This window comes from Falsibacillus pallidus, from assembly GCF_003350505.1.
In the GTDB taxonomy this organism is placed as follows: Bacteria; Bacillota; Bacilli; order Bacillales; family DSM-25281; genus Falsibacillus; species Falsibacillus pallidus.
Window position 1 is genome coordinate 403,700 of the sequence record NZ_QQAY01000003.1, and the last position, 53,267, is coordinate 456,966.

48 protein-coding genes, 21 tRNA genes, 1 rRNA gene, 1 riboswitch and 1 other annotated feature (1 of these 72 cut by a window edge) are annotated in these 53,267 nt (G+C 43.3%); of the genes, 18 read left to right on the top strand and 52 right to left on the bottom strand.

The window, feature by feature from the left end; translation table 11 throughout:
• Positions 1-203, bottom strand: the 5' portion of a protein-coding gene (locus tag DFR59_RS08545; RefSeq protein ID WP_114745205.1) for a rhodanese-like domain-containing protein. 112 nt of this gene lie to the left of the window's left edge; the window shows 203 of its 315 coding nt (coding positions 1-203); it begins with the start codon at positions 201-203; its stop codon lies off the left edge, out of view.
• A 148-nt stretch (positions 204-351) separates the two neighbouring features.
• Between DFR59_RS08545 and DFR59_RS08550 the strand changes: the two genes are divergently transcribed.
• On the top strand, positions 352-1,566 hold the full coding sequence (locus DFR59_RS08550) for an MDR family MFS transporter (protein WP_114745206.1): 1,215 nt from the start codon (positions 352-354) through the stop codon (positions 1,564-1,566).
• A gap of 113 nt (positions 1,567-1,679) precedes the next feature.
• Here DFR59_RS08550 and leuS read toward each other — a convergent pair whose 3' ends face one another.
• From leuS to DFR59_RS08575, 5 genes are all read right to left on the bottom strand, one after another.
• Entirely contained in the window at positions 1,680-4,094 is a 2,415-nt protein-coding gene (gene leuS, locus DFR59_RS08555) for a leucine--tRNA ligase (RefSeq protein ID WP_114745207.1), read from the bottom strand.
• A gap of 123 nt (positions 4,095-4,217) precedes the next feature.
• Positions 4,218-4,447: a binding site (T-box leader), on the bottom strand.
• A 96-nt stretch (positions 4,448-4,543) separates the two neighbouring features.
• Positions 4,544-5,734: an MDR family MFS transporter gene (locus tag DFR59_RS08560; protein WP_114745208.1), complete on the bottom strand. Its 1,191-nt coding sequence runs from the start codon at positions 5,732-5,734 to the stop codon at positions 4,544-4,546.
• 533 nt (positions 5,735-6,267) lie between these two features.
• Complete coding sequence (locus DFR59_RS20060; protein WP_158538356.1) at positions 6,268-6,438, bottom strand: hypothetical protein; 171 nt, start codon at positions 6,436-6,438, stop codon at positions 6,268-6,270.
• A gap of 80 nt (positions 6,439-6,518) precedes the next feature.
• Positions 6,519-6,689, bottom strand: coding sequence for a glycogen biosynthesis protein GlgD (locus DFR59_RS08570; RefSeq protein ID WP_114745210.1), 171 nt, complete (start codon positions 6,687-6,689; stop codon positions 6,519-6,521).
• Positions 6,690-6,701: 12 nt separating this feature from the next.
• Entirely contained in the window at positions 6,702-6,971 is a 270-nt protein-coding gene (locus DFR59_RS08575) for a YtzC family protein (RefSeq protein ID WP_114745211.1), read from the bottom strand.
• 169 nt (positions 6,972-7,140) lie between these two features.
• Here DFR59_RS08575 and mnmL point away from each other — a divergent pair, with 169 nt between their 5' ends.
• Positions 7,141-8,109, top strand: coding sequence for a tRNA modification radical SAM protein MnmL/YtqA (mnmL, locus tag DFR59_RS08580; protein WP_114745212.1), 969 nt, complete (start codon positions 7,141-7,143; stop codon positions 8,107-8,109).
• Positions 8,106-8,678, top strand: coding sequence for a tRNA 5-(aminomethyl)-2-thiouridylate-methyltransferase MnmM (gene mnmM, locus DFR59_RS08585; RefSeq protein WP_114745213.1), 573 nt, complete (start codon positions 8,106-8,108; stop codon positions 8,676-8,678). Before mnmL ends, mnmM begins: the two co-directional genes overlap by 4 nt.
• Positions 8,679-8,726: 48 nt before the next feature.
• Here the strand turns inward: mnmM and DFR59_RS08590 are convergent, their stop codons facing one another.
• The 4 genes from DFR59_RS08590 to DFR59_RS08605 all read right to left on the bottom strand — a co-directional run bounded on the left by DFR59_RS08590 (position 8,727) and on the right by DFR59_RS08605 (position 14,340).
• Positions 8,727-9,731, bottom strand: a complete 1,005-nt coding sequence (locus tag DFR59_RS08590; protein ID WP_114745214.1) for an LLM class flavin-dependent oxidoreductase — start codon at positions 9,729-9,731, stop codon at positions 8,727-8,729.
• Positions 9,732-9,855: 124 nt separating this feature from the next.
• Entirely contained in the window at positions 9,856-12,246 is a 2,391-nt protein-coding gene (locus DFR59_RS08595; protein WP_158538357.1) for an immune inhibitor A domain-containing protein, read from the bottom strand.
• A 183-nt stretch (positions 12,247-12,429) separates the two neighbouring features.
• Positions 12,430-13,524 carry a tetraprenyl-beta-curcumene synthase family protein gene (locus DFR59_RS08600; RefSeq protein ID WP_114745215.1) on the bottom strand — a complete coding sequence of 365 codons (1,095 nt, stop codon included), beginning with the start codon at positions 13,522-13,524 and terminating at the stop codon, positions 12,430-12,432.
• Between the two features lie 9 nt (positions 13,525-13,533).
• Positions 13,534-14,340, bottom strand: a complete 807-nt coding sequence (locus DFR59_RS08605) for an alpha/beta hydrolase (protein WP_114745216.1) — start codon at positions 14,338-14,340, stop codon at positions 13,534-13,536.
• Between the two features lie 151 nt (positions 14,341-14,491).
• Here DFR59_RS08605 and DFR59_RS08610 point away from each other — a divergent pair, with 151 nt between their 5' ends.
• Entirely contained in the window at positions 14,492-15,013 is a 522-nt protein-coding gene (locus tag DFR59_RS08610) for a gamma carbonic anhydrase (RefSeq protein WP_114745217.1), read from the top strand.
• A gap of 77 nt (positions 15,014-15,090) precedes the next feature.
• On the opposite strand, the gene asnB is transcribed toward DFR59_RS08610, so the two are convergent.
• Positions 15,091-16,992: an asparagine synthase (glutamine-hydrolyzing) gene (gene asnB, locus DFR59_RS08615; RefSeq protein WP_114745218.1), complete on the bottom strand. Its 1,902-nt coding sequence runs from the start codon at positions 16,990-16,992 to the stop codon at positions 15,091-15,093.
• Between the two features lie 285 nt (positions 16,993-17,277).
• Positions 17,278-18,477, bottom strand: a complete 1,200-nt coding sequence (metK, locus tag DFR59_RS08620) for a methionine adenosyltransferase (RefSeq protein WP_114745219.1) — start codon at positions 18,475-18,477, stop codon at positions 17,278-17,280.
• A 254-nt stretch (positions 18,478-18,731) separates the two neighbouring features.
• Positions 18,732-18,856, bottom strand: a riboswitch (SAM riboswitch).
• Positions 18,857-19,227: 371 nt separating this feature from the next.
• On the opposite strand from metK, the gene pckA reads away from it, so the two are divergent.
• Positions 19,228-20,814 (top strand): phosphoenolpyruvate carboxykinase (ATP), encoded by a 1,587-nt coding sequence (gene pckA, locus DFR59_RS08625; protein WP_114745220.1) that lies wholly within the window; start codon positions 19,228-19,230, stop codon positions 20,812-20,814.
• Between the two features lie 22 nt (positions 20,815-20,836).
• A complete protein-coding gene (locus DFR59_RS19955) occupies positions 20,837-21,160 on the top strand; it encodes a hypothetical protein (RefSeq protein ID WP_147278259.1) in 324 nt (107 codons plus the stop codon).
• A 1-nt stretch (position 21,161) separates the two neighbouring features.
• On the opposite strand, the gene DFR59_RS08630 is transcribed toward DFR59_RS19955, so the two are convergent.
• A complete protein-coding gene (locus DFR59_RS08630) occupies positions 21,162-21,404 on the bottom strand; it encodes a DUF2584 domain-containing protein (RefSeq protein WP_114745221.1) in 243 nt (80 codons plus the stop codon).
• A 35-nt stretch (positions 21,405-21,439) separates the two neighbouring features.
• Complete coding sequence (locus DFR59_RS08635; RefSeq protein ID WP_114745222.1) at positions 21,440-22,237, bottom strand: alpha/beta hydrolase family protein; 798 nt, start codon at positions 22,235-22,237, stop codon at positions 21,440-21,442.
• Between the two features lie 136 nt (positions 22,238-22,373).
• Here DFR59_RS08635 and DFR59_RS08640 point away from each other — a divergent pair, with 136 nt between their 5' ends.
• The 3 genes from DFR59_RS08640 to DFR59_RS08650 are packed head-to-tail and all read left to right on the top strand — an operon-like array spanning position 22,374 to position 24,964.
• Positions 22,374-23,378: an ABC transporter substrate-binding protein gene (locus DFR59_RS08640; protein ID WP_114745223.1), complete on the top strand. Its 1,005-nt coding sequence runs from the start codon at positions 22,374-22,376 to the stop codon at positions 23,376-23,378.
• 13 nt (positions 23,379-23,391) lie between these two features.
• Positions 23,392-24,186, top strand: coding sequence for an ABC transporter ATP-binding protein (locus tag DFR59_RS08645; RefSeq protein WP_114745224.1), 795 nt, complete (start codon positions 23,392-23,394; stop codon positions 24,184-24,186).
• A complete protein-coding gene (locus tag DFR59_RS08650) occupies positions 24,149-24,964 on the top strand; it encodes an ABC transporter permease (protein WP_114745225.1) in 816 nt (271 codons plus the stop codon). Before DFR59_RS08645 ends, DFR59_RS08650 begins: the two co-directional genes overlap by 38 nt.
• 45 nt (positions 24,965-25,009) lie before the next feature.
• Here DFR59_RS08650 and ytkD read toward each other — a convergent pair whose 3' ends face one another.
• Entirely contained in the window at positions 25,010-25,495 is a 486-nt protein-coding gene (gene ytkD / locus DFR59_RS08655) for an RNA deprotection pyrophosphohydrolase (protein ID WP_114745226.1), read from the bottom strand.
• A 140-nt stretch (positions 25,496-25,635) separates the two neighbouring features.
• Here ytkD and DFR59_RS08660 point away from each other — a divergent pair, with 140 nt between their 5' ends.
• A complete protein-coding gene (locus tag DFR59_RS08660; RefSeq protein ID WP_147278260.1) occupies positions 25,636-26,520 on the top strand; it encodes a DUF6612 family protein in 885 nt (294 codons plus the stop codon).
• Positions 26,521-26,577: 57 nt separating this feature from the next.
• Here the strand turns inward: DFR59_RS08660 and DFR59_RS08665 are convergent, their stop codons facing one another.
• Entirely contained in the window at positions 26,578-26,916 is a 339-nt protein-coding gene (locus DFR59_RS08665; protein ID WP_114745228.1) for a hydrolase, read from the bottom strand.
• A 103-nt stretch (positions 26,917-27,019) separates the two neighbouring features.
• Complete coding sequence (locus tag DFR59_RS08670) at positions 27,020-27,424, bottom strand: phage holin family protein (protein WP_245948415.1); 405 nt, start codon at positions 27,422-27,424, stop codon at positions 27,020-27,022.
• 161 nt (positions 27,425-27,585) lie between these two features.
• Between DFR59_RS08670 and DFR59_RS08675 the strand changes: the two genes are divergently transcribed.
• A complete protein-coding gene (locus DFR59_RS08675; RefSeq protein ID WP_114745229.1) occupies positions 27,586-27,837 on the top strand; it encodes a DUF6154 family protein in 252 nt (83 codons plus the stop codon).
• A gap of 82 nt (positions 27,838-27,919) precedes the next feature.
• Here the strand turns inward: DFR59_RS08675 and DFR59_RS08680 are convergent, their stop codons facing one another.
• Positions 27,920-28,105, bottom strand: coding sequence for a hypothetical protein (locus DFR59_RS08680; RefSeq protein ID WP_114745230.1), 186 nt, complete (start codon positions 28,103-28,105; stop codon positions 27,920-27,922).
• A gap of 139 nt (positions 28,106-28,244) precedes the next feature.
• Between DFR59_RS08680 and ytzI the strand changes: the two genes are divergently transcribed.
• A complete protein-coding gene (gene ytzI, locus DFR59_RS08685) occupies positions 28,245-28,475 on the top strand; it encodes a YtzI protein (protein WP_114745231.1) in 231 nt (76 codons plus the stop codon).
• 32 nt (positions 28,476-28,507) lie between these two features.
• Here the strand turns inward: ytzI and DFR59_RS08690 are convergent, their stop codons facing one another.
• A complete protein-coding gene (locus DFR59_RS08690) occupies positions 28,508-28,981 on the bottom strand; it encodes an S-ribosylhomocysteine lyase (RefSeq protein WP_114745232.1) in 474 nt (157 codons plus the stop codon).
• A 143-nt stretch (positions 28,982-29,124) separates the two neighbouring features.
• On the opposite strand from DFR59_RS08690, the gene yidD reads away from it, so the two are divergent.
• From yidD to DFR59_RS08710, 4 genes are all read left to right on the top strand, one after another.
• A complete protein-coding gene (yidD, locus tag DFR59_RS08695; protein WP_114745233.1) occupies positions 29,125-29,370 on the top strand; it encodes a membrane protein insertion efficiency factor YidD in 246 nt (81 codons plus the stop codon).
• 119 nt (positions 29,371-29,489) lie between these two features.
• Positions 29,490-30,419 carry a metal ABC transporter solute-binding protein, Zn/Mn family gene (locus DFR59_RS08700; protein ID WP_114745234.1) on the top strand — a complete coding sequence of 310 codons (930 nt, stop codon included), beginning with the start codon at positions 29,490-29,492 and terminating at the stop codon, positions 30,417-30,419.
• A gap of 127 nt (positions 30,420-30,546) precedes the next feature.
• Entirely contained in the window at positions 30,547-31,902 is a 1,356-nt protein-coding gene (locus DFR59_RS08705; RefSeq protein WP_114745235.1) for a cytochrome ubiquinol oxidase subunit I, read from the top strand.
• A 12-nt stretch (positions 31,903-31,914) separates the two neighbouring features.
• Entirely contained in the window at positions 31,915-32,949 is a 1,035-nt protein-coding gene (locus tag DFR59_RS08710) for a cytochrome d ubiquinol oxidase subunit II (RefSeq protein ID WP_114745236.1), read from the top strand.
• 31 nt (positions 32,950-32,980) lie between these two features.
• Here the strand turns inward: DFR59_RS08710 and menC are convergent, their stop codons facing one another.
• From menC to DFR59_RS08740, 6 genes are all read right to left on the bottom strand, one after another.
• On the bottom strand, positions 32,981-34,084 hold the full coding sequence (gene menC / locus DFR59_RS08715; RefSeq protein WP_281269345.1) for an o-succinylbenzoate synthase: 1,104 nt from the start codon (positions 34,082-34,084) through the stop codon (positions 32,981-32,983).
• Positions 34,085-35,563, bottom strand: a complete 1,479-nt coding sequence (locus tag DFR59_RS08720; protein ID WP_114745237.1) for an o-succinylbenzoate--CoA ligase — start codon at positions 35,561-35,563, stop codon at positions 34,085-34,087.
• 121 nt (positions 35,564-35,684) lie between these two features.
• A complete protein-coding gene (gene menB / locus DFR59_RS08725; protein ID WP_114745238.1) occupies positions 35,685-36,503 on the bottom strand; it encodes a 1,4-dihydroxy-2-naphthoyl-CoA synthase in 819 nt (272 codons plus the stop codon).
• Positions 36,504-36,516: 13 nt separating this feature from the next.
• A complete protein-coding gene (gene menH / locus DFR59_RS08730) occupies positions 36,517-37,326 on the bottom strand; it encodes a 2-succinyl-6-hydroxy-2,4-cyclohexadiene-1-carboxylate synthase (protein WP_114745239.1) in 810 nt (269 codons plus the stop codon).
• Positions 37,326-39,086: a 2-succinyl-5-enolpyruvyl-6-hydroxy-3-cyclohexene-1-carboxylic-acid synthase gene (menD, locus tag DFR59_RS08735; RefSeq protein WP_114745240.1), complete on the bottom strand. Its 1,761-nt coding sequence runs from the start codon at positions 39,084-39,086 to the stop codon at positions 37,326-37,328. The genes menH and menD overlap by 1 nt, the downstream gene beginning before the upstream one ends.
• Positions 39,083-40,474: an isochorismate synthase gene (locus DFR59_RS08740; RefSeq protein ID WP_245948416.1), complete on the bottom strand. Its 1,392-nt coding sequence runs from the start codon at positions 40,472-40,474 to the stop codon at positions 39,083-39,085. Before DFR59_RS08740 ends, menD begins: the two co-directional genes overlap by 4 nt.
• Positions 40,475-40,730: 256 nt before the next feature.
• Between DFR59_RS08740 and DFR59_RS08745 the strand changes: the two genes are divergently transcribed.
• Positions 40,731-41,654, top strand: a complete 924-nt coding sequence (locus DFR59_RS08745) for a 1,4-dihydroxy-2-naphthoate polyprenyltransferase (protein WP_114745241.1) — start codon at positions 40,731-40,733, stop codon at positions 41,652-41,654.
• Between the two features lie 157 nt (positions 41,655-41,811).
• Positions 41,812-42,573 carry a TraR/DksA C4-type zinc finger protein gene (locus DFR59_RS08750; protein WP_114745242.1) on the top strand — a complete coding sequence of 254 codons (762 nt, stop codon included), beginning with the start codon at positions 41,812-41,814 and terminating at the stop codon, positions 42,571-42,573.
• A gap of 31 nt (positions 42,574-42,604) precedes the next feature.
• Here DFR59_RS08750 and DFR59_RS08755 read toward each other — a convergent pair whose 3' ends face one another.
• The 27 genes from DFR59_RS08755 to rrf form a co-directional block, all read right to left on the bottom strand.
• On the bottom strand, positions 42,605-45,016 hold the full coding sequence (locus tag DFR59_RS08755) for a glycogen/starch/alpha-glucan phosphorylase (protein WP_114745243.1): 2,412 nt from the start codon (positions 45,014-45,016) through the stop codon (positions 42,605-42,607).
• Complete coding sequence (glgA, locus tag DFR59_RS08760; protein ID WP_114745244.1) at positions 45,006-46,457, bottom strand: glycogen synthase GlgA; 1,452 nt, start codon at positions 46,455-46,457, stop codon at positions 45,006-45,008. The genes DFR59_RS08755 and glgA overlap by 11 nt, the downstream gene beginning before the upstream one ends.
• Positions 46,454-47,473 carry a GlgC family sugar phosphate nucleotidyltransferase gene (locus DFR59_RS08765; protein ID WP_114745245.1) on the bottom strand — a complete coding sequence of 340 codons (1,020 nt, stop codon included), beginning with the start codon at positions 47,471-47,473 and terminating at the stop codon, positions 46,454-46,456. Before DFR59_RS08765 ends, glgA begins: the two co-directional genes overlap by 4 nt.
• 17 nt (positions 47,474-47,490) lie before the next feature.
• The gene (locus tag DFR59_RS08770; protein ID WP_114745246.1) at positions 47,491-48,639 is read right to left on the bottom strand and encodes a glucose-1-phosphate adenylyltransferase; all 1,149 of its coding nucleotides are present in this window, start codon (positions 48,637-48,639) and stop codon (positions 47,491-47,493) included.
• Positions 48,557-50,515 (bottom strand): 1,4-alpha-glucan branching protein GlgB, encoded by a 1,959-nt coding sequence (gene glgB / locus DFR59_RS08775; protein WP_114745247.1) that lies wholly within the window; start codon positions 50,513-50,515, stop codon positions 48,557-48,559. Before glgB ends, DFR59_RS08770 begins: the two co-directional genes overlap by 83 nt.
• A gap of 371 nt (positions 50,516-50,886) precedes the next feature.
• Positions 50,887-50,958 (bottom strand) — tRNA-Glu (locus tag DFR59_RS08780).
• Between the two features lie 8 nt (positions 50,959-50,966).
• Positions 50,967-51,057, bottom strand: a tRNA-Ser gene (locus DFR59_RS08785).
• Positions 51,058-51,072: 15 nt separating this feature from the next.
• A tRNA-Asn gene (locus tag DFR59_RS08790) sits at positions 51,073-51,144 on the bottom strand.
• Between the two features lies 1 nt (position 51,145).
• Positions 51,146-51,222, bottom strand: a tRNA-Ile gene (locus tag DFR59_RS08795).
• A gap of 9 nt (positions 51,223-51,231) precedes the next feature.
• A tRNA-Gly gene (locus DFR59_RS08800) sits at positions 51,232-51,305 on the bottom strand.
• A 5-nt stretch (positions 51,306-51,310) separates the two neighbouring features.
• A tRNA-His gene (locus tag DFR59_RS08805) sits at positions 51,311-51,386 on the bottom strand.
• A 38-nt stretch (positions 51,387-51,424) separates the two neighbouring features.
• A tRNA-Phe gene (locus tag DFR59_RS08810) sits at positions 51,425-51,500 on the bottom strand.
• Positions 51,501-51,672: 172 nt separating this feature from the next.
• Positions 51,673-51,749 (bottom strand) — tRNA-Asp (locus DFR59_RS08815).
• Between the two features lie 4 nt (positions 51,750-51,753).
• Positions 51,754-51,827: transfer RNA gene (locus DFR59_RS08820), tRNA-Met, on the bottom strand.
• A gap of 163 nt (positions 51,828-51,990) precedes the next feature.
• Positions 51,991-52,083, bottom strand: a tRNA-Ser gene (locus tag DFR59_RS08825).
• A 25-nt stretch (positions 52,084-52,108) separates the two neighbouring features.
• Positions 52,109-52,185 (bottom strand) — tRNA-Ile (locus DFR59_RS08830).
• Positions 52,186-52,189: 4 nt separating this feature from the next.
• A tRNA-Met gene (locus DFR59_RS08835) sits at positions 52,190-52,266 on the bottom strand.
• Positions 52,267-52,283: 17 nt separating this feature from the next.
• Positions 52,284-52,359: transfer RNA gene (locus DFR59_RS08840), tRNA-Ala, on the bottom strand.
• A 16-nt stretch (positions 52,360-52,375) separates the two neighbouring features.
• Positions 52,376-52,452 (bottom strand) — tRNA-Pro (locus tag DFR59_RS08845).
• Between the two features lie 15 nt (positions 52,453-52,467).
• Positions 52,468-52,544: transfer RNA gene (locus tag DFR59_RS08850), tRNA-Arg, on the bottom strand.
• Positions 52,545-52,552: 8 nt separating this feature from the next.
• Positions 52,553-52,641: transfer RNA gene (locus DFR59_RS08855), tRNA-Leu, on the bottom strand.
• 9 nt (positions 52,642-52,650) lie between these two features.
• A tRNA-Gly gene (locus tag DFR59_RS08860) sits at positions 52,651-52,725 on the bottom strand.
• Positions 52,726-52,729: 4 nt separating this feature from the next.
• Positions 52,730-52,811 (bottom strand) — tRNA-Leu (locus DFR59_RS08865).
• Positions 52,812-52,814: 3 nt separating this feature from the next.
• Positions 52,815-52,890 (bottom strand) — tRNA-Lys (locus DFR59_RS08870).
• Between the two features lie 16 nt (positions 52,891-52,906).
• Positions 52,907-52,982 (bottom strand) — tRNA-Thr (locus tag DFR59_RS08875).
• Positions 52,983-53,087: 105 nt separating this feature from the next.
• Positions 53,088-53,163: transfer RNA gene (locus tag DFR59_RS08880), tRNA-Val, on the bottom strand.
• A gap of 9 nt (positions 53,164-53,172) precedes the next feature.
• Positions 53,173-53,267, bottom strand: a 5S ribosomal RNA gene (gene rrf / locus DFR59_RS08885); the annotation flags it as partial.

Genomic DNA, 53,267 nt, shown 5'->3' on the forward strand with positions numbered 1-53,267 from the left:
GAACGGCAGATCAAAACATATTCTGTATCTTGATCAAGCTGGTCCAATGATTCAGGAATATCACCCATTTTGATATGCTTTGCTCCTGGAATCATTCCTTCCGCTACTTCCTCATCTTCACGGACATCGACGATTGCTACATCTTCCCCTGCTTCAACCTTCTTTTTTAACTCTTCAGTCGTAATCGTTTGTAATTCTTTCATATGAACACATCCTTTGGAATTGATGTGAACATTATAGCAAGAAAGTTCAATGGAACAAAATGATGGACTCCGCCCTGATAAAAATTCCTTTACACCTTAAAAAAAGAAGAATATTCTTATAAATATTGGAAAGGAACGGGGAAGAAAAATGAATAAATTGACTAGACTTAAAAACCAATTCCATCCGATCGTCTGGGTTTTGTTAGCAGGGACAGTCCTGGCAAGAGGCGCCGCTTTTATGTCCCTACCTTTTTTGGCCATCTACCTGTCCAAAACGGCAAACATCAGTCCCGTCCTCATCGGCATAACCATCGGGATGAGCCCGCTTGCTGCCACCATTGGCGGATTTGTCGGCGGCCAGCTATCCGACAAGTTTGGGCGAAAAGTCATCATGCTCGTTTCATTATTCGGGATATCATTTGTATTTTTCGGCTTCAGCTTGGCATCACATCCGCTGGCCTTCAGCATCCTTAATACCTGCAGCGGATTCTTGAATTCTTTTTTTGAGCCGACCTCACAGGCCCTTATTGCCGACGTTACGGAAAAGGATAAGAGGATGAAAGCTTTCTCACTAAGATATACTGCCATTAATATCGGGGCATCTGCCGGTCCTCTCATGGGGGCATATTTTGCAACGGTCCAGGCAAACTTGACGTTTCTCATTACAGGAATAATTTATTTGATTTATGGAGTACTATTATGGATGCTAATGAATCGCTTCAAAATAACATCTGAACCTGCAGGGGCCAAAAAGGCATCATTTAAAGACTCCATCTACGTGCTGAAAGATGACAAGGCCCTCCGCTACTTCATCATCGGCGGTATCTTGATAGCCCTTGGCTACTCGCAGATTGAGTCCAATCTTCCCCAGCATCTGGAACATACAGTCAAAAACGGAATAGCACTCTATTCTATTTTGCTATCCATTAACGCTGTGTTTGTCATTTTAATGCAGCTTCCGATTTCCACTTTCGTTGAAAAATTTGCTGTCATGAAAGTCATGATGGCTGGGGCCGTATTTTTATGTCTTGGGTTATTAGGCTTTGGATTTTCATTCAATTGGCCAACAGCGATAGCTTCCATGGTCGCCCTTACGATCGGGGAAATTCTTATATTCCCTTCCAGCAGCGTCGTCATTGATAAACTCGCACCAGATCATTTAAGGGGCACCTACTTCGGCGCCAACCAATTCAGGAAAATCGGCCAATTCATCGGTCCGATCTTCGGAGGCTACCTCCTGAAGCACATCGGCGGTATGGATGGATTTTACTTGATTGCCCTGCTGACATTTTTGAGTGTCATCTTTTACAACCTTGGATCCCGCAGCAAACCCATCTACCGGACCATCCAAGTGCAGAAGTAACACTGCAGGTTACAGGCACCACCCGGTTTTTGTCGACATGCGTCGAAAACAGCCTAATAAATATATAAAACACCTCCAGCCCATCTATCCGGGTCTGGAGGTGTTTGTTTTTATCAGTTGGCGACTACGTTGACAAGTTTTCCTGGGACAGCAATGATTTTTCGGATGGTCTTACCTTCTATGTGTTCTTTCAGCTGATCATCCGTCTTTGCCAATTCCTCTAACTCTTCACGCGTAATATCTTTCGCTACCATTCTCTTTGCTTTTACTTTTCCATTCACTTGAAGGACAATTTCCACTTCATTGTCCACCAATTTCGATTCGTCGAATACTGGCCATTCAGCATATGTGATGCTGTCGGAATGGCCAAGTTTTGCCCAAAGCTCTTCAGCGACGTGAGGAGCAATCGGGGAAAGCATCTTCACAAATCCTTCCACAAAAGACTTCGGAAGAACTTCTGCTTTATAGGCCTCATTGATGAATACCATCATTTGTGAAATGGCTGTATTGAAGCGAAGCCCCTCATAGTCCTCAGATACTTTTTTCACCGTTTGATGATAAGTCTTTTCAAGTTCAGCAGCCTCAACATCCTGCACCTTGCTTGAGATATCTCCGTTCTCTTCTACAAGGAGTCTCCAGATGCGGTCAAGGAACCTGCGTGCTCCATCAAGTCCATTTGTAGACCATGCGATGGATGCTTCCAATGGTCCCATGAACATTTCATAAAGCCTCAATGTATCAGCACCATGGCTTTCGACGATATGATCGGGATTGACGACATTCCCTTTTGATTTACTCATTTTTTCATTGTTTTCCCCTAGAATCATCCCTTGGTTGAATAGTTTTTGGAATGGTTCTTTTGTCGGGACAACGCCGATGTCGTACAAGAATTTATGCCAGAAACGAGCATATAGCAAATGAAGGACGGCATGCTCTGCACCGCCGATATAGATATCGACTGGCAGCCATTGCTTCAATTTTTCCGGATCTGCAAGCACTTCACTGTTCTTAGGATCAATATAGCGAAGGTAGTACCAGCAGCTTCCAGCCCATTGTGGCATAGTGTTCGTTTCTCTTCTTCCTTTTTTGCCTGTTTCTGGATCAACAACGTTCACCCAGTCCGCAATATTGGCAAGAGGAGATTCCCCAGTTCCGGATGGTTTGATGTTGTCAGTCACTGGAAGCATGATTGGAAGCTCTTCTTCAGGCGCAGCTGACATTGTGCCGTCTTCCCAATGAATGATTGGAATCGGCTCTCCCCAATAGCGTTGGCGGCTGAACAGCCAATCGCGAAGGCGGTACGTGACTTTCTTTGTCCCGATGCCTTTTTCTTCAAGCCACTTGATCATGGCAGCAATCGCTTCTTCTTTCCCCATGCCATCAAGGAATTCGGAATTCACATGCTCTCCGTCGCCGGTATATGCTTCTTTCTCGACATTTCCTCCCGCAACAACTTCCTTGATCGGCAATTCGAATTTGCGGGCAAATTCATAGTCTCTCTCATCATGGGCAGGAACCGCCATGATGGAGCCAGTTCCATAGCTCATCAATACATAATCCGCAATCCAGATCGGCATCTTTTCGCCATTGGCCGGATTGATTGCATAGGCTCCAGTGAAGACGCCTGTTTTATCTTTTGCAAGATCTGTCCGCTCTAGATCGGATTTAGCTTTGATTTGATCAAGATATTGTTCAACTGCTTCTTTCTGTGCATCTGCAGTAATGACCTGAACAAGCGGATGCTCCGGTGCAAGGACGGCATACGTAGCACCGAACAATGTATCCGGGCGGGTGGTGAATACGGTGAATGATTCATCTTTCCCGTCTACTGCAAACGTAACTTCTGCTCCCTCTGAACGTCCGATCCAGTTGCGCTGCATATCCTTCAAGCTCTCTGGCCAATCCAATTCATCAAGGTCCTCAATCAAACGGTCTGCATACGCAGTGATTTTCAACATCCATTGTTTCATTGGACGGCGTTCGACCGGATGTCCTCCACGTTCGCTCTTTCCATCGATGACTTCTTCATTGGCAAGCACTGTTCCAAGTGCAGGACACCAGTTGACTGCCACTTCATCAATATAGGCCAAACCTTTTTCATAAAGCTTCAAGAAGATCCATTGTGTCCATTTGTAATACTCAGGATCTGTTGTATTGACTTCCCGATCCCAATCGTAGGAGAAGCCCAATGATTTGATCTGTCTTTTGAATGTGTTGATATTTTGCTGAGTGAAATCTGCAGGGTCATTCCCTGTATCAAGTGCATACTGCTCTGCAGGGAGGCCAAAAGCATCCCATCCCATCGGGTGAAGGACATTATATCCTTGCATACGTTTGAACCTGGAAAGGATGTCAGTCGCTGTATAGCCTTCAGGATGGCCTACATGAAGTCCTGCCCCTGATGGATAAGGGAACATATCCAATGAATAGAAGTTGGATTTCCCTTTGTCTTCTGTTGTCTTAAACGTATGATTGTCTTCCCAATACTTCTGCCATTTCTTTTCAATCGAAAGATGATCGAAACTCATAATATTGCCTCCTTGGAATATAAAAAAAATAAAAAAGCGGACGCGCCAGTTCGAGTACTTTGCCGTGATTGTACTCACTCATGGGAGAAGGACAAACAAAAAAACCCCTCATCCCATATTCATATATGGGACGAGAGGTTTGGTTATAAACTCCCGCGGTACCACCCAAATTAGTGTACACACTCGCTTCATTCATCCTTAACGCGGAAAACGGCAAGCACTATGAGGGATTTTCACCCGTTCATGCCTGCAACTCAAAGGCGAGTTCATGATGTCCCTGGTTGACTTGCACCACCCGTCAACTCTCTTTTGCTTCAGGTACAGCCACTACTGCTCCTTCTCAACGTTTCATATCTAAATAATTTATTTACTATTTTAGTCAATCTTATTCACAGTTTCAAGCCTAATTTTTAAATACTGGAAAATTTTTGTTGAAAATCTACTATTTTTTAGGATGCCACAGCTTTAGTAACATTTGAATCTGCTTTGAAGATTTTGTCAAAAACAGTTGTTATAAGGAATGCGATGACCAGGAGTCCGATCAGCACCATGAATAATGTTTTCATATCGAACCCATCCGCCATGATGCCGCCGATGAGAGGTCCAAGCATCCTTCCGCCTGTAGCAGTGCTGTTGACCACACCTTGATAAAAGCCTTCCCGCCCTTTAGGAGCCAGTTTGTTCGCGATAGTGGGAACAGCCGGCCAAACGAACATTTCTCCGATGGTCAAGATGATCATGGCAATCAAGAAACCGGAAAATTGATGAGCAAATCCTACTACGACAAAGGAAACCATAAATATTGTAATTCCAAGCATAATTTGTTTTTTCGTGCTTGGAAGGACTTTTTTGACAATCACGCCTACAATCGGCTGCCCCAGGACAATTAGTGCACCATTGATGGTCCATAACAGGCTGTAGGACTTCAATGGAATATGAAGCTGCTGTGTGTAGGAGGCAATCGTTGACTGCCATTGCACATAGGTGATCCAGCATAGCAGATACCCTGAACAGAGAATTAGCAGGGCTTTAAATTGATTTTTATTTTTGATTCGGCTGTTCTCTGACAATATGGAAGATTGCCTGATCCCTTCGACATTAATATTACGGTATCCGAGGACCGCAATCATTAAAAAGATTCCATACATCAAAAGATTTGCGATGAATATGTAGCTAAAGGAATAGGATGCCACAAGTCCTCCAAGAGCAGACCCTATCGCCACCCCTGCATTCTGCGCAACATATATGGCATTGAATGCCTTTCTGCCACCTTCAGGCCATACAGCGCCCCCCATAGCGAACATCGCAGGGAAAATCATCCCCGAACCGAAACCAACCAATGCAAGGAACAGGATATATGGAATCCAGCTGTGCATCAGCGTCAAGCCAAACAAAGCCAGAATCGTAATGGATAAGCCTGCAAGAATGGTCCTGTATCCGCCTTTTTTATCAAACATCGTGCCGCCCATCAAGTTGCCGATGACGCTGGCAGCAGAGTTCAGCATGAGAACGAGACCTGCTGTGGAAAGGGATTTCCCTAATTGATCATGTATATAGATTGTATTTAATGGCCAGAGAAAGGAAGAACCAGTGACATTCACCATCATCCCGATGACCAATAACCAAAGTTGTTTAGGCATTTTTGTGCGCCTCCAAACGGCTGTTAATTTGGAATACCAGAACGATTTTATTCCTTTTATCATGAAGGCGCAATAGATTTATTTCGAAAAACTAATTATTTTTTCGACAAAGAGAAAAGCGGAGGCGCCTTGGTCAGCCCCGACCAGCATAAGACGGAACTCGAAGGAAATCCTGATTTCCGTAGAGGTACGGCTTATGACTCGAGGGGCTAGGCGCTGGAGCTGGACAAAGAGAAAAGCGGAGGCGCCTGAAGTCATTTTCGAATGCATGCCGCAAAAACGCATGCTAAAGCCTCTACTTTAACCCCAATAAAAGGAAAGTTGAGCGGTTAAGCCTGAAAGTTGCGGGGTTAACCTGAAAAGTGCGGCGGTTGCGCCCGAAAGTTGCGGGGTAAATCGGAAAAGTGCGGCGGTCAACTCAAAAAGTACGGAGCAAATCCTGCGGGAGGTTGCAAATCTCGCACTTGAGGCAGCAAATGGACGGAGTCGGCAGATCATGCCGTCCATTTCATATGCCTTTGGCAAAAATTCGCTTAAAAACCTGGACCATAACCCCAATAAAAGGAAAGTTGAGCGGTTAAGCCTGAAAGTTGCGGGGTTAACCTGAAAAGTGCGGCGGTTGCGCCCGAAAGTTGCGGGGTAAATCGCCCGAGTTCAGCGGTTAACGCTAAAAGTGCAGAGCAAATCGCAATATCAAGCCCCACCGCACACCAGCCCCCTATAGATAGCCGGCTGAATAAACAAAAAAAACCTGCAGAATGATTCCGCAGGCAAATGTTATGGGTCAGTCCGGATTTTCGATGTGCTGTTTGGATTTTATAGGCTGTCCCTTTTTTTCATACCGTTTTTTTGATTCTTTCACAGGATCGTAATCTTTCCCTAACTCTACATCCTGATTGTTGACTCCATTACGGGTCTTTTGTTCCGGATTATTTCGCTTTGATTTTTTCTTCATAAATGCCTCCCATTAACGGTCATGATTCAAGAGAATCATTTGATTTTGCAGCTGCTGTAGCTGAAGCCTCTTTCTGTGGAGCATTTCCCGCTGCTGGGCATTTGCACTTTGAGCCAAATGAGTCAATTCATTGTATGCAGACTCCAGCTGCCCCATTGCTTCTGAATATTCCACATCGTGATAGTGGCCTTGTTTACTTCCGGAAACCATGTGTTCCTGCGCATTTCGGATCGTATCCTCGCACTGCTGCATAAATTGATCCATTGAGTCTCTTGTGGTCATATTGGTCCCCCCTCTTTATGACTTTAGAAGCAATTTGCTCCTAAGATTATTGTGTTCATTTCAACCTCTGCTATGATGGAAATGAGTGTCATACGGAATCTCATTGGATTCATCAAGCCTACATGGTAAAATTTCTTTTATGAATTCATAAGTCGGGAGGTTGCCTGAGTTGAATCAGACGAACCCTTTTATATATGCAAGCGATGATAAACGATACCATACATGGAATTTTCATTTACGCAGCCATTTTGGGCATAAGGTATTCAAAGTGGCCCTGGATGGCGGCTTTGACTGCCCAAACCGGGATGGCACCGTTGCCCACGGCGGCTGTACATTCTGCAGTGCTGCAGGCTCTGGGGATTTTGCCGGAAATCGGGCAGATTCCTTAGAAAAGCAATTTTTGGACATTAAAGGACGTATGCATCAGAAGTGGAAGGACGGAAAGTATATGGCTTACTTTCAAGCTTTCACCAATACCCATGCCCCTGTCGATGTTCTTCGTGAAAAATATGAGACAGTACTACAGCAGGAGGATGTTGTGGGAATTTCTATTGCAACAAGACCTGACTGCCTGCCGGATGATGTTGTCGAATACTTGGCTGAGTTGAATGAACGGACCTATCTTTGGGTGGAGCTCGGACTTCAGACAGTCCATGAAAAGACGGCAGAATTAATCAACAGGGCCCATGATTTTGCCTGCTATAAGGAAGGGGTCGAGAAACTGCGTAAACATGGCATACGTGTTTGTTCACATATTATCAACGGTCTTCCGGAAGAGGATAATGAAATGATGATGGAAACAGCCCGAGCGGTTTCCCAATTGGATGTACAGGGAATCAAGATCCATCTTCTTCATCTCCTTAAGGGGACTCCTATGGTCAAACAATATGAGAAAGGAATGCTTCAATTCCTGTCATTTGACGATTATGTCAGCCTTGTCGTTGACCAGCTGGAGATTTTGCCGCCTGAAATGATCGTTCATCGGATCACAGGGGACGGTCCGATCGATTTGATGATCGGACCAATGTGGAGCGTCAATAAATGGTCAGTATTAAATGCCATTGATGCTGAACTTAAAAAGCGGGACAGCTGGCAAGGAAAATTTTATAAAGAAAGAACAATGGAGCTGAGATCATGAAATTAGAAAGGGTCCTTCCATTTGCCAGAGCTTTGCTGCAGCAGGCTGTGGCTGAAGGAGATATTGCCGTTGATGCCACTATCGGCAATGGACATGATACATTATTTTTATCCCAATTAGTGGGGGAGAACGGCAGAGTATATGGATTTGATGTTCAAGAGAGTGCCATTCTCGCTACAAGGGAAAAACTTGAGGAGCACCAGCTTGTGCATCGTGTGACATTATTCCAAAAAGGGCATGAACACGTGATGAATTCCCTTCCCCCTGTCCACCATGGCAGGATTGCAGGTGCAGTCTTTAACTTAGGCTATCTTCCAGGCGGAGATAAGACTATCGTTACAAGACCGCGAACAACTATCAGCGCCATTGATCAGCTGATCAGCATGTTAAAGCCTGAAGGAATCATTGTATTAGTCATCTATCACGGACATCGGGAAGGTGCTGTTGAACGCGACTACCTTTTGCGATATGTCAAAGAGCTGGATCAAAATGACGTACATGTGCTGGAATATAAGTTTCTCAACCAGCAGAATAATCCACCATTCATCATCGCGATAGAAAAAAGGTAAAAAGACACAAGGCATAGGGATTATCTCCAAGCCTTGTGTCTTTTTGTGTCAGCTGTTTACTGCTTCTGAAATTAACCGGAACGACTTCATTTTGTCTTCGAAGCTGTACATGATGGAAACGACCATGATTTGATCTGTTCCGTAGGCAGCACTTATTTCTTCCAGTTTTCTCTTCATTTCTTCAGGAGTACCGACAATCATCCTTCTCCGATTTTCTTTGATCCTTGCTAGTTCATATGGGCTGTATTGATAAGCTGCCGCTTTCTCAGGGCTCGGTGTCCCGGTTGATGACATGCCTTGTTCAATCATCAAAAGTGAAAGATCCAGGCTTGAAGCCATTCTTTCTGCTTCCAGTTGTGTTTCCCCGCAAATGGCAAATACGGCAACCATATTCTTCGGTTCCTTCAAATGATTGGATGGTTTAAAGTTATCGCGGTAGATCCTTGTATAGTTTTCCCCGCCTTCCCCATTGATGAATTGGGCAAATGTATAGGGAAGCCCCTTCGCAGCAGCAAGTCTTGCGCTGGATGCACTTGAACCTAAAAGCCATACATCAGGAACAGTTTGAATAAGCGGACTTGCTTTCAAACCGTGGAGACGGCTATCCGCAGGATGGGAATCGTTCAGGTAATGGAGCAAATCATCTATTTGCTCTGGATATCGGTCAATGTCACGGTAATTCCCATCCTGAAGGGCAATCGAAGCCCTCGGCATGCCCCCAGGAGCTCTGCCCAGCCCCAAGTCGATCCGGTTCGGGGATAGACCTTCCAAGACCCGGAAGTTCTCAGCTACTTTATATGCGCTGTAATGGGGCAGCATCACTCCACCGGAACCTACCCGAATCTTTTCTGTTTTGGCAGCAATATGTGAAATGAGCACTTCAGGACTAGATCCCGCAAGCGTCCGTGTATCGTGGTGTTCAGATACCCAAAATCGCTCATAGCCTAAATTTTCTGCATGCTGCGCCAGCTTTACTGTATTTTTTAACGCTTCCTCAGCAGTCATTCCCTCTGATACCGGGGATTGATCAAGGATGCTTAATTTGATGGACATTTATTTCAACTCCTCAAGTTGTATATACACTTATAATTATCTTGTGCAGGAAAGTTAATGTCCAATAAACTGCCTCTAACAAGAAAAAGATGACAGGATTCCCCTGCCATCTTTTTATCAACTCTTATTTGTAGATCAATACTTTACCAACTGACTGGTCTGAGCTTTCGCCAACAACGCGGATTTTCAAGCCATAATCCGGTACGTTGCGTCCAGCGTCTGGAAGTGCTTTGTTGGAATAATTATTACTGTCATCAAACAACGGATTTTCTTTTGTTTGATTATCTTTCATTGTAATTCCTAAAAGATCGGTATAATCCAAGAACATTTTATCTGCTTTGCTGATATTGAATGCAGCATCATGGATTTGGTAGCGTGTTGATGCAACTGTTTTATCGCTCCAGCTCAGCGCATGCTGATCTGCATCGACTACTCCAAGGAATCCATCTCCTGGATGGACGCCTGTCCAGTTGTCATCATAATTTTCATCCACATACCATACAACGAGTCCTGGATCATATTCCATAAGGCTGTTGCCTCGGCGAAGATGAGCAAGGCCAGTATCTACGCCTTGGTGGTTTCTCCACTCAAGCAAGTAATAGTGGTCTGTTAATTTGATTCCGTTATTCTTTGCGAATCCATCTAATGCAACAGCTTGGTCGCCATCAGCATTATCGGCTAATACGACTTGTCCATCTACAGTTGCAGATAAATCGTCCACATAGAATCCTGGCTCAGCGGCAGCAACGTCCGTCAAATAATTTAATTTGACTTCCATATTCTTGCCTGCAAAAGCGCTTAAATCAAACTGAGCATCCACCCAGCCGTCTGAACTTCCTGTAATTCCTTCGCCTGGGTTTTGTCCGTTTGGATCAGCAGTAGTTGTAATGTTTCCAGCTACTGTAGCCCAATCCTTAGTACCCTTCTCTCTTACCTGAACTGAAGCGTAGTCCCAATCTTTTTCGATTTGGTACCATGTTTTGAAGTTCAAGGCTGCAGATGTTCCATTTGTTAAATCAAGATCAAATGTCAATGAATTATCAAGGTTATTGCCGCTTCCGCTGAAATATTCATTGTCTCCACTATATGGAGTGTTGACAACCGTTTCTTTCTTCGGAAGATTTACTCTCAATGCATCCAGATTTGTTCCTTTTGTATTCGCTTGATCCAATAAAGCTTCCATGCCATTTTTATCGAGATCTTCTAGATTTACCTCTGCAGCTTTCAGCCAGTTGCCGCCGTGAGCTGCTTGAAGGAATTCCTTGGACCATGCACTGAATCCGGAAGGCTCTGTACCAGGGACATCACCTGACCAGCTTCCGCTTGCCATGATGGACCAGTAGCCGATTGCTTCACCTGCACCAGTGTATTGAGTATCATACTCATCCGGCAGACCTAAATCATGTCCGTATTCGTGTGCAAATACTCCGGCTGCTCCATCAGCAGGTTCAATCGTATAATCATAGGCTGCCATTGAACCGCCCCAGTATGGAACATTTGCTGTTGTGCCTTCAATTGGAGATGGATTTCCTAAATTCCAGCGATGAGACCAGATTGCATCTTCACCCAACTGTCCGCCTCCTGCTTCTTCCCCGACAGAAGAGTGGATCACCATTAGATGGTCAACAAGTCCATCCGGTTCGCGAAGGTTGCCGTCGCCATCAAGATCGTAGCGGTCTTCCTGATCGTAGTCAGCCAAGTTGACATTTGGATCCTTTGCTGCTGCAGCAAGTGCTTCTTTGACGAGACCCCTTGCATTGGCATCACTTCCGCTTGCACCATTGCCGCCATAGTAGGCTGCAGGATGCTGTGCCATATACCATCCGCCTACCTGGCCGTCGATAGTATAGCTTCCCCCTGACTGCTGTTCATAAAATTGTTTGACAGAGATGAATTTTTGTCCGTCTGGACCTGTATAGCCATCATCTCCGAAAATCATATCCTGATAATGCTGTTGTGTGTAATCCTTATAATACATATCAGATTCATCCGGCCCAATGTTATTATGCGGGAAATCAGGATACTCGACCATAAGCACGAGGACTTTATCCTTGCGTTCGGAGCCGTTGAATTTTTCTTCTTTCACATTATCCACTTTGTCTTTTGTGTGCCCTTTTTTAGTTCCTTTTCCCTGGGTGATCCCTTTATGTTTCTTCAAGTTTTCTTTTGCTTTATCTTTCACTTTTTCTTGGTCTTTTTTCAATTCACCGTCTGTCGTTCCATTCAGCTGTACACTCTTTGCTTTCTTCTGAAGAAATTTATTCACTGCCTTTTCAGCTTCTTCAGCTGTAGCATTTTTGGAAATGACTCCATCCTTTTTCAGCATTTCAATCAGCTTGTCCTGATTGGCAACCGCCAAATCCACCGGACCGCCATTTGAATAATCTGAGCTGGCTGATTGTGCTGCTGCCGTCTTAACCTCTGCCTGCTTGCCGTAGCTGCTGCCTGGCAGCGCGAATGCCCCTAGACTTAGGGCTGCCACCATGGCCATTGAAAGAACTTTTTTTGCTTTCAAACTTTCTTCCCCCTTAAGTGTAAATATTTGTTTATATGTTAGATATTAATGCATAATTCAGAAAAATCCACCTATTCAGATAAGAAATGATGCAAATGGACTACCTCTTTTTTACAAAATAAGACAAAAGAACCAAAAGAAAAGAGAGGCATCCAAAAGATGCCTCTCTTCTATCAAATCTAATTATTTCGCTAATGTTTTTGCCAGACCTGCCGGGATCGCCTTTTGAACTTTACGATACATCCGGCCATTCCAATAGAAAAAGTAGCTGATCGCTCCCCCGGCTTTCATGATTTTCTTGGCAATTGTCTGAATATGCTTCTGCTCATGGACTTTGTCATCGGATAGATAGACACCGAGCAATCCGCGATTGATGAGCTTGTGAAATTTCTGATGCGGCAGCTTCTCGGTATATTTATCCGCCTGCGCCACAAAATGCTTCAAGCGTTCCAGCAATTTTTCATCATTTTCGTAGTAAAAACAGAAATTAAGGTCTCCTCCATCGCGGTCTTCCTCCTGATCGATAAAATAATCAAGCAGAATGTGCAGTCCTTGAATATAAGGAAAATAGCCATTTCGGATGATCTCAGCATACTCTGTCTGAAAATCGCTTCTTAGAGCATATGAAACTAAGCAAAAAATCCCCAGAGTCGATCCTGAACAAGCTGAAAATTCGTGCCAGCCCATATCCGGAAGCTGGCTCTTGTATCCGTCAAACCATTTTTGCAGACGGCCTTCACGTTCTTCGACCCTCACATGTTTATGTATCTGCAGATCACAGTAGTATTGGCAAAGTTCTAGAAGATATTTTTTTATATCAGCATATGGGCTGATCTCACTTAATACATCCTGGCAGGTCCTCACCAAGGATGCCAAGTACCCATTATCATCCTGGTCTTGACGAAGCCTGTAGTAATTTTTCACGGGTTCTCCCACCGTCAAGGCATCCCTCATGGATTCATGAAGGGCTGCAAAATCATCCGGGTCCAATGATGTGCTTCGGTCACATAAATTGTCCAGGTAGTCGCTGATGGTTTGATAAGCCACGATGAATTTGATCGCTTTTTCTCTTTCTTGCATGGCAAGCAAAGCCATGATTGATCCGCCTTCACAATGAAAGGTTTTATGTTCAATGCTGGCAAGCGCCTGATTTCGCAATTCTGTATTTGGTATGGCTTCCGCCTTATCCTTCCAGATGGCAAGTTCCCTGTGAACAATCGGAAAAACTTTTCGGTATACCTGATTCATCAATGAAAAAGGCTGAGAAGGAATTGACATGATTTCACCTCATTCCACTACATAGCCCAAAGAGCGTAGACGATTATCGATGAAGCTTTTTGAATAAGCAAAAACTTCTTCTCTCTCTGGTTCGTTATAAATTTCATGATAGCATTTGGTCCATTCCTTAAAATGCTTCTCGGACATAGGAACTTGATTGAACCAATCTTTCACGACAGTCTTATTGACTATTTTATCATCTCCTGCCTGCATAACCAAAAGGGGCAGGTCAGGAATTTTTGACATATTAGCGAACGCAAGCTTCATCGCGTGTACAAGCTCCCTGTACCACCTGACTGAAACTTTTGTGACATAAAGGGTATCGTTCACATCGATCTCCCTTACTTCCTCATTCCTGGTCGCCATATCAATGGTTAATCCGCTTGGGAATTTAACCGTAGGCATAAGGGCATTCAGCCCATAGGAAATCATGCCGACAATCTTCGGCGGATATTTGACAAGCCCAACACATGGGGATGAAAGGATGACACCCGCAAGATTAAGTTTATGCTCCTGGATGGCCCTTATCGCAATCAAGCCGCCCATGCTGTGTCCAAGCAAAAATACAGGCAGATCGAATTGATAGGCTGCCTGGATCCAATCTTTGACCTCAATAATATAATCATCAAAGGAATCGATATGCCCTCGCTGGGATCTAGATGTCATTCCCTGGCCCGGCAAGTCTCCCATCACCACGTGATAACCTGAAGAACGCCACATTTCAATCAGCCATCCATAGCGTCCATGATGCTCCATCGCTCCATGGACAATGACGATCACTGCCTTAGCGGAACCTTCTGCTTCCCATTTCCACATGTTCCTTCCTCCTTTGTATCTTCTTATGATTATACTAAACCCGCGTAGATTATAAAAATTATATTCCCAAAAGAAAAAAATTACACAAGTTCCTGCTTTTCCGATAGAATTTGGTTAATATTAATATCCCATTCAGAAAGGAAGCTTACTCATGATTTATCCTTACAAAGACAAATCCCCCGTCATTGCAGATACGGCATACATCGCCGACTTTGCTACTGTAACTGGCGATGTGCAAATAGGGGAATACTCAAGCATCTGGTTCAATACAGTCATTCGGGGTGATGTCGCTCCTACCATCATCGGTAATAAAGTAAATATCCAGGATAATTCCGTCCTTCACCAAAGCCCAGGGAATCCCTTGATCCTGGAGGATGAAGTGACGATCGGGCATCAAGTTATTTTGCATAGCTGTAAAATCCGAAAAAAGGCCCTTATTGGCATGGGCTCCATCATCCTTGATAATGCTGAAATAGGGGAAGGTGCATTTATCGGCGCAGGAAGCCTCATTCCCCAAGGGAAAGTCATTCCTCCTAATACGCTGGCATTCGGAAGACCCGCAAAAGTGATTAGAGAACTAAATGAGCATGACGTCAGTGAAATGGAGCGGATTTCAAGGGAGTACGCTGAAAAAGGACAGTATTATAAGTCAATTTCAAAAACCCAAAAATAGATAAAATAAAAGCACCCAGGAAGGAATTCCTCCGAACCTGGGTGCAATTGCAGTTAAACGGCTTCCTTACTACTCAATTAAGGTTGTACAGTTTCTGCTTTTTTTATTTTATATTCGTTTTGAAAGTCGTACTTGTTTTCTTTATATACAGCATGCCAGATCATGAAGACAAGGACTGTCCAGATTTTTCTGCTGTTGTCTGCTTTTCCTTGGCAATGCTCTTCAAGCAGGTTCAAAACCACTTGCTTATTGATGATATGATCCGTTTCGCTTTCGCGGATGATGTTTTTCGCCCACTCGTTCATTTCATCTTTCAGCCAATGGCGGATCGGTACAGGGAATCCAAGCTTCTTCCTTGTAAGGACATGGTCAGGTACAACACCCTCGGCTGCTTTACGAAGGATATACTTTGTTGTTCCATTCGCTGTTTTTAAGCTTGTCGGAATTTTAGAAGCGACATCGAACACATTCTTATCCAGGAATGGCACACGCAATTCCAGAGAGTTCGCCATAGTCATTTTATCCGCTTTTAAGAGGATATCCCCTCTCATCCAAGTATGGATATCGATATATTGCATTCTATCAACCGGGTCATATCCGAATGTTTCGGAGTATAAAGGTTTTGTGATACTGGTATAATCCAGTCCTGTTCTATACTTAGGCAATAATTCGCGTTTTTCTTCTTCGGAGAACATTTTTGCATTTCCGATGTAGCGTTCTTCCATTGGGGTGACGCCGCGCTCGATAAAGCTTTTGCCCCTTACGCCTTCCGGAAGGATTTTTGCCAATGAACGGAGCATTGCTTTACCCGCATCAGGAATCTTATTGAATACTTCGAGCGATTGAGGCTCGCGATAGATATTATAGCCCCCGAATAATTCATCCGCGCCTTCGCCTGATAAGACGACCGTTACATGCTTCCTTGCTTCGCGGGCAACGAAATACAATGGCACACACGCAGGATCTGCCAAAGGATCATCCATATGCCACATGATTTTAGGGAGTTCCTTCATGTATTCTTCCGGTGTGATCACATAGCTGATATTTTCAACACCAAGCTTGTCGGCTGTCTCTTTGGCAACATCGATTTCACTGAAGCCATTGCGTTCGAATCCGACAGAGAATGTCTTGATATTTGGGTGGTGTTCCTTTGCGATAGAGGCGATGATGGATGAATCAATCCCTCCGGAAAGGAAGGAGCCTACAGGCACATCGCTTCGCATATGCATATTGACAGAATCGAATAGAACATCCTTGATTTCTTTAATAAATTCATTTTCAGGCTTTGAGACCGGGTGAAATGCGGCTTTCCAGTAGCGCTTGATATCCATTGGCTGGCCGATTTTTTTCGTGAAATAATGACCCGGCTCAAGCTTTTGGATTCCTTTAGTCATCGTTTTTGGTTCAGGGACATATTGATATGTCATATAATGCTGGACAGAATCGTAGTCAAGTACATCCTCATCCATTGCTAAAAGGATGCTCTTCTTCTCTGAGCCAAAGAACGTACGGTTTCCATCTTCTTTATAGAAGAATGGCTTGATGCCGAAATGGTCCCTGGCGCCAAATAATACTTGTTCTTCTTTGTCCCAGATGACAAAAGCAAACATACCGCGCAGTTTTTCCACTGCCTTTTCTTTCATATGGCTGTATAAAGCAATGATGACTTCTGTATCCGAAGAAGTCTGGAATGTAAGACCCTTGTTCAAAAGCTCTTCGCGAAGTTCTACGTAATTATAAATTTCACCATTAAAGATGATCCAATAGCGCTCATTTTCATAAGTAAGAGGCTGATGTCCAGCTTCTAAGTCGATGATGCTTAAGCGGCGGAATCCGAACTGTATATGTCCGTCCGCAAAGTATCCGTCGTCATCCGGACCACGGTGGGTAATAATATTATTCATATTTTTAAAAAGCTGCTGATCTTTTTCACTTAGCTCGACAGCTCGATCATGTACACATCCAATAAATCCGCACATTATGTAGCACCTACTCCAATAAGGTTTTTTTATAACAAATTCCATCATACAAAACTGAATCATGTCCAGACAACCGTCAAAAGACACGTTATGCCTGAAATCATACTATCCTATAGTATCACTTTTTCCCTAAAAATGCAGTTTCAAATCCTCAAATTTCACACTGGAAATATTAGTACTTTCATCAGTGAAGTTTGAGATCATTTCAGCCCTTCAATATATACTGAAATACAAGAAAGGGAGCTGCATTATTAGCAGCTCCACTTTTTATTCTCTGAGTTTCTATTAGCTTAATGCTTGAGTTTTCAATGCTTCAGCTTTATCTGTTCTTTCCCAAGGAAGATCAAGATCATTGCGTCCGAAGTGTCCGTATGCAGCTGTCTGCTTGTAGATAGGACGGCGAAGATCAAGCATCTTGATGATTCCAGCAGGACGAAGGTCAAAGTTATCACGGATTACATCAACCAATACATCTTCCGAAACTTTTCCTGTACCAAATGTATCAACAGAGATTGATACTGGCTGTGCTACACCGATAGCGTATGCAAGCTGAACTTCAACTTTATCTGCCAATCCTGCAGCGACGATGTTTTTCGCAACGTAGCGAGCAGCGTATGCAGCAGAACGGTCAACTTTAGTCGCATCTTTACCAGAGAATGCACCACCGCCGTGGCGAGCATATCCGCCGTAAGTATCAACGATGATTTTGCGGCCAGTCAATCCTGCATCCCCTTGAGGTCCTCCGATTACGAAACGGCCAGTAGGGTTGATGAAGTATTTTGTTTCTTCATCGATCAATTCTTTTGGAACAACTGGATCGATGACGTATTCTTTCAAGTTGCGCTTGATTTGCTCAAGTGTAGCTTCAGGGTGGTGCTGAGTGGAAATAACGATTGTGTCGATACGGACAGGCTTATCGTTTTCATCATATTCCACAGTTACTTGAGTTTTTCCATCCGGACGAAGGTAAGGAAGGATCTCTTCTTTACGAACTTCAGTCAAACGGCGGGATAATTTATGAGCCAAAGAGATTGGCAATGGCATTAATTCTTTCGTTTCGTTGCAGGCAAATCCGAACATAAGACCTTGGTCCCCTGCTCCGATTGCATCGATTTCCTCATCGGACATTTGGCCTTCACGTGCTTCCAATGCCTGGTCTACACCCATAGCGATGTCCGCAGACTGCTCATCAATGGAGGTCAATACTGCACATGTTTCAGCATCAAAGCCATATTTTGCACGAGTATATCCGATATTGGCAATGGTTTCCCGAACGATTTTCGGAATATCCACATACGTACTTGTTGTAATTTCCCCTGCGACAAGGACAAGTCCAGTTGTCACTGAAGTTTCACATGCTACACGAGCATTGGCATCTTTTGCAATGATTGCATCAAGAATGGAATCTGAAATTTGGTCGCAGATTTTATCCGGATGACCTTCAGTAACAGATTCAGATGTAAATAAACGGCGTTTTGTTGACATCAATGTTCCTCCTTATTAATGTGCAGAGCGAGGAGCCTTTTGCTTACCGCATCCGGCTGAAACGATCCTTTTTCTGCTTAAGTTCGTTTCACGGTACTCATTTCCCTTAGTAGTATGAAATAAACGTTGATACATTATCATGATCAACATGTCATATCATGTAAGCTAAGACGCGATATGTTTTTACACAAAAAGAAAAACCTTCCCTTTGTATAATGTGAGGAAAGGTTTTGATTGCATCATCGAGCCTTTCACCCTTATCGTTCAAGGTTGCACCTTGCGTCAGTTTAGCACCTTTTCTCAAAAAACAAAGTTGTTTTCAGTTGAGCAGGTTGCTGGGTTTCATAGGGTCTGTCCCTCCACCAGCTCAGGATAAGAGTATCCGTTCAAGGTAAAATCATAACGTACTGCACCTTTAGCGTCAATAACTTTCGCAATATTTATTTAAGAATTTAATGGAAGAAAGAAGCTTGGAATATTTCAAACAATCCCTTAAAATAAGGATTGTCCTTTTCTAACATTTTTTTGATAGAAAGATAGCAAATTCTTTGGCGTTACTTCCTATATATATCAACCGCCAGAAGAGACTCTCTTGATCTTTTACATATAATTCAAGAATTGTTACAAAACAAAAACAATCAAAAAAATTGGACACCAATAGTATAGATTAATGCGATAAATGTGTTATACTAATTCTCGAGAAAGAAAACGTTTACTTAAAATAATTTGATAAAGGAAGGTTAATACTGTATGAGTTCAGTAAGCATCTCAAATAAATTATTAGAACTTTTAAACGGTCATAACATTCAAATGCAGCTATCTGTTCCACAGCTCGTGGAAAAAGTCCTGAACCGTAAAGAAGGTGTACTGACTTCCTCTGGTGCAGTCCGGGCAGAAACAGGAAAATATACAGGGAGATCCCCTAAAGATAAGTTTATCGTTGATGAACCTTCCACACGCGATAAAATTGACTGGGGCAGTGTAAATACCCCGATTTCTTCAGAAGCATTCGATCGTTTATATAATAAAGTTATTGATCACTTGAAAGAAAAAGATGAAATTTTTGTCTTCAACGGCTTTGCAGGAGCTGATTCAAAATCCCGCATGCCAATCAGGGTGGTTAATGAATATGCATGGCACAACCTATTTGTGCATCAGCTTTTCATCCGTCCTACTGAGGAAGAGGCTCGCAGCCACGAAGCAGAATTCTCTGTGATTTCTGCTCCTACCTTCCTTGCTGATCCAAAAGTGGATGGCACCAATTCAGAGACATTCATCATCGTCTCATTCGAACGCCGTACAGTCTTGATCGGTGGTACAGAATATGCTGGAGAAATGAAAAAATCCATTTTCTCCGTCATGAACTATATGCTTCCTGAAAAAGACATCCTTCCTATGCACTGTTCTGCAAACGTAGGGCTGGAAGGCGACGTAGCACTTTTCTTCGGTCTTTCCGGAACAGGGAAAACCACTTTGTCTGCAGATCCGAACCGCCGCTTAATCGGTGATGATGAGCACGGCTGGTCTTCAAACGGAGTATTCAATATCGAAGGCGGATGCTATGCCAAGTGCATCAACCTTTCCGAAGAGAAAGAACCACAGATCTTTAATGCCATCCGCTTCGGATCGGTTTTAGAAAACGTCATGCTTGATCCAAAATCAAGAGTGGCAGACTATGATGATACAACTCTTACAGAAAACACTCGTGCAGCCTATCCGCTGCAAGCCATAGATAACATTGTAGAGCCTAGCATTGCCGGTCATCCCAACACAATCATTTTCTTGACGGCAGATGCATTCGGAGTGCTGCCTCCTATCAGCAGATTAACAAAAGAGCAGGCTATGTACCACTTCTTAAGCGGATACACATCAAAGCTTGCCGGCACAGAACGCGGAATCACATCTCCGCAAGCTACATTCTCAACATGCTTTGGTTCGCCATTCCTTCCGCTTCCAGCAACGAAATATGCGGAAATGCTTGGCAAAAAAATCAGCGAGCATAACGTCCAGGTCTTCTTGGTGAATACAGGATGGACCGGCGGTGAGTACGGTGTAGGAAGCCGGATGAAACTAAGCTATACACGCGCAATGGTACAGGCAGCCCTTGAAGGTGAATTGACAAACGTAGAGACGGTTAAGGATGATATTTTCGGATTGTCCGTTCCAATTCATGTTCCTGGTGTTCCGGATGATGTCCTTCAACCGAACAAAACATGGCTGGATCAAGAAGCCTACAAGAAGAAAGCACAAGAACTAAGCAGCAAATTTCAGGAAAACTTCAAAAAGTTCGCCAATGTCAAAGAAGAAATTGCAGAATTGGGCGGACCGCTGAAATAAACAGAAAGAGAGCAGCCGGCAATTGGCTGCTCTTTTTTTATTTGGCGGGTATCGATGGATTTTCATGGCGGCGCGGCGATTGGGCGGCATTTGCTCCGTACTTTTGGCGTTGACCGCTCAACTTTTCCAATTTACCCCGCAACTTTCGGGCGTAACCGCCGCACTTTTCCGGTTAACCCCGCAACTTTTTGACTCAACCGCTCAACTTTCCTATTATTGGAATCTAAACTGCCCCAAAAATATTAAAAAGCACAAAAAAGACGCTCCCGCACGAAGCAGGCAATGTCTTTTTCTTCGCACCAGCCTTTTAAGTACTCAATCAGCCAGCTCAACTATTTTTATGTAATTTAATTAGTAGTGTATAACGAAATGAGTTGATAAACGATCATCGTTTTGTCATCTTGCATTTCAAGTTTTTGGATCACTGCGATCCCGGTGCTCTCCCCATCTTTCGTGCGCTTTACTTCAATCGGGATATCGAGCGGATAGATCCTGTACCCATCCTTTACCAAGGAAAACATGTTTTCCTCCAGCCTTTTTTCATTTCCTTTTGTAACGATCATCGTATTGAATTCTAATGGCATCCCCATAATGATTCATTCTCCTTTTCCAACAGATTTTGACTTTATGAAGAACGGGATTGGCTTTTCATCCATGAGGTCAATTTTTGAACTACTTGCCGATTGACACTCGGCGGAAAATAATGTGTATATTCATTAAAATACCATGTTTCATGGGATTTACCCAGCTTTTTTAATTGTTTTTCCAAACGTTTTGCATGCTCCGCCGATACATTTTTGTCCAGCGCACCATGAATGATCAAAACCGGGGCCCTAAGATTCTCAAGGTCATGTATCGGCGTCCTCCAATCATATCGTTCAGGAAACTTATTAGGTGTCCCTCCGATTACACGTTTCATCATCCTTCGCAGATCTTTTCTTTCTTTATAGGTTAAGTGCATATCTGAAACCCCGCCCCATGTCACAATGGATGAAGTCTCCGACCGATGAATCCCTGTCAATAGTGCCATGACACCTCCCCTGGAGAATCCGAAAACATGAATTCTCCCATCCTTGAGACGCGGGTAATCCTTTAACAAATCAAATGCAGAAAAGGCATCTTCCCTATCATCGCCTGCAAAGTCTTCATTTCCTTCTCCGCCTTCATTTCCTCGATAATAGGGTGCGAACACAATGAACCCTTCAGATGCAAACTGGGCGATCCTTGCCGGCCTCACCATGCCGACACGCTTGATGCCTCCGCGTAGATAAAGGAATCCCTCGTACTGTTTTTCGTCATCTGGTTCTGCCATCAAGCCTTTTACCCTTAAGCCTGAAGAAAAGTACTCAACCATATAGAGGCGGACCTTCGGATTTGGGGAAGGAAATTTCCACTTGCTTATGAGTTTCAATGATTCCACCATTCTCTGCGTCTCCTCCTTTCGAATTATTTTTTATAGGCATTCACACATTTTTGCAAGTTTCATACGATATCGTATCTTGCTTTATAGGCATGTATCATGATGTCTGGCCCAGCCAGAACATAAGGGGGATTTATTTATGAGGAAGAAAATCAAAATAGGCCTCACCATTTTGCTTTCAGCCATGTTGGTTTTCTCTATTGCAGGCTGCAGTGATAAAAAAGAATCACTTAAGAAAGTCCGAATTGCAGAAGTGACGCGCTCCATCTTCTATGCTCCACAATATGTGGCCATCGAAAAAGGATTTTTTAAAGACGAGGGATTGGATGTAACCCTGACCACGACCCCTGGTGGAGATAAAACGATGACAGCTCTCATTTCAAACGGTGCTGATGTTGCATTGGTTGGATCTGAAACAAGTATCTACGTTTATGCTCAAGGCTCCAGTGATCCGGTCATCAACTTCGCCCAGTTGACACAGACAGATGGAACTTTCCTTGTTTCCCGCGATAAAATCGATAATTTCAACTGGGATATGCTTAAGGGGACTACGTTCCTGGGGCAAAGAAAAGGCGGAATGCCCCAGATGGTCGGGGAATTCGTTCTCAAGAATCATGGAATCGATCCTCATAAAGACCTTAACCTGATTCAAAACATTGATTTTGCCAATGTCGCAAATGCCTTTGCTTCCGGAACAGGCGATTTCGTCCAATTATTCGAACCTACTGCCTCCATTTTTGAAAAAGAAGGTAAAGGGCACATTGTTGCTTCATTTGGTAAAGAATCAGGCCACGTTCCTTATACCACGTTTATGGCTAAACAAAGCTATATGAAGAAAAACAAAGATACAGTTGAAAAATTCACTCGTGCCATCTATAAGGCACAGCAATGGGTAGACAGCCACAGTGCAGCTGAAACGGCAAAAGTCATCGCCCCATTCTTTGAAAACACCGACCTCGGATTGATTGAAACAGTAGTCGACCGCTATAAGGCACAAGGATCATTTGCCACTGATCCGATACTGGATGAAGACGAATGGAATAACCTTCAGAACATCATGAATGAAGCAGGCGAACTGCCAAAACAAATCGACCACAGCACTCTGGTCAATACGTCCATTGCAGAAAAAGTAATCAAAAAATAAGGGGGCATCCGAAATGAGCTTCCTGAAAGCCATCCAAATTCACCACAGTTATTTTACCCCAAAAACGGCGATTAAAGCGCTTGAGGATATCAGCTTTGAAGTGGAGGAAGGAGAATTCATCTCCTTTCTCGGCCCAAGCGGCTGTGGGAAAACAACCTTGCTCTCAATCATTTCAGGGTTGATACAGCCTACTTCGGGAAGCATCTACCTTGAAAATGATCCATTGCAGAAAAAACGCTTTTCAATCGGCTACATGCTTCAGCAGGACTATCTTTTTCCTTGGAAGAACATTGAAGAAAATATATTGCTGGGATTGAAGCTGATGAATCAACTGAACAATGAAACGAGAGCCGCAGCACTAGGGCTATTAAATGAGATCGGACTGGAAGGTGTGGAGAAGCAGTTTCCGAGACAGCTTTCTGGAGGGATGCGCCAAAGGGCAGCACTCGCCAGGACGCTCGCTGTCAATCCAAAGCTTCTGCTGCTTGACGAGCCATTCTCAGCACTAGATTATCAAACAAAATTAAAGCTTGAGGATCTAGTATTCGAGACCTTAAAAATGTACAAAAAGACTGCTATCCTTGTTACCCATGATATAGGTGAAGCCATTTCCATGAGCGACCGCGTTTTTCTATTTTCAGCTAAACCCGGACGGCTTCATCAAGTATTTACCATTCCGGAAGAATTAAGAAACCTTACTCCATTTCAAAGCAGAAGCCATCCGTTATATTCAGAACTGTTCCAGACTATTTGGAAGGAGTTGGAGAGCCTTGAAAGCAGCCCAAGATCAACAAGCACTCCTTCATGATGAATTTAAACAAAAATTGAAGAATGAACGAAAATGGGTGCGCTTCTATCAAGTCTGCATCTTCATCCTGTTCTTTTTTCTATGGGAAACAGCTAGCCGTCATGAATGGATCGACCCGTTGATATTCAGTTCACCTTCGAAAGTATGGGAATTGCTGCTTGTGAAGATCCAGGATGGGAGCCTGTTCAATCACCTGCTGTTTACGGTGACTGAAACCATAGTAGGCTTTCTTCTTGGAACTCTTTTAGGGACATTGTTTGCAGCCATCCTTTGGTGGTCCCCAATTTTATCCAAAATCCTGGATCCTTATCTCGTCATATTGAATGCCATGCCTAAAGTGGCGCTCGGCCCGATACTTATTGTCGCTTTAGGTCCGGGACTCACATCCATCATTGCAATGGGAACCATCATTTCAGTCATCATCACCACAATTGTCATTTATACAGCATTTCGAGGGACAGATCCCAACTACATTAAAGTGATGCAGACATTTGAAGCAAATCGATGGCAAATTTTCCGCGATGCCGTCCTTCCATCGTCCTTTCCAAGCATCATTTCAACATTGAAAGTGAATGTCGGACTTTCATGGGTAGGGGTTATTGTCGGCGAGTTTCTGGTTTCCTCCCGCGGGTTGGGATACATGATCATTTATGGATTCCAAGTATTCAACTTCAGTCTTGTACTGCTCTCCCTATTGCTCATCGCAGTGTTCGCAACGATTATGTATCAGTTGGTTGCCCTGCTGGAAAAGAAATTAATCAAAGATGACAGGGAATGAATATCCTTTAGAAAATGCACCATCGCTGGATGGTGCATTTTCATTTTAATCCAATAAGATCCCCCTGTTTTTCAACATTTCCAAGGACAATGGCAGCACCCTGTCTTTCATGTTGAAACTATAGGATTCTTTTTGTGAGTGGTCCAATATATTACCAGAAATCAGGACAGGTCCCCTTGTCTCCATATAATCATCCTTTTCATGAATCGTTTCGATTTCAGCGAAAAAGATGGCTTTGACAAATTGTTTATCGGATTCTGTGATTTCCACCTTGTACTCTCCTACATATGTAAGGAACCCGATTATTCCGCCTGTTTCTTCATAGACTTCTCTTATTGCGGCGTCTTCTATTGTTTCACCAGCCTCTTGCTTTCCGCCCGGGAATTCCAATCCCCTTTTCGGGTGATTCGTCAGCAGCCACTCCCCATTAAATCGACTGATGACAAAAACGTGGCTTGCACTTTCATTAAAACAATCTCTTTCGAAACACAGACTTACAGTATTTCCATTCTGATCTAGAAATTTTTCCATTATTTAGCTACCAATTTCCCTTTCTTAGTATGCTATCCTTATGAATGAACTGGGTATAAAGGATGAAATATCCTTTTTATGAAACATTTTACCAATCCGTTCGTAAAGAGGTATGGATCAATAAAAAGGAGTTGTTCATTTTGAAAATAATCACTTCGGCCATCCTGGTGCTGCTGCTTGCATTTTCACTGGCAGCGTGCAATCAAACGGCCAAACAAGTGGATTCCGGAAAAAGGGAATCCTCAGAAAAAGATTCTAAAAGTACTTTAACACTAGAACAAGTTTTTGAAAAATCATTAGATGCTTCAAAAGACGTAAAAAGTCTCTCCGCTGTAATGGATTTAAAGCAGCACATGGAAAGCAGCCAACAATCAGCTCCAATTCAAACGGTTTCTCATATTGAAATGGAAATGGTTCAAGAACCATTGTCCCTACACCAAAAAATGAAAATGGAAATGGGAGATGCATCTGGTGAAGCAGGCAGTAATGCACTCCAAAATTATGAGACGGAGTCCTATTTAACAAAAGATGGATTTTTCATGTTTGACCCAACGCAGCAAAAATGGATGAAGATGCCGAAAGAATTCTCAGATCAGATCATGCAAATGTCTGATTATCAAACAAATCCAGGGGAAGAATTGAAGAAGCTGAAACAGTACGCAGATGATTTTTCATTTGAACAGGATGATAAACACTTCATTTTAAAATTGAAGGCTTCCGGAGATAAATTCGACCAATTATTAAAGGATTCCATGAATCAAATGATGCCGGAACAATTGAAGGAAAATGAAGGAATGCTCAAAAATATCAAGTTCAATGGAGCAAATTACGAAATCCTGATAAATAAAGAAACGTTCCTGACAGATGCTTTGAACATGACAACAGATATCGAAATGAAAGTTGACGATACTCAATCCATCCAAATGAAACAAGAAATGAAAGGGACTTATTCAGATTACAATAAAAATTTGAACATCACAGTCCCGCAGGATATCCTGGATAATGCACAGGAAGTGAATTTCTAATAATTCAGAACAAATAAAAGAGCGGACGCTTCCGGCAGCAGCGTCCGCTTCTTTGTTTTATTCCTCATCCTTTGTAGGGGTGGCTTCTAATATCCCCATGGAATCTATGTGAGTGCGTGCTTCTTCATCGCCAAGATCATGTATCATTTGGTAAATCTGCTGAAGGTTTCGATCATATGCGTCATTTTCACGATCATAGTGGTACTGGATGTATGGAACATGGGACCTGAGAAACCCTTGCCACCCGGTTGAATAATTCGAATCAAAAATCTCCCTCAACTGTGTGATTTCTTCGTCTGTTGCCTCAATTTTAAAATTCCATGGAGAATCAGTGGCACTGGAGGAAATCTCCCCGCTCCCCACTTCGATGTAATACGTCTTCTTTTCTTCACTCATCAGTTCTTCCACCTTCCGAGGGTTATATCTTTCGTTTCCCACAAAGACAAAAAAATTATACCCCGGATTACTGAGGAGTGAATTCAACCCCGACGGATATGTCCTATTCCTTTTTGTTTTTCTTTTTCAACATTTCAATTTTGTCTTTAATGAAGTCTGGCAGCGGCAAGCCTGCTCTCCCTGCATTCTCCAGAATGGAGATGATTTCATTGCAGAGATAGAAGAGGATGGTCGCATCTCGGAGGAGGTCATTTGTCTTCAGGATCAAATCAAGGAAATGTGCTGCAGCTACAATGCTAAAAATGATGATTTTCTTAAGGATGCCTTTAAAACCGGCCGAACTGGAAAGTCTTCCTTCAATGGCTGAGGCAACAAGTCCTGTTAAATAATCAATGGCAATAGCGCATAAAAGAGTCAATATCAATGGATTCCATGCCCCTAAAAATGTGGATGTAAAAACTCCCCCGGCCAATGCCAGAATTGGTATCATGGTTTTCAATGCAAACAACCGCCTTCTCCTGCTTCAAAAGATTAATTTATTCCTAACAGGGTATATATAATATATAAAATCTAAATAAATACTCCTTACATAGTATGTTGGAAGAACAAAAACGGCTAGATAATTTGTCCCCTAAATATAGACCTAATTTACAGAAAGGAAGTTTGAAAATGAGGTTAGTTGATGAACTGTTTGCAATGTATAGAGATCGGCTTTCTGGCGATGAAGAAGATTTGGATACAATTACATTTACTGTTCTTGAACATTTTGACCGTGAAGAGCTGATGTCGATTGTCAAAGATATGAGAGACGATGAATTAGAATATTTCATCCGGCAATATTTACTGGAGACGCTGAAGGAAAAATTCGCGCGCAAAGAAGGTAAAAGCATAGATCCCAACTACATCAGGCATCTTCATTAAAAATCAGTCGATAATTCCAAAAAAAAATCCGCAGACATCCAGGTCATCCTCAATGTCTGCGGGAATTATTTTTATAAGTTTTTCAAGCCTTTACATCAACTGAGATTCCTTTATAGGGATGTGGTGATGAAGCGGCTGGCGGCGCCATCTTCTGCAGCATGACTGCAGCTTGAGCTGTTTCAGTCGTCATTTGGCTTTTCAGCAAGTTCAGATTTAGCGTATGCCTCAATTCCGATACTTGGGCACCCATCATGGAAGACAAAGTCATTGTATCCCCTCCTTCTTTCAATAGTATCAAATTTTATTTGAAAAAGGTGGAATTTGTTGAAAATGATAGAAATTACTGTAGCAATATTAATGAGTCATGATAAACTTAGAGCCAGATAAATAACAGGAGGCAATTTAAAATGAATGGATTAGTCATAACTATGATTGTCATTGCAGTTATCATTGTTATCATCGTTCTTCTTCTGGCTGTAGTGACCACATCAAAAGCCTATAAATATCAGCATACAGTAGACCCCATAACCGAAAAGCCAGAGGCAAAAAGCGACGAAAACAGCATAGCGGACCTGGATGAAGAAGAAATAGAAGAAAAAGAACATATTCAGGATGAAGAAAGAAAAGATCCGTCCTAAAAATGGACGGATCTTTTTTGTGTCTTTGAATATTAAGCAAATACTTGCTTCAAGTCTTCTTTGCTTTGGTCCAGCCAGAAACGCATCAAGCGTTTAGCACCTTCAAGGTCATGAAGCTTCGCTTGGCCGCACTGTTTTTCATTTGCAGCAGGAATCTCAGTGATTTCTACCGCTTCTTTCATTGTGGATTCCATTAAGTCAATGATATCTTCTACAGAAGGCTCACCGCTTACCACTAAATAGTAGCCTGTTTGGCAGCCCATTGGAGAGATATCGATAATATCGAAATGATCATATTGATCTGCATATTTACGAATGTTAAATGCCAATAAATGTTCGAGTGTATGGATAGCATCCGGTTTCATTGCCTGCTTATTCGGCTGGCAGAATCGAATATCAAATTTATTTACAACTCCATCTGTTCCAACTTTATGGACACCGCAATGACGGACGTAAGGTGCTTTAACAGCATTATGGTCTAATTCAAAACTTTCTACTGAAGGCATTAATTCCACTCCCTTATTTGATAATCATTCGAATACATTATAACATACCTTTAATTCCTAGTATATTTATATGAATTATCGAATTTTAACGTTCATACTTTCCATGGTATACTTAAGGCTAGTGAAGGAGACGAAATTCGCTTATGAAATTTCTATTTGTAAAGCTCATTCGATTTTATCAAAAATTCATATCACCCATTAAACCGCCTTCATGCAGATTTCATCCAACGTGCTCACATTATGGTCTTGAAGCCGTTCAGCGCTTCGGAGCGCTAAAAGGCGGATGGCTTACCATCAAAAGAATCGGCAAGTGCCACCCATTTCATCCCGGTGGATTTGACGATGTTCCCAATAAATGGCCTGGTTTCTTTAAAAGCAAGAGAGATTAAACTCTTGCTTTTTTATTTTGCTTTATGTAAGATAATCTTTGTTAAATCGGAATGATTCTTATTTTACAGCTTATAAATCGAAATGCTTACGTTTTAAGAAGAAAGGAGAAACACACCTCGTGCGTATTATACACTCATTGATTGCAGTTCTATTAGTGATCGCTTTAGCTGCCTGCGGCAATTCCGAATCAGATCAAAAAAGCAGCCATAATAAGTTGAACATCTATACAACTGTTTACCCTATAGAAGAATTCACTCAAAAAATCGGAGGAAAATATGTATCCGTCCATACCATTTATCCACCGGGCTCCGATGAGCATACATTTGAACCTTCCCAGAAAGACATGATGGATCTGGCAGACTCTGACATGCTTTTTTATGTAGGATTAGGTTTGGAGGGTTTCGTTAATAAGTCGGAACAGACATTAAAAAACGAGAATGTAAAACTGATTCCTCTTGGCAGCAAAATAAAAATAGACAAATCAGCGGCACATTCAAATGACGATGGACATCAACATGGTGATATCAACCCTCATATCTGGCTCGATCCGGTATATGCAAAAGAAATGGCCAAACAAATCGAAATTTCTTTGGCTAAAGAAATGCCATCCCATAAAGATGAATTCCAAAAAAATTATGATAACCTAGCATCAGACCTGGATGACCTGAATCAAAAATTCAAAGAGATGGCAGACTCTGCCCCACAAAAAAAATTCATCGTTTCACATGCGGCCTACAGCTATTGGGAAACAAGATATGGATTGGAGCAAATATCGGTTGCTGGCATTTCAACTTCTGATGAACCATCTCAAAAAGAATTAAAAAACATTGTAGACTTGGCAAAGAAAGAGAATATTAACTACATTCTTTTTGAACAGAACGTGCCATCCAAATTAACAGATGTAGTAAAAGATGAGGTTGGAGCCCAAGCCCTGACACTGCATAATCTGGCAGTCTTAAATCAAAAAAACATAAAAAACCACGATGATTACTTCAGCTTGATGAATCATAACATCGAAACATTAAAAACAGCCCTTAACAGCAAATAACCTTCCTAAAAGCAGTGCGGATCATATTTCCGCACTGCTTTTTTGTGCCTCAATTAAAAACAATGAATAGTTGCAGGAAATATGTGGACAATAAGGAAAAACTGATAGTTAAAAAGGAGTAAGCAAAATGGACGACTTGACTTTGGCCAGATCTTTATTCGGCACAACCATGGCCTTTCATATTATTTTTGCAACATTGGGTGTAGCCATTCCGATGATGGTCCTCGTAGCGGAAATACTCTATCAACGGACCAATAACAGGGAATATGTCATTATGGGAAAAAGATGGACACGGGCTTTCGCGGTTCTTTTAGGGATCGGAATTCCAACCGGGACGATCGCAGGAGTCCAGCTTTCCCTCTTATGGCCGGGCTTCATGGAAGTCATCGGGCGTGTCATGGCCCTGCCTTTCCAAATCGAGATGTATGCCTTTTTCGTTGAAGCCCTGTTCATGTCCATCTATGTCTACGCCGCAAACCGCATAGCCCCTTGGATGCGAATAGCAAGCCTTATCCTTGTGGCAATTGGAGGATTGGCATCCGCTGTATTGATCACGAATGTCCATGCATTTGAAGGGACGCCTGCCGGTTTTAGGATCAGCGGCGGAAAAATTGTGGACGTCGATCCATGGAAAGCATTTTTTAATCCAAGCTTTTTAGTGACTGCCGGACATGTGGCTCTATCAGCCTATGTGACTGGAGCATTTACTATTGCATGTGTCTCAGCCTTTAAAATGCTGAAGAATGAGTACGGATCAAAAGTCTATAAATTCCACCAAAGAGCTTTGACCCTTTGTTTATTTACGGGAGGAATCTTTGCACTGTTGACTGCTTTGAACGGACATGAATCTGCTCAGAAGCTGCATGAATACCAGCCAGAAAAACTGGCAGCCGCTGAAGGGCTTTTTGAAACACAGACGCATGCACCTCTAGCGATCGGGGGATTCACTGACCGTAAAACGGAAGAAGTGAAGTTTGCCATTGAGGTTCCGTGGGCTTTGAGTTTCCTCGCTGGAAACAGCTTTGATACCGAGGTGAAAGGGCTGAATGACTTCCCGGAGGAATTCTGGCCGCCGTTGTTCATCCATACCTTATTTAACATCATGGTGGGAATCGGAAGCCTATTAATCTTAATTGGTTTGGCAGCATTTATCTGGACCAGGATATTAAAGAAAGATCGGTTCCCTAAATGGAGCCTTTGGCTTTTTGTCTTGTCCGGCCCGTTAGCCATCCTCGGAATCGAGTCAGGATGGATCTTTGCGTGCACCGGCAGGCAGCCATGGACCATTTATCATATTCTGACCACGGCTGACTCCGTTACATCGTCAGGCAACATCGGGATTCTGTTCGTTCTCTTTACTGGGATGTATATATTCCTGAGTGTCGTAGTCGTGCTTGTATTGCTGTACTACTTTAAAAAGAACCCGGCCATCAAGGACTTGGAAAAAGACGATTCATCAAATGATGTATCCATTTACACATAAGGAGGGATTCTGATGGGGAGTGCATTAATTGCGATAACCATCCTATGGGGATTTGTCTTTATCTATGCCGTCATGGCCACCATGGACTTCGGTGCCGGATTCTGGTCGATGATCTATTATAATCGGGATAAAACGAAAGCCACCAATATTGCCAACCGGTACTTGTCACCGACTTGGGAAGTGACGAATGTCTTCATCGTAGCCATCGTGGTGGCAATCTACAGCCTCTTCCCTGGTGCAGCTTATACATTGGGGACAGTCCTGCTCATTCCGGGAAGCATGATCCTTCTACTTCTGACCATACGAAGCGCATTTTTAGTCTTTTCCCACGTGGCGGATCACTATCGAAAAATGCTTACTTATATTTCGGGTATTTCAGGGATCCTCATACCCGCTTTATTAATCAGTGTCCTCCCCGTATCCCATGGAGGGTTCGTTGATTTTTCCAACGGTAAGCACACCTTATTGATCAGGGATCTATTCACTAGTCCAAATGAATATGCATTTATTGCATTCGCCATCTGCAGCACCTTATTTCTATCATCCTTGCTTTTGGCCGATTATTCGAAGGCTGCGAAGGAATGGGATGCTTATAAAGTGTACAGGAAAGATTCTATGATTCTTGGTCCCATTACGCTATTGTCGGCATTTTTCATTATGTGGACATTAAAATCAGAAGCACCATGGCTCTATGGAAAAATGATGGACCATCTGCCTCTTTTGCTTGTTTCTTTATTATTTTTCATCATAGGCGGCTTGGCGATCTACCTGCCAAAAGATAAGAACGGGATGAGAGGATATCCGCGGGCGGCTGTCATTGCGGTTACAATTCAATATATGGTAGCAAGCTATGTATATGGCCATGCACACCTTCCTTATTTCATTTACCCTGATTTAGACATCCAATCCGGCTTTACGGATCCCAGCTCATTTCGAGCTGTCTTTACCATTTATATCATAGGATTTTTGATTCTCTTCCCCGGATTTGTCTACTTTTGGAGTTTGTTCATGAATGATAAAAGGTATGTGCGGCAGAAATCTGAATAACAGAGAAAAGCAGGGATATCCTCCCTGCTTTTCACCATTTTATTTCCTCTTTGTGAATGGTCACTTCTTTTAGGCGTTTTTCATTTATTTCAAACCCTATTCCGCTTTTCATCGGGGCCTGGATCCGGCCATTTTTCACTTCGATTTGCGGATCAATGATATCCTCTTCCCAAAAACGGCTGGATGATGAAAGGTCTCCAGGAATCGTAAAGCCTTCAAGTGTGGAAAGTGCAATATTATGAGCCCGGGAAATGCCAAATTCAATCATTCCCCCGCACCATACATCAATACCATTTGCAAGACAGAGGTCGTGGATTCTTTTAGCGGGATGTATGCCCCCCACTCTTCCGATCTTAATATTGATGACTTGACAGCTTCCCAGCTTGATGGCGCTTTCTGCATCATGAAAGGTTGAAATGCTCTCATCCAAACAGACCGGAGTTTGAATCTGCTTTTGAAGGATTGAATGATCGACAAGATCATCCACTGCCAGAGGCTGTTCGATCATCATGAGTCCAAATGGATCCAATGCTTGTATTGCTTCGACTTCTTCCAAGGAATAGGCAGAATTGGCATCGGCCATTAGCGGCAGATCGGGATATCTTTCTTTTATCTGCTTAATGAAGGCAAAATCTTTTCCGGGAGAAATTTTGATTTTCACCCGTTCATATCCTTCGTTAACATATTCTTCAATTTGCCGTTCTGCCTGCTCCACAGAATTGGCAGCAACCACTACCCCTGCTTTTACTTCCCTTCTCACCCCGCCGATCCATTTCCAAAGCGGCTCACCATTCTCTTTTGCTTCAAGGTCCCAAAGAGCTGTTTCTATCCCGGCTTTGGCCATATGATTCCCTCTTATTTTTTCAAATACAGAGGATAACCTTCCAGGAGTTGAGGCTTTTTCCTTTTTCATCAGAGGGATTATGACATCTTTCAGCATATGGAGGGATGTTTGGACAGTTTCCTCGGTATACCAAGGGGTAGAGAAAGCCACAGTTTCTCCGTACCCCTTCACTCCATCCTCGCTGAGGGCTTCGACAATGATTCCTTTGCGATTATTGACCACTTCAAGATGCGTATAAAATGGATTTTTCAAAGGCATTTCAATTACATAAAGATTGATCTGTTTTAACACTCATTTCACCTCAGATATCAAACCCGGCAATTGGCGGCGCAATAGCTTATTGGAAGCATTTCTCGGGAGTTCATTTACAAAATGGATTTTCTTTGGGAGTTTATATTTCGCTAGATTGCGACGGCAATAGTCGAGAAGCTCATGTTCAGTCAAATCTTGATTCGACACAACAAAAGCGTGCGGAACCTCTCCCCATTGTGGATCGTCCATCCCTTTGACTCCTGCATCCGATACATCAGGATGGGAGAGCAATACATTCTCGATTTCGGCAGGATAAATATTTTCTCCTCCGGAAATGATCAAATCCGATCTTCTATCCAGTACATAAACAAAGCCATCTTCATCAAGGTAGCCGATATCCCCTGTCTTGAACCACCCATTATGGAAGGATTCTTTATTTGCATCATCCCGGTTCAAATATCCGTGTGTTACATTCGGGCCTTTCACCACAATTTCCCCTTCGACGTTTGGAGGGGCATCTTCCTGATCCTTCATAATCTTTACTTGGCACGGGAATAATGGCTTCCCTGCAGAACCCAGTTTCCGGATGCTGTCTTCCGGTGCAAGCGTGACAATCTGCGATGAGGTTTCTGTCATGCCGTATGTTTGGAACACAGGAATCCCCTTATCCCTGCACTGTTCCAATACAGTCAATGGGGCTGGTCCGCCGCCAAGGAGCATGCATCTAAACTGCTCATGATATTCTTGATCATTTAAGTCTGCAAGAAGCCTTTGCAGCATGCTGGTCACTACAGAGAGAATTGTGATTTCCCCTTGAATTAAACACTGATTGATTGCTTCAACATCAAATTTAGAAAATAATCGTACGGGCATTCCATAGATGACACTGCGCATCAATATGGAAAAGCCGCTTATATGAAATAAAGGGACCGTACATCCCCACACATCTTTTTCACTCAATCCTAAATTAAGGGACGATCCGGATGCGCTCCACCAATGGTTGCCATACGTTTGCTTGACTCCTTTTGGCCTCCCTGTCGTTCCGGAGGTGTACATGAGTGAACAGATGGAATCAAGTGAAAATTCCTCTTCTGGCTCAAATGCACTTTTAGGAGAATCTATTAATTCCGATAATGATATGCAAGTCAGTTCTGGGCACTCGTTTTGAATTTCTTTTAATTTCCCAAGGGACTCGGCATCTGCAATCAAAAGCTTTGCATTTGCGTCTTGAAGCTGCCAAGCCAATTCTGAAGGGGTGAGGCGAAGGTTTAAGAATAAGGTTTTAGCACCCGTTTGCTGCTGGGCATGGATGACGGAGAATGTATCAATATGATTGGACAACATTATTCCAACAGTATCTCCTTTGCTGATGGAATAACTGGTGATTTTAGCAGCCAAATCTACAGCCTTTTGGAAAAGGTCATGAAAGGTGAGCGTTTCATTTTCGAAAATGACCGCTTTTCTTTCAGGTGTAAGATAGGCTCTTTGTTTTAGCCAATTCGGCAAGCGCTGTTCCATGATGTTTCCTCCTGAAAAAGAAAGCTTGATGGCAGGACCATCAAGCTTCCGGATTGATAAGTTTAAGTGGATTCCTTTTCGTGATCCAGCTCCAGCGGCTCGAGGCCGCTTACGCTTTTTATTAAGGGAATCTTGGGAATTGTCCGTAGTCCGGGCTGCGTTTTTCTTTGAATGCGTCGCGTCCTTCTTTTGCTTCATCTGTTGTGTAGTAAAGAAGAGTTGCATCCCCAGCAAGCTGCTGCAGACCTGCAAGACCGTCAGTATCAGCATTGAATGCTGCTTTTAGGAAGCGAAGTGCTGTAGGGCTCTTTTGAAGCATTTCTTCTGCCCATTGTACAGTTTCTTCTTCAAGTTTTTCTAATGGTACTACTGTATTGACAAGCCCCATATCCAATGCTTCTTGTGCATTGTATTGGCGGCATAGGTACCAAATTTCTTTTGCTTTCTTATGTCCGATGATACGAGCCAAATAACCGGCGCCATATCCAGCATCAAAGCTTCCTACTCTTGGACCTGTTTGTCCAAAGATCGCATTTTCTGCTGCAATAGTAATGTCACAAACAACATGGAGGACGTGTCCGCCGCCGACTGCATAACCTGCTACCATCGCGATTACCGGCTTTGGAATGACACGGATCAAACGCTGCAAGTCAAGAACATTCAAGCGTGGGATTTGATCTTCCCCAACATATCCGCCATGGCCGCGGACTGTTTGGTCCCCGCCTGAACAGAATGCCAAATCTCCAGCACCTGTAAGAATAATGACACCAATGTTAGAATCATCACGTGCATAAGCGAATGCATCAATCAATTCAGCCACCGTTTTCGGCGTGAATGCATTTCGCTTTTCAGGACGGTTAATCGTTATTTTTGCAATGTGGTTATACGTTTCATAAATAATCTCATCGTACTTTCTACCAGCTACCCATTCATAGGTCATTTTTTCTTCCTCCTTATGTAGTTAATAAAAACTCCTCTATCATTTTACCAAACTTTGTCGAATGTTCCACATGTAAAGCATGTCCGCATTCAGAAATTTTATGAAAAACAGCATTTGGGAGCCTTTTTTTCATTTCTTCGTTCAATAAACAGAACTTTTCATCGAGTTCTCCTGCCAATAATAGAACCGGCATCTGGAGATTCTCAAGGCTGTCCCACCAGCTTGGCTGTGCCCCTGTTCCCATCCCCCTCAAACTGTTCGCCAAACCAAGAGGGTTACAGTTTAAACGCTGATCCCTTATTTTCTGCTGCTTTTCGGCAGGAAGCTTTTTCTGCGATGAAAATAAAGCGATATCTTCCCAATAATCTACAAAGGCCTCTATGCCATCATTCAGCAGGATTTGACTAAGCTTCTCGTCAGCTATTTGCCTTGAGCTTCGTTCATCCTCTGACTTCAACCCGGGCGAAGAACTCTCGAGGATCAGTCTTTTTACCTTTTCAGGAAATAAGACCGCAAATGTAAGTGCGAGTCTCCCACCCATTGAATAACCCAGGATATTGACTGAAGCCAAATGCAGCTCCTCGACAATCCGATTCAGATCATGAGCACATTTTTCAATACTGTATCGATGATAATCACTTGGTATATCGGACTCTCCGTGGCCAAGACAATCAATGGTGATCACACGCAACTTCCCGGACAGCTGATCCTTTAAGTCGTCCCATGTACTTCCATCCCCTGTAAACCCATGCAGGCAGATGAGGGGCTCCCCCTCCCCCACGGATTCGACAGCATAATAGACCTCATCGATGAAGATTTTCATTATTTGTCACCTTTTAGATAGTCTTCAATTTCCCGGGAAACAGTATTCCACAATTCTCGATGAACTTGTACATTTTTTTCTCTGTTTGTCTGTACTTCAATGATCTTCAATCCGTCATTTTCTGCATGATTTATCAAAGCTGAATTAAAATCATCCCAGTTTTCTGCCAATATATAATCTGCTCCGTATAAAGCCGCAGTATGCTTGAAATCGAGATTCGTCGGCGTTCCGAATAGCAGCTCAAAATGAGGGGCTTTTTCTGCCTGAGGCAGGTAGGAAAAAATTCCGCCCCCATTATTATTCAAGATGATAATAGTTAAATTCAGTTTGTTCATATTCGCTGCCAAGAGACCATTCATATCATGGAAGAAGGACAGGTCGCCAATCACCAAATGCATCGGATGTATATGGGCGCTTGCTCCCAGGGCACTCGAAACCACTCCGTCAATGCCGTTTGCACCGCGGTTGGCCATGACGTGGATGTTCTTCTTGTTATTGAAAAAGAACGAATCGATATCACGGATGGGCATACTATTTCCAACAAATATCCCGCTGTTTTCCGGAAGATTATTGGCCATTTCAAAAAATACTTTACCTTCATCCATATCTTCTGCCAATTCAATTTGAGACATATTTTTTATTGTTATGGAATTGATCTCTTTCCACATCTTTAGCCAGCCGGTGTTTCTTTTTTCATCTCCGGCCCGCTTGATCAAACTTTGACAGAAGGAGTTCTCATCGCTATAGACCATTGTGGTGGATATATGGGATGGGTCTCTCCAGCCGCTTCCGGAATCAACGACCACGTGCTGGGCAGATTTAAGATTTTTCATGAACAGCATGGCTGATTTTGAAACAGGCATTGCCCCCAGCCGTAAGACTACATCTGGTTTTAGTTCCTGTTTCACAGCTTCTGTTCTGAGAAATGCATCGTATCCTTCCAGCAGAATTTCCTGGTTTACATCTTCCGAACAGCTTCTCAACTGTGAAAGTGGGTCTGGAAGGACCGGATAGCCAAGCCTTTCAGCAAGTTCGATAATCGGACCTGCTGCTGCATCCATAGGACCACATACAATGATCCCTTTTTCATGTTCAGAGAAAATAGAGAACAATTCATCCAATTGAGTATCATCTAAATGCAATGAACCATTCATTACTTTAGGGGGCATGCTTTTCTTATCCGTTCCATTGACAGATTCAAAAACTTCCCCGCTTAAGTCGGGGATGAGCGGTTCACGGAATGGGAAATTAAGATGAACCGGTCCGGAAGGGTTGGATTTTGCAGCACCCACTGCCCTGTTTGCAGCGGCTTTCACATAGCTGATCATGGATTCATCATTTTCAGGGAGCGCCATTTCATTGAACCATTTCACATGGGAGCCGAAAAGATGAATTTGATCGATAGCCTGCGGAGCCCCTACATTCCTTAGCTCATGGGGACGGTCAGCTGTCAGTACAATCAACGGCACCCTTGAAAGATTCGCCTCCACAATGGCAGGAAAATAGTTTGCTGCGGCTGTCCCGGATGTACATAAAAGCACGACAGGATTTTTCGATGCCTTGGCAAGCCCAAGAGCAAAGAATCCTGCAGATCTTTCATCCACATTCATATATAAATTGATGGACGGATGTTCTGCCATCAGAATGGCCATAGGGGTCGACCTGGATCCAGGGCTTACGACCATATCTGTGATGCCCGCTTGTACAAGTTCATCTATGAATGAAGCTGTATATCGAGTTAATGATTGTGTATGGCTCATGATTCTATTCCTCCAACAGCTCTCAACATCGGTTTAAGCTTTATCCTTGTTTCAGTGTATTCACTTAATGGATCGGAATCAGCTACAACCCCGCATCCAGCATATAGAAAAGCTTCATTGTTCTTTAAAAGACCCGAGCGTATTGCCACTGCAAATTCTCCATTGCCCCGGTAATCGAACCAACCGATGGGAGCAGCATATAATCCTCTATCCATCTTTTCCTTCTGTCGTATCACTTCCATTGCCTTTTCCCTTGGTTCTCCCCCAAGTGCAGGGGTAGGATGCAAAGATTGAATGAGGGCAGACAACGGAGTCTCTTCATCAATGGTACCAACGACAGGGGTGTATAAATGCTGGATATCCCTCAATTTCAATAACGTCGGGCCTTCTGGAATTTCCACATCCTTGCAGTATTTTGCAAAGACAGATTCAATCATGCGAACGACAAACGCATGTTCTTGAAGATTCTTTTGATCGTTCAGCAATTCCAATCCAAGGCGATTATCCTCTTCATCTGCCGTGCCCCTGCGGATGGAGCCTGCGAGGCATGTAGACAGAACCTTGCTTCCGTTCTTTCGAATCAATCTCTCTGGAGAAGCCCCGATAAAGCAGCTTTCACCTGATTCAAATGCAAATGTGAAGCTGTCAGGCTGTTCATTCAATAAAGCCTCTAACACATTCGGAGGTTTAATGGTCTCTTTGAAAACTGCCTTGATTTTTCTGGCCAGGACCACTTTTTGCAGTTCTCCAGCCCTCAATTTCTCGATGACATCCTCCACTGCCTGAATCCATGCTTCCTTATTGATTTCTTCAATGGAAGCTTCTTCTCCGGACTTCATCCCCTGCACTTTCTCACCCATGGACAAAAGATCATTTATGTCAGTCTGGATTGCAGATTCTTCTTCATTATTCGGCATGCATAAAATATTCACTGTCAGATATTTTTTACCTTGAGAAATAGTGAGCATATGTCTTGGCAAATAAAATTGGCTTGCAGCATAATCTGCCCATTCTTCCTCTTTTTCGCTTAGAGGATCAAATGAATATCCTCCAAACAACAATGGGCCCGTACCAGGAATATCCGACGGGTTATCGATGACCGCATCGTCGATTAAGCGCTTCCACTCCGATTCAGCCTCAAAAAAGCGATGGTCCACTTCGTTATATTGAAATGATTTTTCCACACCTATTCCTGCCAAGATGAGTTCATTGGAGGAATCTTTCCAGAAAAAACGTTCTCCTCGATACTTTTCTTTTCCATTTTTAAAGAAAGTAAGGGGGTCGACAGCATTCTGGACCTCTATCGTTGAACTAAATAAAACCTGTCTATTCTCTTGTTTGGCTTTCATAAAAGCATTGTTGATTTTAGATTGCTGAATAATGGCCAATTTCTTCCCCCCACTTATGCCTTTACTTCGCTAATATGCAAATACAACTAAAGATACACCCTAAATAAAATGCATGTCAATCATATGACAATTATCCTTATTATAATATATACCCCGTTTTTTTTCAGGTAAAGCCGCTCGTCGTAAGGAAAACACTCCCTCCATATGGACAAAAAAGTCATTGACACCCACTGTCCCATTACCTACACTTTAGTTTGTAAAGAAATTGCAACATATATAAAGGGAGAGACATATTATGGGTGTTCATTCTACTCCGGCTATTGAAAGAGATCATGGGTTTAAAATTTGGTGGCAGCTTATGCGGCCTCATACGCTTACGGCTGCATTTGTACCGGTGCTCCTTGGATCCGTTCTAGCCTTGAAATACACAGATATCCACTATGGATTGTTTGCTGCGATGCTGATTGCAAGCCTTCTGATACAGGCAGCTACCAATATGTTTAATGAGTATTATGATTATGTAAGGGGCCTTGACAATGAATCGTCTGTTGGAATCGGGGGAGCAATTGTCAGGAATGGCGTCAAAGCGAAAACGGTCTTGAACCTGGCTTTGAGCTTTTACGGTATTTCAATGCTTCTTGGCGTCTATATTTGTATGAAGAGTTCCTGGTGGATTGCTTTGATCGGCCTTATCTGCATGGTGGTTGGCTATTTTTATACTGGAGGCCCTATTCCGATTGCCTATACTCCTTTTGGGGAGTTGACCGCGGGGCTATTCATGGGTGTTGCTATCATTTTGATTTCATTCTACATTCAAACCGGCAGCGTAACCATTTCAAGCATTTTATTCTCGTTTCCGATCTTCCTTCTGGTCGGTGCCATCCTTTTGGCTAATAACATCAGGGATCTTGATGGTGACAAGCTTAATGGCCGAAAAACCCTTGCAATCCTGCTAGGTCGAAAAGGTGCGATCTATCTTCTTGGGGCCATGTTCCTCATATCTTACTTATGGATCGCGGCGTTGATTGTTTTCATGCATGTTTCGTTCTGGATGCTATTGACTTGCCTCAGCATCCCTAAGGCTGTACAGGCAATCAAAGGGTTTATCGGAAAATCGGCTCCGATCCAAATGATGCCTGCCATGAAAGCCACCGCACAGACCAATACAATCTTCGGCTTTTTGCTGACCGTCGGATTATTCATTGCTTATATTATTTAATATCGATCTTCAAAAAGGATTGCCAATAGTCGGCAATCCTTTTTTATGTTTGAGAAAAGTATTTGGGGATAAATATTAAAATAAAACTTCTTCATGATTTAGGTTTTAGAAGACAATACTAAACAAAGACGAAGTTACTCGAGAAGGAAGTGTAGATATGCTCACAACAGAACAGCTTTCCACATTGAAAAAGGAACTTACTGAACAGAGACAGCAGTTTACAGGACACTTAAAAAGAGAGACTGAAAATATGGAAAACCGCAGCCAAAGCGAAAATTCCGGAGAACTTTCCATGTACGACAATCATCCCGCGGATATGGGAACAGAATTGTACGAAAGAGAGAAGGATTTTGCATTGGATGAACATGAAAAATCCGAATTGGAAAAAGTGAACCAGGCACTGGAGGCAATGGAAGAAGGCACCTACGGAAATTGTAAAACATGCGGGCAGGAAATCCCATTTGAGCGTCTGGAGGCCATTCCTACAACTCTCTACTGCAAGGAACACTCCGATGCACAACATATTGCCAGTGATCGTCCTGTTGAAGAAGATCTGCTGGAGCCTGCCCACGGAGATACATTCCGCCACCAAAACCAGGATGGCATAAGGGATTATGAAGACAGCTTTCAAGAAGTTGCGAGGTACGGGACTTCCGAGACTCCTTCTGATTTCAAGGAAAGCGTTGAAGACTTTGAAAGTCTTTATAATGAAGACGATTATGATACAGAAGGATTTACGGAAGACTATGAATCCTTTGTTGCCACTGATATCGACGGAAAGAATCGAAAAGTATATCCTTCAAAAAAACATGAGGAGTACGAAGAAAGACTGGAGTCCGAGGATCTTGAATCCCCGATTGGAAACATCCCATATAAAAAGCGGGACAGCTATTTGGATGATGATAAAAAGAATGATTAGTCAAAACAAAAACGGCGGAAATCCGCCGTTTTTATTTTGCTAAGAAATTGGGAACAGGATGAATTCCCCATATCTCTTCAGCATATTGCCCAATTGTTCTATCACTCGAAAAATAACCTGAATACGCAATATTTTTTAAACTCATGGAAAGCCATTCATCCCGCTTTTGATATACTTCTCCCGCCTTCTCTTGAATGGCCGCATAAGAAGCAAAATCCCTAAGGACGAAGTATTGATCATTTCCGTCTACAAGCGAATCGAAAATCGGCAAAAATTCTTCCGCACCGTCTGGTAGGAAACCGTCAACCAGCTGATCGACCACCCGTTTGATTTCTTCATGATGGTGGTAATACTCTGCTGAATGGTAGCCGCCCTGTTGTTGATATCTCAAGACTTCCTCGGCAGTGAGGCCAAAAATGAAGATTCCATTAGTCCCGACTTTTTCATAAATCTCCACGTTTGCCCCATCCATCGTGCCTACTGTCACAGCCCCGTTCATCATTAGCTTCATATTTCCAGTGCCCGAGGCTTCCTTGCTTGCAGTCGATATCTGCTCACTTATATCAGCGGCAGGGATGATTTCTTCTGCTAATGAAACGCGGTAATTTTCCGTGAATATGATTTGAATGCATTCTCTTGCCACGGGATCACGGCTTATTTTATCTGCGACGGTATGAATCAGCTTGATAATTTTCTTTGCATAATAATATCCCGGTGATGCCTTTGCCCCAAATATGAACGTGCGTGGATAAAATTTAAAGCTGCGGTCATCTTGGATCCGATTGTATAAATGCATGATATGCAGAATGTTCAAGAGCTGCCGTTTGTAGGCATGCAGCCTTTTAATATGCACATCAAAAATGGATGTTGGATCAATGGCAATTTGCTGTTTCTCCCAGATGCGTTTGGCAAACTGTTCTTTCCTTTTTTGTTTGATCATATCCAATTGCTGTAAAAACGCTCCATCATTCAGGAATCCACTTAATCTTTCCAATTCATCGGGATGATGGATCCATTGATCGCCAATTGCATTGCTGATCAAACTTGATAATTCAGGATTGGCCTTTAAGAGCCATCGTCTGTGGGTGATCCCATTCGTTTTATTATTGAACTTGAAAGGATAAAATTGATGAAAGTCATTCATTTCCCGCTCTTTTAAGATTTCAGTATGAAGATGCGCCACCCCATTCACACTGAAGCTCCCTGCTATCGCTAAATGAGCCATCTTGATTTGGCTATGTGAAATGATGGCCATCCGTTCGATTCTTTCCCAGTCACCCGGGTATGCTTCCCATAATTCTTTGCAGAACCGTTCGTTGATTTCTTCCACAATCATGAAGATCCGGGGAAGAAGGGGTTTGAACAAATGGACAGGCCATTTCTCCAACGCCTCAGACAACGTCGTATGGTTGGTATAGCAAATGGTTTTGCTGGTGATGTCCCACGCTTCTTCCCAGGAAAGGGAAAATCGATCTATTAAGATTCTCATCAACTCAGGGATTGCCAATACGGGGTGGGTATCATTGATATGGATGCAAACGTGATCGGCGAAATCATTGATGACGCCTTTTCTATCTATATATTGTTTGATGATGGCAGATAGGCTTGCCGAAACGAGGAAATACTGCTGCTTCAGCCGAAGGATCTTCCCTTCATCGTGTGCATCGTCAGGGTAAAGGAATTCAGTGATGGCTTCGGTCTCCCTCTTATATTTCAGGATATCCCGTCCTGCCGGGTAAGGTGAAGCTTCCGCACTCCATAGCCTTAATGTATTGACCGTACCATTTTTATAGCCTGCAACCGGTACATCATAAGGGATGGCCGTGACATATTCCGCATCCAGATGGGAGAATGTCAGCCTGCCGTCCCGGAAATGGCTCTCCACCCTTCCCCAAAATGGGATTTCCACTGCCAGATCGTTTTTTCTCACTTCCCAGACATGACCGTTTTTCAGCCAATGTTCCGGCAATTCAACCTGATAACCATCAACAATCTTCTGTTCGAATAATCCATGCCTATACCTAATCCCGCAGCCATGGCCAGGCAGCTGAAGAGAGGCAAGGGAATCCATAAAGCAAGCGGCCAGCCTTCCAAGTCCCCCATTGCCAAGGCCGGCATCCGGCTCCATTTCCTCCAATTCTTCAAGCGGGATCCCCAAATCAGACAATCCTTCTTTAACGACGTCATAGATTCCTAAATTAAGCAAATTTTGAACAAGGACCTTCCCAAGCAAAAATTCAATAGAAAGGTAGTAAACTTGTTTGTTTTTCGAAATTCGGTACTGTTCATTGGAATTGATCCAATCCATGCTGATATGCTCTCTGACCATGTGGCCCAAAGCCATAAAATGATCGTTTGGATTGGTTTCCTGGAAACCCTTCCCGCTCATCATTTCCAACCTTTTCAGGAAAGCAAGCTTAAATTCATCTCTGTCAGAAAACATGGCTTTCTCTCCTGGCCAACAGACTGCTGTACAGTTCTTCATAATGAGAAGCAGATGCCTCCCAGCTATGATTCTGTTTCATTGCATTCTGTACAATATGCTTCCATTTGGACTGATCATGGTAAAACTTAAGTGCACGTTCAATCGTGAACAGCATGTCATGGGCGTTGTAATTTGAGAAGCTGAATCCGTTCCCTTCATTCGTAAATTCATTAAAAGGCAGGACCGTATCTTTTAAACCGCCTGTCTCCCTTACAACAGGGACCGACCCATATCTCATGGCAATCAACTGCCCCAGCCCGCAAGGTTCAAATTTCGAAGGCATAAGGAATAAATCCGCCCCCGCATAAATCTTATGCGCCAATTGTTCATCAAAACCGATGACTACCCTTACCTTTTGCGGATAGTGATCGGCCATTTCCCTGACAAAATTTTCGTATTCGGCATCACCTGTTCCTAAAATGATGAGCTGAACATCGTGAGCAAGGATTTCATGGAATACTCCCCTTATCAGATCGATTCCTTTTTGTTCTGTTAATCGGGAAATCATCGCCGCAACCGGAATATCCGTAGAAACTGGCAATTGGAATGACTCTTGCAGATTTAATTTATTGGCTTCTTTTCCATCAAGGGAATCAGCATCATAATTTTTTATCAGCCAAGGATCATTTACCGGGTCATATAAATCGTAGTCAATGCCATTCAAGATTCCTTTGAGAGAAGCTGAGCGCTTGCTCAATATGCCGTCAAGCTTCTCCCCATAGTATTCGGTAAGAATTTCTTTACTGTAAGTCCTGCTTACAGTCGTAATTTGATCTGCTGTGGCAATGGCTGCTTTCATAAAATTGACGTTTCCGTAAAATTCAGCTAACCGGCTGTTATAATAGGATTCGTCAATGTTTAATAGATCCGTAAAAACTGATTTAGGGAAGATCCCCTGAAACTGTAAGTTGTGGATGGTATATACCGTTTTTATGAACTCATAGCCTGATTTTCTTTGGTAATCAGCCCTAAGGCATAGCGGCACCATTCCCGTATGCCAATCATGGCAATGAATGATTTCCGGGAAGAAAGAAAGGTGTTCAAATGACTCAAGAACCGCTCTGCAAAAAAACGAAAAACGCTCCCCGTCATCAAAATGGCCGTACATTTCGCTCCGGTTAAAATAGTATTCATGATCAACGAAGTAATATACAATCCCTTCCCATTCTAACTTTTCAATTCCGCAGTATTGATTTCTCCAGCCCATTTGGACCCGAAAATCACACGCATGCTGCATCTTTTCTTTAAATTCAAGGGGAATCTGACCGTATTTAGGCATCATCACCCTGATATCATGACCTCTTTCCTTCAGTTTTTTTGGGAGGGCACCCGCTACGTCAGCCAATCCACCTGATTTTGCAAATGGAACGCATTCTGAGACAACGAATAATAGTTTCATAAATTCATCAGTGCTCCCTGTGTGGTACCTTTCTGTAGGACAATAGGAGATGATTTTTGCCCTTTCAGGTGAACCCCATTTTCGATTTTTACTTCTTTATCCAGCATGACCGATTCTAACAAGCAATCAGATCCGATTTGGCTTTTCTGCATAATGATGCTATTTTTAATGACCGTTCCTTTAGCGATTTTCACTGCCCTGAAGATGATGCTGTTTTCCACGTGCCCCTCAATGACGCAGCCGTTGGCAATCATGGAATTCTTTACAACTGCACCGCTCGAATACCTCGTTGGCGGTTCATCTTTCACCTTGGTGAACACAGGCTGGTCCCCTACAAATAATTGTTTCCAAATCGTCGGATCGAGGAGTGATAGACTTACCTCATAATAGTTCTCTATCGAATCAATCATCTTTGTAAAATTTGTAACTTCATACTTTCCTACCTGGTAGCGGCTTTTGCCTCTATTGACCACATCTTTCATGCTTAAGAATCCTGTTTGCTGCCGCGATGTGATCAATTCAATGAGGAGAGCTGTCTTTAAAATATACATCTCAATCGTTTTTCCATCATGGCAGATTTCAGTAATATCACAGCCCGTCTGAATATGCCTTTCCAAGATTGGCTGAAAGTTCATGGTATTCATGGTGAAGCAATTGCTGATCAATGAATATTCCTGTGAGCTTCGATAAAAGAAGTCCAAGTGATGAGAAAAGTGGCAGAAAGCACCTGCTTCCCCATCCCCTCCTGGTGCCGGGAAGAAAAATAAGCCATCACGCTTCCTATTCAGATCCCAATTTTTCCCTGATTCTAAATGATCCATCAATGACCTATATTGTGATTTCGGAAAAATCCCCACACTCTGAATCCCCGAATTCACCATATTGGAGAGGATAAAGTCGATCAATCTATATCTGCCGCCGATCGGAACAGCTGCAAGTGAGCGATTAGACATCAATGGCTCCAGTAATTCGTGGCTTGTTGTGGCATCGATGACACCAAGCAATGATTTATTCATTCTTCTCCCCCTGCCCTTCAACCGATATTAAGTGTTCTTAAATAGTCTTCCGTCACCAAAAGAACATCTGAAGATGCATCATCGGGATAGATGCGTGCACCATCAGGGACCTTGACCGATGAGGATACGATGGCTCTTTCAATATAGACATTTTCGCCAACAACGGCATCAGGCATAATGACCGATTGATAAACCTTTGAATTCCGCCCAACATAAGCCCCTTGAAAAAGTACGGATTTTTCAACATCCCCTTCCACGACACACCCTTCATTGATCAGAGATTCTTCCACAACAGCATCCCGCCCGATATATTGCGGAGGCTGATTCGGATTGACAGAATAAATCCTCCAGTCATGGTCAAACAGATTGAGTTCACAGTTTTCTTCCAAAAGATCCATGTTTGCTTCCCAAAGACTATTGACTGTACCAACATCCTTCCAATATCCGCTGAAAGGATAGGCAATCAATCTTTTATTCTCTTTTAACATCATCGGGATGACATCCTTCCCGAAATCATGCGAAGATCCAGGATTCATGCTGTCCCTCTGGAGGCTATCCCTTAAAATGCTCCACTTGAAAATGTAGATCCCCATTGATGCAAGGTTATTCTTCGGGATATCGGGCTTTTCTTCAAATTCAATGATTTCCATGCTTTCATTCGTGTTCATGATGCCGAATCGGCTGGCTTCTTCCCACGGAACTTCAATGACGGAAATCGTGGCATCTGCTTTTTGCTCGATATGGTACTGAAGCATTTCCGAATAATCCATTTTGTAAATGTGGTCCCCTGACAAAATTAAGACATATTCCGGATTGAACTGCTCCAGATAATTAAAATTCTGATAGATGGCGCTGGCAGTCCCGCTGTACCACCTGACCTGGGATGACTCGCTATATGGAGGCAATACCGTCACTCCCCCGCTTTTCCTGTCCAGATCCCATGCACTTCCGATGCCGATATAAGAATGAAGAAGAAGCGGCTGGTATTGCGTCAGGACACCGACTGTATCAATTCCTGAATTCGTACAGTTGCTCAGCGCAAAATCAATGATTCGATACTTCCCCCCAAATGGGACTGCAGGCTTAGCCAAAGTTTGTGTTAATGAGTTTAACCGACTTCCTTTTCCTCCCGCTAACAGCATTGCTACGCAATCGACTTTTACCATTGATGTCTTGCTCCTTTCGTTGGATGGATGGTTTGAGATAAATAATGGAGTATGGCGGGATGGTAAGCTCGATATTATGAGGCTTGCCGTGATATACCCCTTTTCTGGAAGTGATGGGGCCATCATTAATTCTTCCTAATCCGCCGAAATCCGAATGGTCGCTATTTAATATTTCCAAATAAAAATCAGCCTCTAAAACCCCCACTTTATATTGATAGTATGATTTCCCGCTGAAATTACAGATAACAGTGACAAAATCATGTCGGTTCAATCCATGACGGATAAACGAAAAAATCTGCTGATCTGAGTTATTTACATCAATCCATTCAAAGCCTTCCTGCCTGTCATCCATTTCAAATAAAGGAGGCATATATTGATATAAATGAAGCAATTGCTTCAAGAATACATTTGTTTTTTGATGCTGCTCATACTCCATTAAGTTCCAATCCAGGGCCCTCGCTTCATTCCATTCTGAAAAAGAAGCAAGTTCTGCTCCCATGAACAGCAATTTCTTGCCCGGATGTGCCACAAGATAACCAAATAGAAGGCGAAGCTGTGCAAACTTATCCTCGTAATTCCCAGGGCATTTGTCGAGCAATGACTTCTTTCCATGAACCACTTCATCATGGGAAAGGGGGAGGATGAATTTTTCCGAAAAAGCATACATCAAGGAAAATGTAATAAGGGAGTGTACATCTTTTCTTTCCTCTGGAGGTGTTTCCATATATCGAAGGAGATCATTCATCCAGCCCATATTCCATTTATAGCTGAATCCCAGACCCTCATCTTGTACACTGGCTGTCACCCCCGGAAAATCAGAAGAATCCTCTGCAATCATCAGCACACTTGAATCATATTGATGGACAAAACCATTCATTTCCCTTAAAAACTCAATTGCACAGTGATTGAATTGGGCCTCTTCATTCGGCCAGTAGAGGATATTGGCCACTGCATCAACCCTGAATCCATCTATATGAAAGCAGTTCATCCAATAATGCAGATTAGAGATCAGAAAACTTTTCACTTCCCTCTTGCTGAGATCAAAGTTTGCCGTTCCCCACACTCCATTCTCCCTATGTTTTTCATTTTCATATTCAAATACACAATCACCATCAAACTGAAATAGACCATGAGCATCCTTGCAAAAGTGACCGGGGACCCAATCCAGGATCACACCGATGTTCGCAGCATGCAGCCGATTGATTAAATTCATCAAGTCAAACGGACTTCCATACCTGCTGGTAGCCGCAAAATAGCCTGTACCCTGGTACCCCCATGAACCATCAAATGGATGCTCTGCAAGCGGCATCAGTTCCACATGTGTGAAGAAATGTTCCTTCACATATGGGATAAGCTCATCAGCAAGCTCAGAATAGCTTTTAAACCCGTTCTCACCATTTCTCCTCCAAGAGCCCAGATGAACTTCATATATCGCAGCAGGGACCTTTATGGAGCTTTTAAGGGATCTATTTCCCATCCAGTCATGGTCGCTCCATTGAAATCCATTTAATCGATAGATGATCCCTGCATTCCCCGGCCGAAGTTCAGTATAAAAAGCAAATGGGTCCGTTTTATCCAAACGGTCCCCCCTTCTTGTCAAAATCCTATATTTATACTGATGGCCCTCCAGGTTTTTCGGAACCTGCAAGCACCAGCATTCATGCCCTTCCCTCTCCATGACATGGGCACTCCCATCCCATTGATTAAATGAACCGATCACTTGCACCTGAATTGCATTAGGCGACCACACACAGAACCTGGTGACATATTCTTTTCCTATACGATAAACATGCGCACCAAAAAGATGATATGCCTGAAAAAGCTTTCCTTCATGAAACAAATGAAACTCATTTTCCGTGGGGTTCATAACCTCCATACGCGGACCACCTTCAATAATTAAAAATGTTATGTTCCAATTTCGTGCAGCATGAAAGAAACCCTTTTAATAAAAAAACAAAAGTATCGACAATGTTTAAGGAATATTGTCAGAATTTCGTATAAATTGGTGCCTGGTGCATGTATGACAGATCATGAAATGGTGCCTGTCACTCCCCGACTTTTGTGGGTATGAAGGCGATGGCGCAAAGGAGTGTGATTTTCGCGCATAAGAGGCACTAATCGGCGCATAATAGTCAATTTTCGCGCATAGACCCGTCGTTCTCGCGCATAGAGCATGTATGACAGAGCAAATTTTTATTAAACGCAAAAAAACAGGAAGAGAATAATCTCTTCCTGTTTCTTATTTGATGACCCGTACGGGATTCGAACCCGTGTTACCGCCGTGAAAGGGCGGTGTCTTAACCGCTTGACCAACGGGCCGTTATATATGGCGGAGAAGGAGGGATTTGAACCCTCGCGCCGCTTACGCGACCTACACCCTTAGCAGGGGCGCCTCTTCAGCCACTTGAGTACTTCCCCATATAAAAAAAATAACTCCGCAGGCAGGACTCGAACCTGCGACCGATCGGTTAACAGCCGATAGCTCTACCACTGAGCTACTGCGGAATGGTGGGCCTAAGTGGACTCGAACCACCGACCTCACGCTTATCAGGCGTGCGCTCTAACCAGCTGAGCTATAGGCCCAAATAATATTGGAGCGGGTGAAGGGAATCGAACCCTCATCATCAGCTTGGAAGGCTGAGGTTTTACCACTAAACTACACCCGCATCTATGGGGCGACTGATGGGAATCGAACCCACGAGTGTCGGAACCACAATCCGATGCGTTAACCACTTCGCCACAATCGCCATAGTAGAAAAATGTTTTGATGGTACAAATTAAAAAATGGTGGCTCGGGACGGAATCGAACCGCCGACACATGGATTTTCAGTCCATTGCTCTACCGACTGAGCTACCGAGCCTAAATAATATTTATTCCTAAACTAGCAAGTAGTTGTCCATTGTCCCCATCTCAGGAAGCTTATGCAAGCAGCAGCTCGATGGGTACAACTCGGTGAAAATTCAAAGTTGCTTATGCTCGTTGCTCTACCGACTGAGCTACCGAGCCTCTACTGTTTTTGCCAAAAAAATAAATGGCGGTCTGGACGGGACTCGAACCCGCGACCTCCTGCGTGACAGGCAGGCATTCTAACCAACTGAACTACCAGACCAAAATTGCGGGGACAGGATTTGAACCTGCGACCTTCGGGTTATGAGCCCGACGAGCTACCAGACTGCTCCACCCCGCGACGATAAAAAATAATTATTTAGTGACCTTACGCAAAAGTTTTGATAAGACCACCCCGACTTCAGTAAGCTTATGCAAGATGCAGCTCAGTCGGTGCGCTGAAGTGATACCTTCGAAGTTTATTCGAACGTACTCCACCCCGCGACGATTAAAAAGAGAAAATATGGAGGAGGAAGAGGGATTCGAACCCCCGCGCGGTATAACCCGCCTGTCGGTTTTCAAGACCGATCCCTTCAGCCAGACTTGGGTATTCCTCCGTGTTGTATAAAAAATGAATAGAAATGGTGGACCTTGTAGGACTCGAACCTACGACCGGACGGTTATGAGCCGTCTGCTCTAACCAACTGAGCTAAAGGTCCATTATGGTAGCGGCAGAGGGGATCGAACCCCCGACCTCACGGGTATGAACCGTACGCTCTAGCCAGCTGAGCTACGCCGCCAAAAGTTAAAAATCATATGGTGGAGCCTAGCGGGATCGAACCGCTGACCTCCTGCGTGCAAAGCAGGCGCTCTCCCAGCTGAGCTAAGGCCCCATATCATGTGTGTAAATGGTCGGGAAGACAGGATTCGAACCTGCGACCCCTTGGTCCCAAACCAAGTGCTCTACCAAGCTGAGCTACTTCCCGTTATTAAAAATATTATGGCGCGCCCGACAGGAGTCGAACCCATAACCTTCTGATCCGTAGTCAGACGCTCTATCCAATTGAGCTACGGGCGCATAATAAATGGTGCCGAGGACCGGAATCGAACCGGTACGGTAGTCACCTACCGCAGGATTTTAAGTCCTGTGCGTCTGCCAGTTCCGCCACCCCGGCGATAAGAACTGGAGCGGAAGACGGGATTCGAACCCGCGACCCCCACCTTGGCAAGGTGGTGTTCTACCACTGAACTACTTCCGCAGAATGCGGGTGAAGGGACTTGAACCCCCACGCCTTGCGGCGCCAGATCCTAAGTCTGGTGCGTCTGCCAATTCCGCCACACCCGCTAATGGTGAGCCATGAAGGACTCGAACCTTCGACCCTCTGATTAAAAGTCAGATGCTCTACCAACTGAGCTAATGGCTCTTACTATTCAAAAAAGTGGTGCCGGCAAGAGGACTTGAACCCCCAACCTACTGATTACAAGTCAGTTGCTCTACCAGTTGAGCTACACCGGCGGTGTAAGAGAAGTATTTTTAAGAATACTTTTAAGGAAGATTATTTTACTTTGCTTTGAAGTTAAGGATGATTATTTTACTCCGCTTTGCTGCGTAAAAAATCTATGGTGGAGGATGACGGGATCGAACCGCCGACCCCCTGCTTGTAAGGCAGGTGCTCTCCCAGCTGAGCTAATCCTCCATATGTATTGCCCGGCGACGTCCTACTCTCGCAGGGGGAAACCCCCAACTACCATTGGCGCTGAAGAGCTTAACTTCCGTGTTCGGTATGGGAACGGGTGTGAC

Bases quoted from the DNA above. Each gene is read 5' to 3' on its own strand.
- DFR59_RS08640 (WP_114745223.1), top strand. From the start codon at position 22,374: ATGAGGAAGAAAATCAAAATAGGCCTCACCATTTTGCTTTCAGCCATG.
- DFR59_RS08600 (WP_114745215.1), bottom strand. From the start codon at position 13,524: ATGTCAATTCCTTCTCAGCCTTTTTCATTGATGAATCAGGTATACCGA.
- DFR59_RS08690 (WP_114745232.1), bottom strand. From the start codon at position 28,981: ATGCCTTCAGTAGAAAGTTTTGAATTAGACCATAATGCTGTTAAAGCA.
- ytkD (WP_114745226.1), bottom strand. From the start codon at position 25,495: ATGGAAAAATTTCTAGATCAGAATGGAAATACTGTAAGTCTGTGTTTC.
- leuS (WP_114745207.1), bottom strand. From the start codon at position 4,094: ATGAGTTTCGATCATCTTTCGATTGAAAAGAAATGGCAGAAGTATTGG.
- DFR59_RS08590 (WP_114745214.1), bottom strand. From the start codon at position 9,731: ATGTCCATCAAATTAAGCATCCTTGATCAATCCCCGGTATCAGAGGGA.
- DFR59_RS08720 (WP_114745237.1), bottom strand. From the start codon at position 35,563: ATGGAACAGCGCTTGCCGAATTGGCTAAAACAAAGAGCCTATCTTACA.
- DFR59_RS08570 (WP_114745210.1), bottom strand. From the start codon at position 6,689: ATGAAGAAAAAATCAAAGCGAAATAATCCGGAACAAAAGACCCGTAAT.
- glgA (WP_114745244.1), bottom strand. From the start codon at position 46,457: ATGAAACTATTATTCGTTGTCTCAGAATGCGTTCCATTTGCAAAATCA.
- DFR59_RS08665 (WP_114745228.1), bottom strand. From the start codon at position 26,916: ATGAGTGAAGAAAAGAAGACGTATTACATCGAAGTGGGGAGCGGGGAG.
- DFR59_RS08635 (WP_114745222.1), bottom strand. From the start codon at position 22,237: ATGGTGGAATCATTGAAACTCATAAGCAAGTGGAAATTTCCTTCCCCA.
- menD (WP_114745240.1), bottom strand. From the start codon at position 39,086: ATGAGCCATACACAATCATTAACTCGATATACAGCTTCATTCATAGAT.
- asnB (WP_114745218.1), bottom strand. From the start codon at position 16,992: ATGTGCGGATTTATTGGATGTGTACATGATCGAGCTGTCGAGCTAAGT.
- metK (WP_114745219.1), bottom strand. From the start codon at position 18,477: ATGTCAACAAAACGCCGTTTATTTACATCTGAATCTGTTACTGAAGGT.
- DFR59_RS08560 (WP_114745208.1), bottom strand. From the start codon at position 5,734: ATGCCTAAACAACTTTGGTTATTGGTCATCGGGATGATGGTGAATGTC.
- DFR59_RS08710 (WP_114745236.1), top strand. From the start codon at position 31,915: ATGGGGAGTGCATTAATTGCGATAACCATCCTATGGGGATTTGTCTTT.
- DFR59_RS08630 (WP_114745221.1), bottom strand. From the start codon at position 21,404: ATGGGGATGCCATTAGAATTCAATACGATGATCGTTACAAAAGGAAAT.
- DFR59_RS08675 (WP_114745229.1), top strand. From the start codon at position 27,586: ATGAGGTTAGTTGATGAACTGTTTGCAATGTATAGAGATCGGCTTTCT.
- DFR59_RS08645 (WP_114745224.1), top strand. From the start codon at position 23,392: ATGAGCTTCCTGAAAGCCATCCAAATTCACCACAGTTATTTTACCCCA.
- DFR59_RS08750 (WP_114745242.1), top strand. From the start codon at position 41,812: ATGCTCACAACAGAACAGCTTTCCACATTGAAAAAGGAACTTACTGAA.
- menB (WP_114745238.1), bottom strand. From the start codon at position 36,503: ATGACCTATGAATGGGTAGCTGGTAGAAAGTACGATGAGATTATTTAT.
- DFR59_RS08770 (WP_114745246.1), bottom strand. From the start codon at position 48,639: ATGGTAAAAGTCGATTGCGTAGCAATGCTGTTAGCGGGAGGAAAAGGA.
- DFR59_RS08765 (WP_114745245.1), bottom strand. From the start codon at position 47,473: ATGAATAAATCATTGCTTGGTGTCATCGATGCCACAACAAGCCACGAA.
- DFR59_RS08755 (WP_114745243.1), bottom strand. From the start codon at position 45,016: ATGTTTTCTGACAGAGATGAATTTAAGCTTGCTTTCCTGAAAAGGTTG.
- ytzI (WP_114745231.1), top strand. From the start codon at position 28,245: ATGAATGGATTAGTCATAACTATGATTGTCATTGCAGTTATCATTGTT.
- mnmM (WP_114745213.1), top strand. From the start codon at position 8,106: ATGAAATTAGAAAGGGTCCTTCCATTTGCCAGAGCTTTGCTGCAGCAG.
- DFR59_RS08680 (WP_114745230.1), bottom strand. From the start codon at position 28,105: ATGACTTTGTCTTCCATGATGGGTGCCCAAGTATCGGAATTGAGGCAT.
- pckA (WP_114745220.1), top strand. From the start codon at position 19,228: ATGAGTTCAGTAAGCATCTCAAATAAATTATTAGAACTTTTAAACGGT.
- DFR59_RS08550 (WP_114745206.1), top strand. From the start codon at position 352: ATGAATAAATTGACTAGACTTAAAAACCAATTCCATCCGATCGTCTGG.
- DFR59_RS08575 (WP_114745211.1), bottom strand. From the start codon at position 6,971: ATGACCACAAGAGACTCAATGGATCAATTTATGCAGCAGTGCGAGGAT.
- DFR59_RS08605 (WP_114745216.1), bottom strand. From the start codon at position 14,340: ATGTGGAAATGGGAAGCAGAAGGTTCCGCTAAGGCAGTGATCGTCATT.
- DFR59_RS08705 (WP_114745235.1), top strand. From the start codon at position 30,547: ATGGACGACTTGACTTTGGCCAGATCTTTATTCGGCACAACCATGGCC.
- menH (WP_114745239.1), bottom strand. From the start codon at position 37,326: ATGAAAATCTTCATCGATGAGGTCTATTATGCTGTCGAATCCGTGGGG.
- DFR59_RS08610 (WP_114745217.1), top strand. From the start codon at position 14,492: ATGATTTATCCTTACAAAGACAAATCCCCCGTCATTGCAGATACGGCA.
- yidD (WP_114745233.1), top strand. From the start codon at position 29,125: ATGAAATTTCTATTTGTAAAGCTCATTCGATTTTATCAAAAATTCATA.
- DFR59_RS08745 (WP_114745241.1), top strand. From the start codon at position 40,731: ATGGGTGTTCATTCTACTCCGGCTATTGAAAGAGATCATGGGTTTAAA.
- glgB (WP_114745247.1), bottom strand. From the start codon at position 50,515: ATGGAGGTTATGAACCCCACGGAAAATGAGTTTCATTTGTTTCATGAA.